Origin of the sequence: uncultured Thiodictyon sp. (genome assembly GCF_903946935.1) — a bacterium.
Lineage (GTDB): Bacteria > Pseudomonadota > Gammaproteobacteria > Chromatiales > Chromatiaceae > Thiodictyon.
Window position 1 is genome coordinate 1 of sequence record NZ_CAJAXH010000021.1, and the last position, 56701, is coordinate 56701.

54 protein-coding genes (1 of these 54 cut by a window edge) are annotated in these 56701 nt (G+C 66.1%); 37 read left to right on the top strand and 17 right to left on the bottom strand.

Annotated elements, in window-relative coordinates:
- Positions 1–285: 285 nt before the first annotated feature.
- From QZX93_RS02610 to QZX93_RS02625, 4 genes are read right to left on the bottom strand one after another with little or no spacing between them, the layout of a single operon-like run.
- Positions 286–1224, bottom strand: coding sequence for an HpcH/HpaI aldolase/citrate lyase family protein (locus QZX93_RS02610; protein WP_295387906.1), 939 nt, complete (start codon positions 1222–1224; stop codon positions 286–288).
- Positions 1221–2363, bottom strand: a complete 1143-nt coding sequence (locus QZX93_RS02615; RefSeq protein WP_295387909.1) for a cysteine protease StiP family protein — start codon at positions 2361–2363, stop codon at positions 1221–1223. The genes QZX93_RS02610 and QZX93_RS02615 overlap by 4 nt, the downstream gene beginning before the upstream one ends.
- Positions 2360–3103 (bottom strand): hypothetical protein, encoded by a 744-nt coding sequence (locus tag QZX93_RS02620; protein ID WP_295387912.1) that lies wholly within the window; start codon positions 3101–3103, stop codon positions 2360–2362. The genes QZX93_RS02615 and QZX93_RS02620 overlap by 4 nt, the downstream gene beginning before the upstream one ends.
- Positions 3100–4236, bottom strand: a complete 1137-nt coding sequence (locus tag QZX93_RS02625) for a phosphoribosyltransferase domain-containing protein (protein ID WP_295387915.1) — start codon at positions 4234–4236, stop codon at positions 3100–3102. Before QZX93_RS02625 ends, QZX93_RS02620 begins: the two co-directional genes overlap by 4 nt.
- 296 nt (positions 4237–4532) lie before the next feature.
- On the opposite strand from QZX93_RS02625, the gene QZX93_RS02630 reads away from it, so the two are divergent.
- The 19 genes from QZX93_RS02630 (at position 4533) to QZX93_RS02720 (ending at position 26875) form a co-directional block, all read left to right on the top strand.
- On the top strand, positions 4533–4988 hold the full coding sequence (locus tag QZX93_RS02630) for a TerB family tellurite resistance protein (RefSeq protein ID WP_295387918.1): 456 nt from the start codon (positions 4533–4535) through the stop codon (positions 4986–4988).
- A gap of 54 nt (positions 4989–5042) precedes the next feature.
- On the top strand, positions 5043–5684 hold the full coding sequence (locus QZX93_RS02635) for a VWA domain-containing protein (RefSeq protein ID WP_295387921.1): 642 nt from the start codon (positions 5043–5045) through the stop codon (positions 5682–5684).
- 5 nt (positions 5685–5689) lie between these two features.
- The gene (locus tag QZX93_RS02640) at positions 5690–6328 is read left to right on the top strand and encodes a VWA domain-containing protein (RefSeq protein WP_295387925.1); all 639 of its coding nucleotides are present in this window, start codon (positions 5690–5692) and stop codon (positions 6326–6328) included.
- 30 nt (positions 6329–6358) lie between these two features.
- Positions 6359–7411, top strand: a complete 1053-nt coding sequence (locus QZX93_RS02645) for a TerY-C metal binding domain-containing protein (protein WP_295387928.1) — start codon at positions 6359–6361, stop codon at positions 7409–7411.
- Between the two features lie 3 nt (positions 7412–7414).
- Complete coding sequence (locus QZX93_RS02650; protein WP_295387931.1) at positions 7415–8848, top strand: protein phosphatase 2C domain-containing protein; 1434 nt, start codon at positions 7415–7417, stop codon at positions 8846–8848.
- A gap of 10 nt (positions 8849–8858) precedes the next feature.
- Complete coding sequence (locus QZX93_RS02655) at positions 8859–10358, top strand: lipopolysaccharide kinase InaA family protein (RefSeq protein WP_295387934.1); 1500 nt, start codon at positions 8859–8861, stop codon at positions 10356–10358.
- Between the two features lie 237 nt (positions 10359–10595).
- Positions 10596–11171 carry a TerD family protein gene (locus tag QZX93_RS02660; RefSeq protein ID WP_295387937.1) on the top strand — a complete coding sequence of 192 codons (576 nt, stop codon included), beginning with the start codon at positions 10596–10598 and terminating at the stop codon, positions 11169–11171.
- A 10-nt stretch (positions 11172–11181) separates the two neighbouring features.
- A complete protein-coding gene (locus QZX93_RS02665) occupies positions 11182–12336 on the top strand; it encodes a TerD family protein (RefSeq protein ID WP_295387939.1) in 1155 nt (384 codons plus the stop codon).
- Between the two features lie 68 nt (positions 12337–12404).
- Complete coding sequence (locus QZX93_RS02670) at positions 12405–12980, top strand: TerD family protein (protein WP_295387941.1); 576 nt, start codon at positions 12405–12407, stop codon at positions 12978–12980.
- 84 nt (positions 12981–13064) lie between these two features.
- On the top strand, positions 13065–13634 hold the full coding sequence (locus tag QZX93_RS02675; RefSeq protein WP_295387944.1) for a TerD family protein: 570 nt from the start codon (positions 13065–13067) through the stop codon (positions 13632–13634).
- Positions 13635–13830: 196 nt separating this feature from the next.
- The gene (locus QZX93_RS02680) at positions 13831–14859 is read left to right on the top strand and encodes a TerC/Alx family metal homeostasis membrane protein (RefSeq protein WP_295387947.1); all 1029 of its coding nucleotides are present in this window, start codon (positions 13831–13833) and stop codon (positions 14857–14859) included.
- A gap of 605 nt (positions 14860–15464) precedes the next feature.
- On the top strand, positions 15465–16313 hold the full coding sequence (locus QZX93_RS02685; protein ID WP_295383841.1) for a formylglycine-generating enzyme family protein: 849 nt from the start codon (positions 15465–15467) through the stop codon (positions 16311–16313).
- A 93-nt stretch (positions 16314–16406) separates the two neighbouring features.
- Positions 16407–17081 (top strand): TerB family tellurite resistance protein, encoded by a 675-nt coding sequence (locus tag QZX93_RS02690; protein WP_295383840.1) that lies wholly within the window; start codon positions 16407–16409, stop codon positions 17079–17081.
- Between the two features lie 198 nt (positions 17082–17279).
- Positions 17280–18377, top strand: coding sequence for a formylglycine-generating enzyme family protein (locus QZX93_RS02695; protein WP_295383839.1), 1098 nt, complete (start codon positions 17280–17282; stop codon positions 18375–18377).
- A 262-nt stretch (positions 18378–18639) separates the two neighbouring features.
- A complete protein-coding gene (locus QZX93_RS02700) occupies positions 18640–20115 on the top strand; it encodes a hypothetical protein (protein WP_295383838.1) in 1476 nt (491 codons plus the stop codon).
- A complete protein-coding gene (locus QZX93_RS02705) occupies positions 20094–21605 on the top strand; it encodes a hypothetical protein (RefSeq protein ID WP_295383837.1) in 1512 nt (503 codons plus the stop codon). The genes QZX93_RS02700 and QZX93_RS02705 overlap by 22 nt, the downstream gene beginning before the upstream one ends.
- A gap of 460 nt (positions 21606–22065) precedes the next feature.
- Entirely contained in the window at positions 22066–22401 is a 336-nt protein-coding gene (locus QZX93_RS02710; RefSeq protein WP_295383836.1) for a hypothetical protein, read from the top strand.
- A 41-nt stretch (positions 22402–22442) separates the two neighbouring features.
- Positions 22443–26156 carry a tubulin-like doman-containing protein gene (locus QZX93_RS02715; protein ID WP_295383835.1) on the top strand — a complete coding sequence of 1238 codons (3714 nt, stop codon included), beginning with the start codon at positions 22443–22445 and terminating at the stop codon, positions 26154–26156.
- A 164-nt stretch (positions 26157–26320) separates the two neighbouring features.
- The gene (locus QZX93_RS02720) at positions 26321–26875 is read left to right on the top strand and encodes a TerD family protein (RefSeq protein ID WP_295383846.1); all 555 of its coding nucleotides are present in this window, start codon (positions 26321–26323) and stop codon (positions 26873–26875) included.
- Positions 26876–27068: 193 nt separating this feature from the next.
- Here QZX93_RS02720 and QZX93_RS02725 read toward each other — a convergent pair whose 3' ends face one another.
- The 3 genes from QZX93_RS02725 to QZX93_RS02735 are packed head-to-tail and all read right to left on the bottom strand — an operon-like array spanning position 27069 to position 29603.
- On the bottom strand, positions 27069–28364 hold the full coding sequence (locus QZX93_RS02725) for a TIGR00266 family protein (protein ID WP_295383834.1): 1296 nt from the start codon (positions 28362–28364) through the stop codon (positions 27069–27071).
- 4 nt (positions 28365–28368) lie between these two features.
- Complete coding sequence (locus QZX93_RS02730) at positions 28369–29094, bottom strand: TIGR00266 family protein (RefSeq protein ID WP_295383833.1); 726 nt, start codon at positions 29092–29094, stop codon at positions 28369–28371.
- Positions 29095–29132: 38 nt separating this feature from the next.
- Complete coding sequence (locus QZX93_RS02735) at positions 29133–29603, bottom strand: WbuC family cupin fold metalloprotein (protein WP_295383832.1); 471 nt, start codon at positions 29601–29603, stop codon at positions 29133–29135.
- A 22-nt stretch (positions 29604–29625) separates the two neighbouring features.
- Here QZX93_RS02735 and QZX93_RS27250 point away from each other — a divergent pair, with 22 nt between their 5' ends.
- Entirely contained in the window at positions 29626–29973 is a 348-nt protein-coding gene (locus QZX93_RS27250; RefSeq protein WP_366759583.1) for a PIN domain-containing protein, read from the top strand.
- 18 nt (positions 29974–29991) lie between these two features.
- Here QZX93_RS27250 and QZX93_RS02750 read toward each other — a convergent pair whose 3' ends face one another.
- The 6 genes from QZX93_RS02750 to QZX93_RS02775 all read right to left on the bottom strand — a co-directional run bounded on the left by QZX93_RS02750 (position 29992) and on the right by QZX93_RS02775 (position 35901).
- On the bottom strand, positions 29992–30318 hold the full coding sequence (locus tag QZX93_RS02750) for a Na+/H+ antiporter subunit G (RefSeq protein ID WP_295383830.1): 327 nt from the start codon (positions 30316–30318) through the stop codon (positions 29992–29994).
- A gap of 11 nt (positions 30319–30329) precedes the next feature.
- A complete protein-coding gene (locus tag QZX93_RS02755) occupies positions 30330–30599 on the bottom strand; it encodes a K+/H+ antiporter subunit F (RefSeq protein ID WP_295383829.1) in 270 nt (89 codons plus the stop codon).
- Positions 30593–31087: a Na+/H+ antiporter subunit E gene (locus tag QZX93_RS02760; protein WP_295383828.1), complete on the bottom strand. Its 495-nt coding sequence runs from the start codon at positions 31085–31087 to the stop codon at positions 30593–30595. Before QZX93_RS02760 ends, QZX93_RS02755 begins: the two co-directional genes overlap by 7 nt.
- Entirely contained in the window at positions 31084–32586 is a 1503-nt protein-coding gene (locus tag QZX93_RS02765) for a monovalent cation/H+ antiporter subunit D (RefSeq protein WP_295383827.1), read from the bottom strand. Before QZX93_RS02765 ends, QZX93_RS02760 begins: the two co-directional genes overlap by 4 nt.
- A 163-nt stretch (positions 32587–32749) precedes the next feature.
- Complete coding sequence (locus QZX93_RS02770; protein WP_295383826.1) at positions 32750–33100, bottom strand: Na+/H+ antiporter subunit C; 351 nt, start codon at positions 33098–33100, stop codon at positions 32750–32752.
- On the bottom strand, positions 33100–35901 hold the full coding sequence (locus tag QZX93_RS02775) for a monovalent cation/H+ antiporter subunit A (protein ID WP_295383825.1): 2802 nt from the start codon (positions 35899–35901) through the stop codon (positions 33100–33102). The genes QZX93_RS02770 and QZX93_RS02775 overlap by 1 nt, the downstream gene beginning before the upstream one ends.
- A gap of 265 nt (positions 35902–36166) precedes the next feature.
- Here QZX93_RS02775 and QZX93_RS02780 point away from each other — a divergent pair, with 265 nt between their 5' ends.
- The 4 genes from QZX93_RS02780 (at position 36167) to QZX93_RS02795 (ending at position 40243) form a co-directional block, all read left to right on the top strand.
- Positions 36167–38422: a hypothetical protein gene (locus tag QZX93_RS02780; RefSeq protein WP_295383824.1), complete on the top strand. Its 2256-nt coding sequence runs from the start codon at positions 36167–36169 to the stop codon at positions 38420–38422.
- Positions 38394–39143 (top strand): formylglycine-generating enzyme family protein, encoded by a 750-nt coding sequence (locus QZX93_RS02785; RefSeq protein ID WP_295383823.1) that lies wholly within the window; start codon positions 38394–38396, stop codon positions 39141–39143. Before QZX93_RS02780 ends, QZX93_RS02785 begins: the two co-directional genes overlap by 29 nt.
- Before the next feature lie 513 nt (positions 39144–39656).
- Positions 39657–39923: a type II toxin-antitoxin system Phd/YefM family antitoxin gene (locus QZX93_RS02790; RefSeq protein ID WP_295383822.1), complete on the top strand. Its 267-nt coding sequence runs from the start codon at positions 39657–39659 to the stop codon at positions 39921–39923.
- Positions 39923–40243: a type II toxin-antitoxin system RelE/ParE family toxin gene (locus QZX93_RS02795; RefSeq protein WP_295383821.1), complete on the top strand. Its 321-nt coding sequence runs from the start codon at positions 39923–39925 to the stop codon at positions 40241–40243. The genes QZX93_RS02790 and QZX93_RS02795 overlap by 1 nt, the downstream gene beginning before the upstream one ends.
- 191 nt (positions 40244–40434) lie before the next feature.
- On the opposite strand, the gene QZX93_RS02800 is transcribed toward QZX93_RS02795, so the two are convergent.
- Entirely contained in the window at positions 40435–40770 is a 336-nt protein-coding gene (locus QZX93_RS02800) for a hypothetical protein (protein WP_295383820.1), read from the bottom strand.
- 428 nt (positions 40771–41198) lie between these two features.
- Between QZX93_RS02800 and rpsT the strand changes: the two genes are divergently transcribed.
- Complete coding sequence (rpsT, locus tag QZX93_RS02805) at positions 41199–41462, top strand: 30S ribosomal protein S20 (protein ID WP_295383819.1); 264 nt, start codon at positions 41199–41201, stop codon at positions 41460–41462.
- Positions 41463–41595: 133 nt separating this feature from the next.
- On the opposite strand, the gene QZX93_RS02810 is transcribed toward rpsT, so the two are convergent.
- Positions 41596–42189, bottom strand: coding sequence for a malonic semialdehyde reductase (locus QZX93_RS02810; protein ID WP_295383818.1), 594 nt, complete (start codon positions 42187–42189; stop codon positions 41596–41598).
- 57 nt (positions 42190–42246) lie between these two features.
- On the opposite strand from QZX93_RS02810, the gene yrfG reads away from it, so the two are divergent.
- On the top strand, positions 42247–42939 hold the full coding sequence (gene yrfG / locus QZX93_RS02815; RefSeq protein ID WP_295383817.1) for a GMP/IMP nucleotidase: 693 nt from the start codon (positions 42247–42249) through the stop codon (positions 42937–42939).
- A gap of 49 nt (positions 42940–42988) precedes the next feature.
- On the opposite strand, the gene QZX93_RS02820 is transcribed toward yrfG, so the two are convergent.
- Positions 42989–44590 carry a DEAD/DEAH box helicase gene (locus QZX93_RS02820; RefSeq protein WP_295383816.1) on the bottom strand — a complete coding sequence of 534 codons (1602 nt, stop codon included), beginning with the start codon at positions 44588–44590 and terminating at the stop codon, positions 42989–42991.
- A 238-nt stretch (positions 44591–44828) separates the two neighbouring features.
- On the opposite strand from QZX93_RS02820, the gene trxA reads away from it, so the two are divergent.
- Together trxA and rho are read left to right on the top strand one after the other, a co-directional pair.
- Positions 44829–45155, top strand: coding sequence for a thioredoxin TrxA (gene trxA, locus QZX93_RS02825; protein WP_295383815.1), 327 nt, complete (start codon positions 44829–44831; stop codon positions 45153–45155).
- Between the two features lie 257 nt (positions 45156–45412).
- A complete protein-coding gene (gene rho / locus QZX93_RS02830) occupies positions 45413–46669 on the top strand; it encodes a transcription termination factor Rho (RefSeq protein ID WP_295383814.1) in 1257 nt (418 codons plus the stop codon).
- Between the two features lie 277 nt (positions 46670–46946).
- Here rho and modD read toward each other — a convergent pair whose 3' ends face one another.
- Positions 46947–47822 (bottom strand): ModD protein, encoded by an 876-nt coding sequence (gene modD / locus QZX93_RS02835; protein ID WP_295383813.1) that lies wholly within the window; start codon positions 47820–47822, stop codon positions 46947–46949.
- Positions 47823–48734: 912 nt separating this feature from the next.
- Here modD and QZX93_RS02840 point away from each other — a divergent pair.
- From QZX93_RS02840 to miaB, 9 genes are all read left to right on the top strand, one after another.
- On the top strand, positions 48735–49781 hold the full coding sequence (locus QZX93_RS02840; protein WP_295383812.1) for an ABC transporter substrate-binding protein: 1047 nt from the start codon (positions 48735–48737) through the stop codon (positions 49779–49781).
- Between the two features lie 116 nt (positions 49782–49897).
- Positions 49898–50917 (top strand): iron ABC transporter permease, encoded by a 1020-nt coding sequence (locus QZX93_RS02845; protein WP_295383811.1) that lies wholly within the window; start codon positions 49898–49900, stop codon positions 50915–50917.
- Positions 50914–51750 carry an ABC transporter ATP-binding protein gene (locus QZX93_RS02850; protein ID WP_295383810.1) on the top strand — a complete coding sequence of 279 codons (837 nt, stop codon included), beginning with the start codon at positions 50914–50916 and terminating at the stop codon, positions 51748–51750. The genes QZX93_RS02845 and QZX93_RS02850 overlap by 4 nt, the downstream gene beginning before the upstream one ends.
- A 103-nt stretch (positions 51751–51853) precedes the next feature.
- Positions 51854–52702, top strand: coding sequence for an energy transducer TonB (locus tag QZX93_RS02855; RefSeq protein ID WP_295383809.1), 849 nt, complete (start codon positions 51854–51856; stop codon positions 52700–52702).
- Positions 52703–52705: 3 nt separating this feature from the next.
- A complete protein-coding gene (locus tag QZX93_RS02860) occupies positions 52706–53434 on the top strand; it encodes a MotA/TolQ/ExbB proton channel family protein (protein WP_295383808.1) in 729 nt (242 codons plus the stop codon).
- The gene (locus tag QZX93_RS02865; protein WP_295383807.1) at positions 53434–53856 is read left to right on the top strand and encodes a biopolymer transporter ExbD; all 423 of its coding nucleotides are present in this window, start codon (positions 53434–53436) and stop codon (positions 53854–53856) included. Before QZX93_RS02860 ends, QZX93_RS02865 begins: the two co-directional genes overlap by 1 nt.
- 162 nt (positions 53857–54018) lie before the next feature.
- Positions 54019–56244, top strand: coding sequence for a TonB-dependent receptor (locus QZX93_RS02870; protein WP_295383806.1), 2226 nt, complete (start codon positions 54019–54021; stop codon positions 56242–56244).
- Positions 56245–56372: 128 nt separating this feature from the next.
- Complete coding sequence (locus QZX93_RS02875; RefSeq protein ID WP_295383803.1) at positions 56373–56636, top strand: hypothetical protein; 264 nt, start codon at positions 56373–56375, stop codon at positions 56634–56636.
- A gap of 60 nt (positions 56637–56696) precedes the next feature.
- Positions 56697–56701, top strand: partial view of a tRNA (N6-isopentenyl adenosine(37)-C2)-methylthiotransferase MiaB gene (gene miaB, locus QZX93_RS02880; protein WP_295383800.1) — the start only. Its footprint extends 1336 nt past the window's final position; 5 of the gene's 1341 nt are visible here — the first part of the coding sequence; the start codon lies at positions 56697–56699; its stop codon lies off the right edge, out of view.

Sequence of the window (56701 nt, forward strand, 5' to 3'; positions counted from 1 at the left end):
AGCACCCGCAGGGCGCCGCCGGCGGCCTCGCGGATCAGCCGCACGGCGTCATAGGTGTTCGACAGTCCGCTGTTGTACCAGAGCAGTGGCGCAGAATCAGTCATCCTACATCCCGCAATTGCTCACGCCAAGGCGCCAAGCTCGCCAAGAAATATAATAGGGTAAGCGAAATCACCAGATCATCCGCCGGGTGAATGGCCCAAGGCAGATCAGATGCTGAAAAACCTTGGCGAGCTTGGCGCCTTGGCGTGACAACTGCCCTTTCTTGGGTCATCGCTGTCGCCCTCAGGCGTTGGCGCGGTCGCCGCGCAGCCCGTAGGCGTCCAGGCGGGCGAGGGTGCGCGCCGCCCAATGGCTGTGGGTGGTCGGCTCGGCCATCTGGCCGTTGAGGCGAAACACGCCCGCCGCCTCCGGCGCCAGGACCGCCCGTGCCAGCACCGCCTCGCCCGGCGGCACCGCATAGGCGGCCTCGATCGGGCCGACCTGGCTGGGGTGGATCGCCGTCTTCGCCATCAGCCCGTGGATCAGGTCCAGCTCCAGCTCGCGGGCCAACACGTGGGGGCAGTCCAGGTGCTCGAAGACCGGCGCCGACAGGTCGTAACCCTGACCGCGAAACTCGATGATCAGGTCATCGATCACCCGGCGCAGCGGCGTGTCATAGGCGGTCAATTCTTTCGGCCGGCGGATGCCAAGCAGGTGGAGCAGGTCGTTGCCGCCGATGCGGATACAGGTCACGCGCTCACGCACCTGGTCGAGCCGCACGCGCAGCCGGCGCAGCCGGTCGCGGCAGAACGCGACCTCGGTCTCAACAATCGGCATGATCGCCAGGTGCCGCGCCGGGGCCAGCGCGTCCAGATAGTCGCCCAGGTTGTGCTCGTCGAGCTTCGGCAGGCACACCCCATCCACCCGTTCGATCCCGCGCATCCTGACCATCTCGGCCAGGATTTCGGGGTTACGCGGGCGCAGAAAGCGCAGGGGGCCGGCCGGCTCCAGATGGCTCAGTGCCGCGCGCAGATTGGCCAGCGCGCGCGCCAGGTCGCGGGCATGCACCGAGTCCTCGGTGCAGACCACGAGCGAGCGCAGCCCCGGGAACTTGTGCCCATTGAGCAGGCTCGGTAGGTCCGCGCGCGTGGCCGGCATGTAGAGCGAGGCCCCGAGCCGCAGGTAGGTCGGCGGGAGGTCCCCGGGGGCGGGGTCGGTCTGGCGCAGCGAGTCGATGCTCATGGTTCATTGCTCCTGACTGGACCGGCGCCGGTGGCGCCACGTTGGGATTGGATGAGCGCGGCGGCCCGGAACGGCATCCCGGGCTCGCTGCCGATCGGCACTCCGCGAGTCTGCGCCAACTCGATCAGGTGGCGGACGTCGGGGTCGTCGTGCGTGCGCAGCAGCAGGTGTTCCGGCACCCGGCGCAACAGGACCCGGGTCGCCTCGGCGACCCCGGGCTTGATCAGGTTCTGATCGACGATGCCGTGGCGCGTCATGCAGCCGTGGAGCCAGTCGCGGGTCTGGCGCGCGCGCGCCGCCCGCTCGTCGACCCGGATCGCCTGCGCCTGGACGCGCTCGAAGGTCGCGGCGATCCGGTCGAGGAACCAGGTCGAGCGGTCCGCCGCGGCGAACGCCTCGTAGAGCACACAGCCGTGGAAATCGTCCGCCCCGATCTGGTGGTTGAGCACCGAGCGCGACACCAGGCCGGAGACGGTCGCGTTGAGGATACCCGATGGAATCGCATAGTCGTCGTAGCTGGCGGCCACGTCGGCCACGCCGCCGATGTCGCTCACGACATAGAGCCGGTCGTCGAGTTGTTCCGGCTCGGTGCGGTTCCACTGCGCCACCGCGGCCTTGAGTTCCGCCGTGATGACCCCCTTGGCGGTCCAGCCGTCGACGAACACCACCCCGGCCGCCGGGCGGTCGGCGCGGCGCAGCAGATAGCGTAGTGCATTGGTGTCGATGCCGCGGTCGCGGATGATCGAGATCGAATAGTGACGCGCGGCGACCCCCAGGTGCGTGGTCAGCGCGCGGGTCAGGAGTGCCCCGATCGGGGTGCCCGCCCGGGCCAGCGACACCACCGTGATGGGCGCGACCCGGGTGCGGGCGATGTGGGTGGCGAGCGACAGGCAGTCGCGCCCCAACCGCTCGGCATGGGTGTCGGTCAACGCGCAAAAGAGTTCCAGATAGGCTGCCGGCGGCAGTGACTCAGGGGCCAGCATCTCCGAGTAATGGCGCGTGGCGCCCTGGATCATCTGCTCCTTAAGCCGCACCGGGGTAGGGTCGAGCTGGATCGGCTTGAGCAAAAACTGGCAGTCCGCCAGCGCATAGCTGCCGCTGAAGGGGGCCTGCGTGAATGCCTGGGGGTCCGCGCTCACGACCAGCGCTCCTGGTGGATCTGCGTGCCGCTCGGCACCAGCGCGAAGTCGCACAGCGTCATGAAACCGAGATCCGAGAGGCTGTCGCCGAGCCCGAGGAAGGTCCGCGCCGGGTCCTGCGCGCGCTTGATCGCCATCAGGTGCGCCACTGCGGCGCGCTTGTCGGCAAAGGGGGGCAGGGCGGCGAGGTTGCGCCCGTTGCGGTGCAGCCGCCAGCGCGCGGCACCCTGCGCCAGCACCAGTTGCTCCGCCTGGTCCAGGGCCGCCTCCTCCCCCTTGATCGAGACATAGACCGGCACCCCGGCGTCCTCGATCACCCGCACCCGCGCCGCGAGCCGGGCGCGCTCGATCAGGTCCTGCACGGCGGCGGTCAGGTCGTGCATCGCCGGTCCAAACGCCGCGGCCCCGGCCGCCAGCGGCGCGCGCCAGGACGGCAGCACCTCGCCATCCGGCCCGTAGAGCACGGCGCCGTGGCTGGTGATCCGGCAGGCGTGAAATACCGGACTCACCACCCGCTCCAGGGCCGTGCGGTTGCGCCCGGTCACCGGAATGACCTCGCAGCCGCCCAGCAGGTCCAGCAGCGCCAACTGGGCCGGGGTGTGGAAGGAGAGCGGCGCGCCGTCCCGGTCATAGGCCGCCTCGGTCAGGGCGTCCGCGCCGCCGGCCAGGGCGCGCGCCTTGGTCTGCGTCTGAAACAGGGTGTCGTCCAGGTCGGTGAAGACGGTGATCGCGCGGGTCATCGCGCTGCCTCCAGGGCGCCGGGGATCGGCATGCACTGCCAGGCGAGCCCCGGGTGGGGGGTGTTGCAGGCGCGCGCCTCCTCGTAGAGTGCGAGCGCGAGCCGCTCCGCCCCGGGTGGATTGTGGAGGTAATAGCCCACACCCTCGCCATAGGGGTCGGGGCAGACAGCGGTTCGGGCGACCGCACCGCCAAGCAGCACCGGCGAGCGCGAGGTGGTTTGAAAAGTCACGTCTCGGCCCGCAAGTTCCAGGGCCTCGGCCGCCAGGAAGGGCGCGAAGGCGCACTCCCCGGTGCCGATGATGGTCAAGGGCCGGCCGGCCGCCTCCAGCGGCGGCGCGAGCGCCGGGGGCCGCGCCCCACCCGGGGGCAGGTGCAGGCCGCGGCGGCCGAGATCCTCGCGTGCCACCCAGCCGGTCTGGCGCGCCTCGACATCGGCCGGCAGCGCCCCGGTGACGGCACCGGCGTCCGGCTCGAAGGCGAACTGGCCGTCGAGCAGGCTGCACCAGCGGGTCCGGACGGTCCCGCCCAGGTCGCGGGCGATCCGCTCGCGCGCCGCGGCCCCCAGCCAGTTGACCAGGCTCGCCAGTACAATTTGCTCGAGCTTGGGCATGCGGGGCCCAAGCTGTTCGGCGAGCCGTTTGACCGACTGCCCGGTCGAGACCTCGTCGTCGACGATGACCAGGGTGCGCGCGCCCTCGAAGAGATGCGCCAGCGCGGGTAGCGGGCGGTGGAGCAGGTGAGTCGGGGCGTGTGAATGCGCCTCCTCGAAGGTCAGCAGGGGTGGCGCGGCCAGCGGTCGGCGGGTCGTGTGTTGGTAGCCGATGTCGGTGCGACCGTTCGCGCGGGCCAGGCTGTCGGCAACGCCGGCGCCCAACCCGGTGGCGGTCTCCGCCATCCCGATGACCCAGACCGGCCCCGGGGCATCCAGGAGCGGGGCGGAGAGTCGCCGATAGGTGTCGCGCATACCCTGAGGCCGGCACGGGATATGTCGACCTAACACCTTGGATACGAAAAGGAACGGGCGGCGCGGGTTGGCGCGGGCGGCGAACCCGAGCAGGTGCGAGAGCGGCAGCTCCTCGCGCTCGGTGGCGATGCGCAGGGTGCCGCCGGGGATGTCAAATGCGTAGTTCATCGATCTGGCCCCTTGGGTCAAGATTAAACGGTGGACGACGCGGCGGGCGCGCGGCGGGTGGCGGCCGGCGACCGACCCTGGCGCGACGATACACGAAGATTGAGTGGCTGCCCCGCCGATGCGGTGGCCGGGGAGGGCGCGCGGCCCTCTGAAGCGCTGTTGTGACCGCCCGGTGACCGGTTCGGTGACAAAACTGTCATACCGCGGTCCTTGACGGTCTGCGGTGGACAGAATACCTTGTTCTTTGCGCTGACCCTGAGGCAGGGTCTCTCTATCATTTAACCAAGGTGTGCCCCATGCTGCAAGGTATGTTCGATAAGTTGAAAGAAATGGGTTCCAATCTCAAGGACGAGGCGACCCGCTTTCGTAGCAAGACCTTTATGAACGCCTGTACCGCCGGCTGCGCGATTATCGCGAGCGCCGACGGCGAGGTGAGCGCCGAGGAAAAGCGCAAGATGATGGCCTTCATGAAGAGCTCGGACGTGCTGTCGCTCTATGATGCGGCCGATGTCATCAAGAGCTTCGAGGGCCATTGCGCCAAATACGAATTCGATGCCCAGATCGGCGAGGCCGAGGCGCTCGCGGTGGTCGCCGGGATCAAATCAAAGCCGGCGGAGGCCCGCCTGCTGGTGCGCGCCTGCTGTGTCATCGCCGGGGCCGACGGCAATTTCGACGAGGCCGAGCGTGGTGCCGTGACCCGTATTTGTCACGAGCTCGGCCTGGATCCCAGCGAGTTTTTGCCGACCAAATAGGCCCATCCGGGTGCGCGGCTGCGCACCCCGGGGTGCATCGATGAAGAGGCACTGATGAGACGACTCCCAGTCTATCTTGTATTGGACACCTCGGGCTCCATGTCCGGCGAGCCGATCGAGGCGGTGAAGACCGGCTTGCAAACGCTGATCTCGGCCTTGCGTCAGGACCCCAACGCCTTGGAGAGCGCCTATCTGTCGGTCATCGCCTTCGACAGCGGCGCGCGTCAGGTGGTGCCGCTCACCGAGGTGGCCGCCTTCCAGGCCCCGGATATCCAGGCCAGCGGCACCACCGCGTTGGGTGCGGCGCTCACCCTGCTCGCCGCCTCGATCGAGCGGGATGTGGTCAAAGGCAGCGCCGAGCAGCGCGGCGACTGGAAGCCGCTGGTCTTTCTGATGACCGATGGGGCGCCTACCGACAATTGGCAGCGGGGCAAGGAGGCCCTGGACCGGGTCAAGATCGGGACCCTGATCGCCTGTGCCGCCGGTCCGGGCGCCAAGCAGGACATCCTGCGGCAGCTGACCGAGTCCGTGGTCAGCCTCGACACCGCCGATGCGTCCACGATCAAGGCCTTTTTTCAGTGGGTGTCGGCGTCGGTCGCGGTCAGCAGCCGCAAGCTCGACCTCACCAAGAAAGACATCGGCGGCCTGGGCGACCTGCCCCCACCCCCGCCGCAGATCAACGTTGCCGGGGTCTGAATCCGATGAGCGAGCGGCGGCTACCTGTCTATATCCTGGTCGATACCTCGGGCTCGATGCGCGGGGAGCCGATCCACGCGCTCAATGTCGGGCTCAAGGCCATGGAGCAGGCCCTGAGGCGCGATCCCTTCGCGCTGGATACGGTCCACCTGTCGCTCATCACCTTCGATCTGGAGGCGCGCGAGGTCTTCCCGCTGACCCCGCTGGACGCGGTGCGCATCCCCGAGATCGAGGTGCCGAGTTCCGGCGCGACCTTTCTCGGGGCGGCCCTGGATCTGCTGGTGCAGCGGGTCGACCGGGACGTGCGCCGCGGCAGCGAGACCCAGCACGGCGACTGGCGCCCCATGGTCTTCGTGATGACCGACGGCGCGCCCTCGGACACCCAGGCCTACAAGGAGGCGGTGGCGGCGGTCAAACAGCGCGACTTCGCCCGCATCGTGGCCTGTGCCGCCGGACCCAAGGCGCGGGTCGAGGCACTGCGCGAACTCACCGACACGGTGGTGTCGCTCGATACACTCGACGGTGCCATGTTTGCCCAATTTTTTCAATGGGTGTCCGGCAGCATCGCGGCGGGCGGGCGCAGCGGACGCACCGCGGGCGACAGCCTGCCCGCCCTGCCGGGTGAGCTGCGTATCGCCATCTAGGTCATCCAGGGGTCATCCAGGGGCAACACGATGCGGCGTCTACCCATCTTTCTTGTACTCGATGTGTCCGAATCCATGGCGGGCGATAACCTGTTCCGCCTCCAGGAGGGCATCGGGACCATTGTTTCCACCTTGCGCACCAATCCCCAGGCGCTCGACACCGTCTGGCTCTCGGTCATCGCCTTTGCCGGGATCGCGCAGACCCTGGTCGAGCTCCAGGACCTGGCCGCCTTTCGCGCCCCGGTCCTGCCGATGGGCGGCGGCACCGCCCTGGGGGGCGCGCTCGAGCATGTCATGAACGAGATCGATCGGCAGGTGGCGGTGCCCAGCCCCACCCGCAAGGGCGACTGGCGACCGATCGTCTATCTGTTCACCGACGGCAAGCCGACCGATCAGGTGGCCGCGGCGCGCGCGCGCTGGCAGGAGCGCTACGCCGCCCGCGTGGACCTGGTGGCCGTGGCCATCGGTCGCTATGCCGATCAGGCCACGCTGCGCTCGCTGACCGAACACGTCCTGGTCTTCGACGATACCGCGTCCGGGGGGTTCGACGTGTTCGTGCGCTGGCTCACCGAATCGGTGTCGGCGCAGAGTAGCCGCGTGGGTGAGCCCGGGAACGGCCGTCTGTCCCTGGCCAAGGCGGACCCGGGCGTGCTGTGTCCGCTCACCGCCACGACCGCCTTGGCGCCCGCCGCCGACCCGGATTGTGTGGTCCTGGTGGGGCGCTGCCAGACCAGCGGGCGCCCCTATCTGGTCAAGTACGACCGTGAGACGGTGCCCATTGCCATGGAGTCCTTTTCGATCGACGCCAGCGGCTATCGGGTCGCGGGTTGTTATCCGCTGACCGAGGACTATTTCCGCTGGAGCGACTCCAGTGGCACGGGCGGGAGCGCCAATACCGCCGATCTGATGGGCGGTGCCGCGTGCCCGCACTGCGGCAACCCGATCACGGTGGCCCTGTGCGGCTGCGGCAAGCTGATGTGTCTGCGCGGACCCGGTGAGGCGACCTGTCCCTGGTGCCACTCCGAACTGGAGTTTGCCCCCAGTGCCAGTCAAGGTTTCGATGTCGAGCGACGACAAGGCTAGCCAGTGGATAGTGAGACCCGTACCAAGCTGTCGATCGCCCTGCTCGACGCACTGCGGGGGCGCCTGCCCGACGACACCCGCTGGCCGAGCGGGGACGTGCTAGCGCAGGCGCTGGCGGCGGCTGGACGGCTGATCGATCTGATCGTGGTGCCGCCCCCGGCGGGCGACGATCCAGTCGCGGTACCCACCGCGGCCGACTCGGCACCGCTCGCCCCCGACCAGCGACCCGGGGACATCCCCGCCACCCCCTTACCCAGGAGCGCCCCAGTGCCGCCCCGTCCGCTCGCCGAGATCGAGTCCAACGCCCGCGCCGGGGAGCCCTTCCGGGCGCGCCTGGCGGTGCGCACGCGCGAGGGTCAGGCGCTGGAGGTGCTCGGGTGCGAGGTCCCGGCGGCGGCCGGCGTCACCTATGAGGCTGGTTTCTTGACCGGGACGCCGCTGACGCCCGGCGAGTATCGGCTAGCGGTGACCTGCCGGGAGTCCGCTGCGCCGGACGCGCCGCCCTGCCAGGTCGCCACCACCCTGGTGGTGAACGCCGACCCGCGCGCCCTGTGGCAGGACCTGCCGTCCGACCGGGACGCCCCCGGCTGGAAAGCGGACACCGATGCGCTGTGCCTCCCCGCGGCTCATGGCCGTCAACTCCTGCTGGCCAGTCGCCGCGGGCGCTCGCACGCCCATGTCGGGGCCTTGCGCGACGACGACTATGGCTGCTGCGTGACCGCGGCCGATGGCTGGACCCTGATCGCGGTGGCCGACGGTGCGGGGAGCGCGAGCCATTCGCGGATCGGCTCGCGTATTGCGGTCGACACCGCGGTGGCGGTTGCCCGCGAGCGCCTGCTCGATGACCAATCCGGGGCACGGCTCCAAGAGTTCGTCAGCGACGACCCGACAGTGGCCCGCACGGCGGCCTATCGCACCCTGGGCGCCGCGGCATTCGCGGCGGTCAAGGCCATCGAGTCCAAGGCGCAGGAGCAGGGCAATGAGCCACGCGACTATGCGACCACCCTGTTGCTGGCCGCCCACACCCGCACCCCGCAGGGCGAGCTGGTGGCCATCTATTGGGTGGGCGACGGCGCCATCGCACTCTATAGCACCGAGCGCGGGGTCGAGTTGCTGGGGATGCCCGAGGGCGGCGACTATGCCGGTCAGACCCAGTTCCTGGAGCGCGCGGTCTTTGCCGATGGGGAGCAGATCATGCAGCGGCTCAAGGTCCGGGTCTTGCCCGATTTCACCGCCCTGCTGTTGATGACCGACGGGGTGAGCGACCCCCGATTCCCGTCGGATGCGGTGCTGCGCCAATCCGCGGCCTGGGCCGAGCTCTGGGCGGAGCTTGAGCCGCTGCTGGCCGATCCAGACCCGGCGGCGCGCACGCTCGAATGGCTCAATTTCTGGAGCCGCGGCAATCACGACGACCGCACGCTGGCGGTCTTGTGGTAAGGGCCGCCGGATGAATGACATCATCGAACTCAAGACCTGGCAAGGCGACACCGTCGCCTTCGAGGACGCCGTCATTGGGTCCGGTGCCATGAAGGACGTCTGTTTCTCCCCGGATCGCTCCTATGTGATCGGGTTCTTCCGCGAGCCCCAGGGCCCCGCCGCCCGCGAGCGCCTGCGGGTGATCTGCGAAGACTACCGCGAGGGCATCTTTGGGCAGGTCGGCGGCGACTATTGGCGGGAACTCTTCTGCTGGCCGACCGGTGTCGTTGAACACGAGGGACGGGTCGGGGTGGTGGCGCCGGCCTATGCGCCGCAGTTCTTCTTTGAATACGGCTCCGCCAATAACGATATGCTCGGCATCAAGGGCCGGGAGAAGGAGGGCAAATGGTTCGCGAGCGCCAACAATCAGGCGCGCTTTCTGGACCCGCGCGAGCGCGGCGATTGGCTCAACTATCTGCGCATCTGCATGCGCATCGCCCGTGCGGTGCGGCGGATGCATGCCGCCGGGCTCGCCCATAGCGACCTGTCCTATAAGAATGTGCTGGTCGATCCCCGCAGCGGCAGCGCCTGTATCATCGACCTCGATGGGTTGGTGGTCCCCGGCAAGTATCCCCCCGAGGTGGTGGGCACACCGGATTTCATTGCCCCCGAGGTCGTGATGACGGCCCACCTGCCGCACGATAGCCCGGCGCGCAAGCTCCCCTGTATCGCGACCGATCGTCACGCCCTGGCGGTCCTGATCTATATGTATCTGCTCTACCGCCATCCGCTGCGCGGCGGTAAGGTCCACGACCCCGATCCGAGCCAAGACGAGACCCTCTCAATGGGTGAGCGCGCGCTCTTTGTCGAGCACGCACACGACTTCAGCAATCGCATCCGGGTGGCCGATGCGCGCCCCAGCGAGTTGCCCTGGTGCGATACGCAGCGCATGCCCTATACCCTGACCGGTCCCTATCTGGCGCCGCTCTTCGCGCGTGCGTTTACCGATGGGTTGCGCGACCCGCGGGCGCGTCCGAGTGCCGAGGATTGGGAGTTTGCGCTGGTGCGCACCGCCGATCTCATCCTGCCCTGCGCCAATCGCGGCTGTGTGCAGGGATGGTTCGTATTCGACAACCGGCGGGCGCCGAGCTGTCCCTTCTGTGGGACGCCCTACCCGGGGGCGCTCCCGGTGCTCAATTTCTATTCGAGCCGGCATGGCGACAGCTTCCGCCCGGACGACCAGCGGCTGATGGTGTATACTAACCAGTCATTGTTCGAGTGGCATGTGAATCGTCACCTGGCCCCCAACGAACGCCTCACCGAGGCGCAGAAGGTCCGGGTCGGCTATTTTGTCTTCCACCAAGGCACCTGGTGGTTGGTCAACGAGCGGCTCCCGCACTGCCGCGACCTGAGTGCCGGGCGAGATATCGCCGTGGGTGAGCGCGTGGCCCTGCGCGACGGACTCCAATTGCTCCTGTCGCGCGAGTCCGGCGGGCGCCTGGCGCTCGTGCAGATGGCCGGAGGTGGCTAGCCCGGATTGCTCACGCCAAGGCGCCAAGCACGCCAAGGTTTTGAGTATGAAGGTAATATCAGGTAAGCGTGTTGGTAATTCTGTCAGGGCGTCAATCCGGGTGTTCGTGATCAACTAATCGACTGTTTTCTTGGCGATCTTGGCGCCTTGGCGTGAGACTCCTGAGGAATCCGGGCTTAAGGCTGGCGCGACTGCGCGGCCTTTCTTATCAATCACTAACAGCGAATGGGTATCGTCATGGCACTGAATCTTTCAAAGGGTGATCGGATCTCGCTGGAAAAGACCGGCGGTGCCGGCCTGACCCGCGTGATACTGGGTCTCGGGTGGGGCAAGCGCAAGAAGAAGGGCTTCTTCGGGTCATCGGAGGTCGAGGTCGATCTCGATGCATCCTGTCTGCTCTTCTCGTCCGGGAAACTGACCGACACGGTATGGTTCAGGCAATTGAAGAGCCAGGACGGGGCCGTCCGGCACACCGGCGATGACCGCTCGGGCGGCGGCAGCGACGACAATGAGCAGATCAGCGTCGAACTGACCAAGTTGCCGGCGACGGTCGACGCCTTGATCTTCACTGTCAATTCATTTCTCAATGACAGCTTCGAGGGCATCCCCAATGCGCGTTGCCGCTTGCTGGATGCGGCGGGAAACAAGGAGCTGGCCCGTTTCGACCTGTCGCTCGACGGGGCCAAGAGCACCGGTATGGTGATGGCCAAGCTGTATCGCGAGAACGGCGCCTGGAACCTGCAGGCGATCGGCGAGCCGGGTATGGGCCGCACCTTCAACGACATGATGCCACTGATCGGCCGTCATCTCTGAGGGGACAGCGATGGACCTGCAATCCGGTCAGAACGCCCCCGTCGGTGGGGGCCTGGTGCGCCTGGCGCTGACCTGCGACCCGGCGAATCAGGCCCCCAGCCTGGACGTGAGCGCCTTTCTACTCGATGCCGCCGGTCGCGTCGCGGGGGATGGCGGGTTCGTCTTCTACGGCAACCCGAACGATCCCGCGGGCGCGGTCAAGCTCGATCCGGTGGCGGCCAGCTTCCAGGTCGATCTGGCGCGGATACCAACCGGGATCGAGCGGGTGGTGATCGCCTTGAGTATCGATTCCGGTGTAGCCGGATTGCGCGCCTTCTCGCAGTTTCGGGCGCTGCGCTTGAGCGCGACCAGCCCCAATGTCGACTTGCAGTTCCCGGTGGCGAGCGCGGGCATGGTCGAGAGTGCGCTGATCATGGGCGAACTCTATCTGCGCAACGGTGCCTGGAAGCTGCGCGCACTGGGTCAGGGCTTTGCCGGCGGGCTCGCCCCGCTGGCCCGCAATTATGGCGTCGATGTGAGCGAGGCGACGGCTCCGCCCCCGGCGCCGGTCCCCGCGACTCCACCCGCAGCACCCTCGCGCATCGACCTGCGCAAGCGTGAGCCGATCTCATTGGAGAAGCCGTCCAAGGGCTTTGGCCAGATCGAGATCAATCTCAATTGGAAGCGCGGCACGGTCAAGCGCGGCCTGTTCGGGGGCACGAGCGGCGGTATCGACTTGGACCTGGGGTGCATGATCGAGCATGCCGACGGCAACAAGGACGTGATTCAGGCCCTGGGCGAGCGCTTCGGTTATCTGGACGGACCGCCCTTTGCGAAACTGCTCGGGGATGATCGTACCGGCGAGTCGACCTCCGGCGAGACCTTGTTGATCAACGGCGATCGGTGGACGGCCTTCAAGCGGGTGCTGATCTATGCCTTCATTTACGAGGGCGTACCCAACTGGGCCGCCGCCGACGCCGTGGTAACCGTCAAGGCGCCCGGTTCGGCGGAATTGGTCGTCGCGCTCGATGAGCACTCAACCGGCAAGGGGATGTGCGCGATTGCGCTGCTGGAGAACGATGGCGGACGGATTCGCGTGACCAAGCTCGTGGAATACTATGCCGCCCACCCGCAGATGGACGAGGCCTATCGCTTCGGCTTCCAGTGGCAGGCCGGGCGGAAGTAGTCCACTCAACCAAACCGGCGCGTCGGCGTCGACTAGTCTTCATTCGCATTTCAGAGGAGCAACGGATCATGGCCGTTTCGCTGCAAAAGGGTGGGCGGATTTCGCTGGACAAGGCGGCGCCCGGACTCAAGAATATCCTCGTGGGGCTCGGTTGGGACCCGCGGGTAACCGACGGTGCGCCATTCGACCTGGACGCCTCGGCCTTCCTGGTCGCCGCCTCCGGCAAGGTCCGTAGCGACGCCGATTTCATCTTTTATAATCAGTTGAAGTCCGCCTGCGGTTCGGTCGAACATGGCCCGGACAACATGGATGGTGGCGGGGATGGTGACGATGAGGTTATTGACGTCTACCTGGACAAGGTCCCCGCTGACGTCGCCAAGATCGTATTCACCGTGACCATCCACGAGGCCGACACCCGCAAGCAGAACTTCGGCCAGGTGGGCAACGCCTATATTCGCCTGGTCAACAAGGACAGCGGCGCCGAGGTGGTGCGTTTCGATCTCGGCGAGGAATACTCCACCGAGACCGCGATGGTGTTCGCCGAGCTCTATCGCAGCGGCGCCGAATGGAAATTCAATGCCATCGGCCAGGGCTACGCCGGCGGCCTGGCGCCCATGGCACGTCAATACGGCGTGTCGGTCTAGTTTTTTTTCCGGCCCGACCGATACCCGGCGGGCCTTTTCAGCAACCACGGCCGCACGGCGGCCGATCCAATGGAGCGCTCGCAGATGCCAGTCAACTTGACCAAGGGTGGAAACGTCTCCCTGACCAAAGAGGCCCCGGGGATCAGCAAGATCCGCTTCGGCCTGGGTTGGGACGCCCGCAGCACCGACGGCGCCGCCTTCGACCTGGACGCGGTCGCGGTGGTCGTCGGCGCGGATGGGAAGGTGCTCTCGCAGCCATACTTTGTCTTTTTCAACAACCTGGCGACGCCCGATAAGTCGGTGGTCCACCAGGGCGACAACCGCACCGGCGAGGGTGAGGGCGACGATGAGGTGATCGCGGTCGATCTGCCCAAACTGCCGGCCGAGTCCGCCAAGGTGGTCTTTGCGGCCACCATCTATGAGGCCGACACCCGTAAGCAGAACTTCGGCCAGGTGGCCAACGCCTATATCCGCGCGGTCGACGAGGCCACCGGTGCCGAGGTCATGCGCTTCGACCTGAGCGAGGACTTCTCCACCGAGACCTCGCTGGTGTTCGGCGAACTCTACCGCCGCGAGGCCGAATGGAAGTTCAAGGCCATCGGTGCCGGCTACGCCGACGGCCTGGCCGGTCTGGTGCGCGATTACGGGGTGTAGGAGCGACTCCCGGCCGCGACAGCCGGCCGCCAGGGATGGTGGCCAATCCCCATCGCGCTCCTGACAATGTGTTAGGCCCTGCGCGCCTCGAGCCCCGTAGGGTCCGCTGTGCGGACCGATCGCCGCCCATTTTCACCCGGACGCCTCCCGATCGGACGCCCGGGTCATTCTCAACTCGCTATCAACGGAGCATAAGGTGGAACACCATTTTGGTTACCCCTTCCACGTCATCCTGGTCTTTTTTGTGACCGTGGGGCTGGCGGTCTATGTCGATCTGCGCGCCCATCGCTCGTCCACAGAGATCGGCCTCAAAGACGCCGCGCTCTGGTCCGTTTTCTGGATCGGCCTGGCGCTCGCCTTCTATGGCTATCTATGGGTCGGTTACAATAAGGAGTGGGCCGACCTGTATCTCACCGGTTATGTGCTGGAGAAGACACTATCGGTCGATAACCTGATGGTCTTTATAGCCATCTTCTCTTCATTCGCGATCAGCGGAGGGCTCCAGCACCGAATCCTCTATTGGGGCATCTTGGGTGCCCTGATATTCCGCGCTATTTTTGTGCTGGCCGGTACCAGCCTGTTCCTCGCCAGCGCCTGGGTCGGCTTCCTGTTTGCGGCCGTGGTCGCCTGGAGCGCCTGGAAGATGATGACCGCGCGGGAGGAGGAGGAGGAGATCGCTGACTATACCGACCATTGGTCGGTACGGATCGCCAAGCGGGTCCTGCCGATCTTCCCGCGGATGCACGCCGGACGCTTCTTCATCACCCGCAAGGTTGCCGAAGAGCTGCTGGACGGCGACTCGACCCTGCAGCTGCATGGCCGTACCTGGGCCTCCTTCTTCGCCACGCCCGCCTTCCTGTGTCTGCTGGCCATCGAGACCTCGGACATCATGTTCGCCTTCGACTCGGTGCCGGCCGTCATCGCCGTGACCCAGGAACCGCTCTTGGTCTATGCCGCGATGATCTTCGCCATCCTCGGCCTGCGCAGCCTCTATTTCGTGCTCGCGGCCCTGACCCGTTATCTGGTCCATCTGGAGAAGGCGGTTATCGTCCTGCTCTATTTCATCGCCGCCAAGCTGGCGCTACAGAGCTGGAATCACACCATCGGCGACACCGGCATCGATATCGGCGCCGGGCTCAGTCTCGGCATCGTGCTCGGCATCCTGGCACTGGGCGTCATTGCCTCTTTGGTATTCCCCGAGCGTGAGGGCGACGGCAAGGAATAGTGCGCAGCGGCTGGCGATGATTCCGCCCATTCCGTGGTTGCCATCCGTCGCGGCCGGGGGGCCGCTCCTACGGCGTAGGAGCGGCCCCCCGGCCGCGACCGGTAGCCGCAAGGAAGGTCTCAAGTTCCAGCGCAGGACATCCACCAGGAGCGCCGCACCCCAGTGCGGCCCGGCTCATCCGCGGCATGCAATGCCGCGGTCGCTTGCGAGGGCGTGCCGCACTGGGGTTCGGCGCTCCCAGTGCGACAGGGAGTGACCTGATGTTGGTATGCAGGCATTGCGATCAGCCTCTGGGTTGGGCGATTGAATACTGTCCGTTTTGCGGCAAGGTTCAACCGGTTGCCGTCGCGAAAAGGCCGTCGCCCGCACCTGTGCCGGAAGAGGTCGCAGTGGTCCAGGCCCGGCGGCCCCCTAGCGCCGCACCCGTGGGAGCGGCGTCCCGCCGCGAAGACCCCGCATCAATCCCTGAGCTCGTTGCCTCTCCCCGTGGGAGCGGCCTCCAGTCGCGATGCGACGCTGCGGCAACCTGCGAGGTTTCGCCGCGGCTGGAAGTCACTCCCACAGGCTCCCGGCGCGGCTTTCAAGGTCAACTCAAGACCCCCCGTTTGGAGCGCACCCAAGATCGAGGCGGGTGGCGCTGGTGGTGGCCGACGGCGCTCGCGGCAGGCCTGTCGGTGCTGGGCCTCGCGCTCTGGTATCAGTGGTGGGGCGGCACCTCGACGCTTCACCCGCCCATGGTCCCCATCCCTGCCGGCAGTTTCTCGATGGGTTGCCAGCCAGCTGATAGGGGCTGCTATGACGATGAAAATCCGGCCCATCAGGTCCAAGTCCCGGCCTTTGAGATCGGCAAGTATGAGGTGACCTTTGATGAATGGGACGCCTGCGTGGCCGAGCGTCGCTGCACGCATAAACCCGACGACGAACGCTGGGGCCGGGGCAGCCGGCCGGTAATCAATGTCTCCTGGGACGATGCCCAGCAATATGTGGCCTGGCTCGGCCGCAAGACCGGCAAGCCCTATCGCTTGCCCAGCGAGGCCGAATGGGAATACGCGGCCCGCGCCGGTACCCGAACCGCCTGGTCGTTCGGCGATGACGAGCAGGCCCTGGGCGATTACGCTTGGTTCGATGCAAACGCTGGCGGTAAGACTCACCCGGTCGGCGAAAAGCGGCCCAACCCCTGGGGCCTCTACGATGTGCATGGCAACGTCTGGGAGTGGGTCCAGGACAAGGGACACGGCAGCTATCAAGGTGCCCCCGCGGACGGTCGCCCCTGGGACGATGTCTCGGGCGCTGGGCGCGTGGCGCGCGGCGGTGGCTGGATCGGCTCCGGTCGCTACGTCCGCTCCGCCTGTCGCAGCGGCAATGTTTCCGGCGTCCGGGACCTCAATGTCGGTTTCCGGCTCGCCCTAGGTCCCCAGCCCGGCCAGGCCTCGCGGGCGTATCTCCTTTGGTGACATCGCTCCAGCGGTGTCACCCCAGTGTCAGCCACTCTGCGCCGCGAGCGCCGACGCCACCATTTTTTCAACCCTGATCAGGAGCACACTGCAATGGCCGATTGGCAAAAACGAGGCGAAAGCGTCGTCAATTCCGGTATCGGTTTTGTTTCCGGCATCGGGCACGCCTTCAAGAATCTGGGGTCCACGATCAAGCGGGGTAAGTACGCGAACTTTATCGAAACCTTTTGCGCCATTGCCGGCGATGTCGCCTCGCAGGATGGCCGTTTTGAGGACTCGGAGTCCGCCGGGTTCAAGCGCTTTCTGCTCGACAATCACGACAATCCGGTGATCGGCGCATTCCCGGTCAACGACCTGCTCGGCAAGTTCAAGCAGTATGCCATCGCGGCCTTTCTGTGCGATGAGGAAGCGCTCCTCAAGGCCATCAAGGGTGTCGAGCCCGGCAGCGAAGAGGCGCGCACCGTGATCATCGGCGCGCTGGCCGTCGCCTATGCCGATGGGGAGTGCGATAACGCCGAGGCCGCCTGTATTCAGGGCTACGCCAAGAAGCTGAATATCGATCTCGCCCAAGTCGCGCAAGAGCTCAATCTCTCCCTGCCGACCTCCAACGTCGCTGCCTTGCCGCACATCGGCGCGCCGCCTGCCGCGCTGTCGGCGCCGAATCAACCCCAGCAACCCCTGTGCAAAAGGTGTTGGGCCTTTCTGGTGGCGGGACAGAGCAAATGCGATTGCGGGAGAGACCTCACGCACGACTATGCGGTCAAGTAACGGCCAGGGCGCCCACGCCACCCCGAACGACAAAAGTGGCGGGTGCCTTGGCCGTTCCCCCACCCCGCCCTCCCTCAATAGGGGAGGGCGGCTTGGACCGCGCTCCTGGCGCGACTTTCACGATAATGGCCATGGTGCCCGCGCCACCCCGAACCGGACAGACGCATCACCTGATCGCGCGCGACCCGGTACGCGTTGATGTTGTCCTGTCGGCATTGCGATGCGCGGTTGGGTTGGGCGGTCAAGTATTGTCCGTATTGCGGTAAGTCCCAGGCGCGCGCCGAGGTGGTGGAAGTGGCGCCCCCGCTGGAGCCGATACCAATACCAGCCCAGCCTCGGCCGGCCAAGCCGATCGAACCGCGCCTGGAAGACGATTGGTCGCAACCCCTGCCGACAGTTGAGCCGGCAACCGAACCGGTTGCGTCGGTCGCACCGGTCGCGCCCGTCGTGCCGCCCCCCGGTCGGCCGCCCAAGGCGCCACGGCAGCGCCGCGATTGGTGGCCGGCCCTGTTCGGGGTCTGTCTGACCGCGTCGGCGTTTGGCGGCTGGTATCGGTATCGCGAGACCCGGACCATGATCCCGATCCCGGCCGGCAGCTTCATCATGGGCTGCGCGCCTAGCCTTGGGCGAGGTTGTAACGATTCGGAGACACCAGCCCATCGGGTCGATGTGGCCGCCTTCGAGCTGGGCCGGCACGAGGTGACCTTTGCCGAATGGGATGCCTGTGCGGCCGCCGGCGGCTGTCCCAAGAAGCCCAATGACTGGGGGAGCGGCCAACGCCCGGTGATCAACGTCTCCTGGGAGGATGCCCAGCAGTATCTGGCTTGGCTCAACGGCACGACCCACAAGGCGTATCGGCTGCCCACTGAGGCCGAATGGGAATATGCCGCCCGCGCCGGGACGACGACGGCCTTCAGCACCGGCGATTGCATTGCCCCCCGGCAAGCCAACTATCACGACAAGGCCGACCACCCCGGCTGTCCTACCAAGACCGGGGTGTCGCTCGGCAAGACCCGGCCGGTGGGCAGCTATCCCGCCAACCCCTGGGGTCTGCGCGACATGCTGGGTAATGTCCAAGAGTGGGTACAGGACTGTTGGCACGAGGACTACCGCGGCGCCCCGACCGACGGCACCGCCTGGAGGGATGCCTGCTCAGACCCCCAGCGGCGCGTCTTGCGCGGCGGCTCCTGGTACAACGATGCGCAATCGCTACGTTCAGCCAGCCGCACCCGGGCCTTGCGCACCGCCGGTGCGTCCTCGTTCGGTTTCCGGGTGGCCAGGACCCTGGCCCCGTGAGCGGACGCCGGACGCCGCCCGCGCCGGGCAACTCAAGCACCAAGCCGCGGTGCGCTTGACGAAACCCGGTCGACCGCCTACCGTTACCCATTTTCGAGTGGGCGGTTTCGATCTATCGGTGTGCGATCCCCACCCAGTCGGGTGGGCCAGAACGAACAGCAGCGAAAACAAGGATTGCAGTTGGTGAACGGGCGTTCTACACCCTGCGAGCCGTCGCGCAACGCCTTGGCGCACGCTCACCATTAGGGGCGAAAATAGCGAAATGGAAACATGGGACCTTGACTATCCTGACGGTCATCGCGAGTCTTGGATCAAAGACGCGGCGAGCGGTCAATTCAGGCTGGCCTACTACAATGGCCTAGGCCCGGTCGATGACCAATACAGCAAACCCGAGCTGGCCGAACTTGTCGGCGCTCGTCTCTGCCGTGAGGATGACGCCACGGTGCTGTACCCCGGGCTCTTTCGCTATTCAACGGTGACCGGAAAGCCGCTGTCCGACCCTTTGGCGTCTAAGGCGGAAAGCTGGTTGCCCCCATTTGGTCGGAGCCATACCGCTGACCCCTTCGGGATGCCGGGGCTGCGCCAGACCCACATCAATTTGGCTTTGGCCAGAACCCTCTTGCCTGAGCAGGACCCGGGCGCCCTGCTGCCCTTGCCGCCACCCGGCGATTATCATTTTTTTGTCGGCAACCTCGCCGCGCGGCGTGCCTCGCTGCTGGCCATCGAGCCACGCAAAGGCATGCTCTACCTGTTTCGCGACTCTCAGTCGCGGTGGGTCGAGGTGCGTGGCCAGCATCAACTCTTGCCTGAATCCTCGCTCGCGACCAGTCAGTGGAGCTTGGCCTGTCCGGATGCCGGTAGGCAACAACTGTACCTGCCGACCGATCGCGGGCTGGCCCTGCTCGATATCAATATCTTAAGCCTGAGCTATGACCTGCGCCTGTTCCCCGGGCGTTGCATGGGTGCGCCCGTCTGTTTTCAGGGCAAGCAGATATTCGTCCCGGTCATCGCCGATGGGGACAAGGGCGGCATTCTTCAAATCGCTACCGGCGATCCCTCGCGGATCGATCCATTGGAATTCAAGCGCTGCTTCCTCGCTGAACCCTTTGCGGCAAGCCTCGTCGACCAACGCCGGATCATCTGGCTCAACCGGCTCGGTCAACTGATACTCAAGTTCGACGATACGACCCAGCGACCGAATAGCTCATTTATCCCTTGGCCGGCGGGATTCCAGCCCTGCTTCCAATTTGGCAGCCCCTATCGTGCGCGCGACGGGGTGCTCTGGCAGCTTGGCTTCGACCAGGCGCGCGGACGTTATGAATATTTGACGCTCGCCCACAACCAGCCCGAGCGCCAGGAGACCGCCTCCCCACGCTTCGGTTCCGGCACGATCAACTTTACGCTCGAAACGCAACTACGCAGTCATCCCTGGCTCGATCCCGAGACGGTGAGCGATGCGGGATCGCGTCATATTGTGGCGCCGCTGTTGGAGTCGCCCAATAAGTCGGCGTTCTGCGTGCGCATCCCCTGGAATCAGGGGGCGGACGACCTGTTTAGCAGCCAGGGCAAACATGCCGCTGTGTTCCGGCTGGTCATGGAACATGGGGATATCGATTTTTTCATGAAAAAGCTCACGCGCCCCTGGCTGACCCGCGCCTTTGTCTATCGCCACGAGCTTTATCTGTATCACCCGGACTTCGATCGGCATATCCCCGGTTGGAAACTGTTGACCTGCTGATTAATGGAGGCATCGTCATGCGCCTACGTTCGCTGCTCTTGTTGCTTTCACTGATCTCGCCGGTGCCTGCTGCCACGGCGATGCAGCAGGCCTTTTTGATTCAAAACTCGGGCTGGATGGAGCCATTTTATAGCGATCCGCAATCGCTGTTCAAATCGCTGATTTTGGCCGTGTTCCATACCGTGACGCGGCCGCAGGATCGGGTCTTTGTTTCGGTCTTCAACCAATCGGTCGGCAACAATAAATCGCCGGTGCTGATTTATCAAAACGGCCAAGCCCGCTCTGTCGATGAAGTCATCGGCGACATCAAGGTGGCCAAGAAGCCTCAATCCAGCGCATTGACCGATACGGATTTTCAGGAGGCGGTCACCAAGACCATTATCGATCGATTTCAAGGCAAGCCCGGAATCATATGGATTTTCACCAATAACAAGAACAGCCCGAATAACGATGCGGCAACGATCGTCCGCAATCGCGAGTTTTACCAATTAATCCATAACGAGCCGACCATCGCCAGAACCGTCGCCTTTCCGTTGGGCATGCCGGTCAAGGGTCGAGTCTATAAGGCCAGCGGCCTGATGGTCTATGCCTTGGCCTATGGCAACGAGGCCGACGCCGCCTTGCGCTACCTGATCGACAGCGGACGGGTCGGACAGGTATTCACCGAGACGCCGGCGCGGTTGAAGCCGCTGGATCGCGACTCTGTACGTCTACTGCCGCAGGAAATCCGCAACCAGCCTGGAACCACGGTGGGGTTGGCCGCGGATCGGCACACGGTGGTATTGGATGTCGAGGCATCCAAGCAACAGCCGAGTGTCGAGATCCTGGCGTCGCTCGAAAACCTGTTTTATCCCTATATTATCGAATCGGCTGACCTCTCGGCCAGCTTTGTCGTCGCCGCGTCGCGCAGTACATTGGCGCCGGAGCCATCGCGCATCGCCGCGCTGGAGCCGGGCGCGCGTAAAGAAATCAGGGTGACCCTGCCCATTCCGCTCGCTCAAGTCCCTTCGATCTGGTCGATCAAGGCCTTGCGTTCATTCGGTACGCGCTTTGAAATCCATGGCACACTCGAGTTGGAACTGAGCAATCAGCGGCTCGTCCTATCGGATGCCTTTAGCAAGAATCTGAATACACTGTTTCCCGGCGACCCCATTTCCGAGGTGTTTTCTCCGCCGCAGGATACACTGTCATCCCAGGTCAGCGTTCCCTTTGTGATTCGCATCGTTTATCCCACGTATCCCATCTTGCTCATTGGTCTGGCCCTGCTGGTGGGGCTGGGGGTGATCCTGTCGGCGCTCATCCTTGGCAACCGGTCGCGCGTCTATCAATTGCGGGTCGATGGTCAGGTGCAGACCTGTCGGCTCAAGCCGTTTCGCTCCCAGCCATTGTATTCTGCCCGGGGTGAGTTGGTTGCAAGGGTCAGGCGCGGGTTAGCGCGGATTGAGGTCCTTGACCGCAAAGAGGGGCACAGCGTTGAAATCAACCAATAGCGACGGTCAATGTTCCGTAAAGACTTTCCGGCCTTGATCCTAACCGCGACCGACGGCCGCCGGGGCCTTGATCATCGTTCCGGCCACTCCGGGGCCGGAGTCCAAGGCTTTAGCCTTGAATGGACAGGACCAAGGCTGAAGCCTTGGACTCCAGAAGATGGTCGCTAGCCGGAGCGACGATCAAGGCCGCCGCGGGGCGCGCAGCGCCCAACACCTGCGTGACACCGCTGAAGCAGTGTCACAAGAGGTGGTGTGGCCGTTTTTTTTACAGCCTTCCTGCCATTGATTCAAACGGAGAAACACTATGGCCCAAACGCACACGACACCTGACAGCACGGCCGCACATCCAGGGGCAGCGACGCCGGCGACCCATGGATTCAATCTCCCCGATCCGAATGCTTCGGCGTCAAACCTGACGGCTGGGGAAGCGCCGGGAGCAAGTCCGGCGGCCGGGACCGCAGTGACAACCGCACCCCCAATCCCCCCTGAGATCGTTGGCAAGTCCGATACCCTGACGCGCGATCTGGCCATCGGCGGCGGCGTTTTGCTCGTCCTGGTCATTGCCTTTTTCTTTGCCAAGGGCGCTTATGCCAATCTGTTGGTTCGCCAGCGGGTCGCGCCGAGTTCTGCCAATGCGGCCGGTTGGTGGCTGTTCGTCTTATTGACCAGCCTGGCGACCTGCGGCGTTTTGGCGGTCGTCGACCAGGTCCGGTTTATGACGCCGATCTACCTCGCAAGCTTCTTAGGCGTGGCCCTATTGGCATTGATATTGATGCTGGTGACCGGCCGCCGCTGAACTAGTCAGCCCATAGTATCCCCCGAAAATAGGAGCTCATCATGGCAGAGCAAGAGAGCGCGGCGCGCCCCAAACCGGTTGAAAAGATCGTCAAACTACGCCCGACCCTGTATATCGGGGTGGGCGGTACCGGTATGGAGGTGATCCTGAGGGTGCGCCGCCGGATACTCGCCGCCGCGTGGGGGCCGGCCCGCAACCCGGTGCGGATTTCGAGCCTGGCGGAATTTCCGGTCGCTCAATTCATCCATTTCGATCTGGATCAGGGCGCGCTGGTGGAGTCGGGGAAATCGCAGCGCACCGATCCGCTGGCCGACGCGGTCAAGCTGTCCGACGAGGACCGTCTGGTAGAGTCCTTTGAGATCGAGCGCTACAGTCGCAGCGATGACGACCTGGCCAAGTACCCCTATATCGAAAACTGGTCCCCGCTGACGCCGAAGAAGATCCGTGAGATGGGCATCGACCCGGCCAAAGGTGCCGGTCAGATTCGCGCGATTTCGCGTCTGTATTTCTTCGACAAATACACAAAGGTCAAAGAAAAGATCCGCTCAAAATTGGTTTGGCTAAAGAGCGGGCTGTCCAAGGACACGCAACTCAAGGCGCTCGGGCTCGATCTGGATCAGAGTAAATTTCGCATCGTGGTCATCGGCTCGGTGGCCGGCGGTACCGGTGCCGGCTCCTTTCTCGATATGGGTTGGTTGGCCAACTGGATCGCCAAGGAGACGGTGAGCGCGGCGGATGTCGAGATGATGGTGTTCCTGCCTACCGGTTACCAGAGCGCGAATAAGGAGCGGACCGAGGCCAACGGTTATGCCTCATTTATGGAGCTCGAGACCTGCATGCGGGGCGGTTCGCATTTTGTGACGCGCTGGGATGCCTATGATCGCCCGCAGTTGAGTGTGAAGCCGTACGACGAGGTGTATCTGATCGACTCGGGCAACCTGGCGCAGTTGCATACCAGCAATCAGAAAGACATTTACGATATGGTGGCGGATGCACTGTTTGAGGATTTTGCCTCGATCGACTTTGCCAACAAGAAGCGCTCAGTTGCAGTCAATCAACGCCAGCACAAGATACTTCCCTTTACCCCGCCGGTCCCCGGCAACCGGTATGGGGACATGCGCCTATCCTATTATCAGGGCTATTCCGCATTTGGCCAATCGGTACTGGATACCCAGCGCGGCGTGCAGCGCGATATGCGTGCCTATTATTGGACGGCGGAGATGGTCAAGGCCTTTTTCGGGGTGGCCCTGGAGAATGTCGGGGCGCGTCGCGCCACTGACAAACAACGCGACGACTTCATGGCACAGTATATCCAACTGGTGCCACACGCGTTCACCAATTTCCCCGAGCTCAGCGATCGCCGTGCCCAGCTCAACCGCGCTGAATTTACCGATTCTCAGATCACCGACAGCCTGCTGATCGATCGTCAGGGATCGCTGATCGATGGGATGCTGCAAAAGGTGGGCGCGAGCATCGAGCGCATTGCCTCAGGGAATAACAAGGACGAGTGGGGCCTGAGTATCCGGGAGGCATTCAAGCAATTGGAGCGCGACGTGGTGCGCGATCAGGACTCCACGGCCGATGCCACCGAGGATCGCGTCAGCCGCGGTGCTGCCGAGTCGTTCATTGACACGACGACCAGGATTCGCGATCAGCTCTATGTCTATCTGGACAACAAAGAACACGGCGGGCTGGAATATGTCCTGTCGCTCGTCGAACAAATCAAGGATCGCCTGGAGAATCCAAGCACCGGCCTGATCGCGGCATTGGCCGATAATGCCAGGCGCTACGGAGAAATACGCGATGTGGTGCGCACCTGCGAATATGACCGGTTGTTGAACAACCTGGATCAGACCAAAGGTGGCGGTCTGTTCAGTTTCGGCAACAAGGAGGAACAGGCCCGGCTGATCCTGGGTCAGATAAGGGAGGAGATCTGTCATTTCTTGCAGTTTCATCTGCGCGCTACGGCGGCCGCTCATGCCTCGGCGCTGTTGAAAAGGGTTTCTCAATGGTTGGGTGAACGGCAAGGCATCGATGGGCGTGGCGATGCCGCCTGGAGCGGCTTGGTCGGTGAGATCCAGGCCGGTCGCAATGCCGTGCTCGCCATGATCGACTCGGTCGAGGGCAAGGTGACGCTCTTGCGGGAGGACACGCGCAAGGACCATGCCACCTATATCCTGGTGGAGACCCCGGAGGAGGGTGTAGCGCTGCCGCCGACGAATGAGCTGCGGGCCTGGGCGGATGAGGTGTTCACCGATATCGGCGGCTCGCGGACCCTATTCCCGATGCTCGCCGAACCCAAGGAGCGTGAACGGCTGATCGGTCTGCTGCGGGTCAAGGCGGAACAGCAGATTGCGGCGGCCTCCCATCAACAGCCGGATGAGGGCGACCCGCTGCTGCTCGCGCTGGAGGCGATGACTCCGACTGAACGGCAACGGCGTTTCGAGGAGCTGATCACGCGGGCGATGCCCTGGGTAGACGCCAGTTGGGGGAAGGATTTCGAGCCCAAGCCGGATCAATTCAAGTGCTATATCGGGGTCGCCAGCGCGGCCGAATACGAGAAGCGTTTCAAGGAGGAGTTGTTGATGCAGGTGCCGGCGGGGGTCGGGATTTCACCGGCGCAGGTGGCCTTCGTGGATACCGGCGTGCCCGGTCGGGCGGTCTGCTATTGTGAGTTGTCCGGTATCCCATTGACGACCCTGCGCGGCATGGAGGCGTGGCGGACCAGCTATCGCAAGGAGTCTGAGAAGATTCCGCTGCACACCCACCGCGATTCCACCCAGTTCACCCATCCGCTGGCCCCTTCGACCTCCGAGCTCAATCGCCTGGCCGACGACTTTTATCAGTTTTTGTCAGGTGTCATGCTCGGTATTCTGAGCCGGGACGCCCGGGGGGAGACGGTTCCGCCCGGGCAGTATGTGTTTGCCGTGAGCCGCGGCGACACTCGGCGAATCGGCAATGAACGCGCCTTTCGCCTCAATGGCCTGCCGGAGACCTATCATAGCCAGATCCTGGCCGAGATCGGCGAGCGGATCAATGGTCTGAATCCGACTCAGTTCGTCTGTCTGGCGGTGTTGGCCGACTATTATGCCAAGGAGGTCTATACGCCCTGTCTGGTGTCGGATGAAACCGGCAATCAAAAGCCAGTGAAGGGCTTTCCGGCCGCCATGGCCGAGGAGATGGCGCGGGATTGGCGGGAGAAGGCCAGACGGATGGGGACCAGCGCGGCCGATGGCGCCCGGGCTGAACGCCAGGCGCTTGAGCAGTTAGATGCCTGGAGTCAGCGCGTGGAAAACTCGGACGCGGATGCCTACCCGTGGGAGGTCAAGGAGGGTGAGCTGCCGCGGGTGAAGCGGGTGGTGCGCCCGATTTTTTTCCAGATCGACGCCTTGGATGCGCTGTTAGAGTTAACCGCGCCGACACAGGCCCCAAGGGCGGTCGGCGCACCGACGACCCAACCGGCACCGACAATACCGGGTGCTGTGCCGCCGCCGCCCTTTGCCGCCCCCACACCCCAGTACCAGTATTTTCTGGCGATGAATGGGCAGCAACACGGTCCCTATCCAGCCGTCCAGTTGCAGCAGTGGGTGACTGCCGGTCAACTCGATGCGGCGACGCTTGCCTGGCGCGATGGCCTGCCGGCGTGGGCGCCGCTCAATCAGATTGCCGAGCTGGCCTCGCTATTCACCGTCAGCCCGCCGCCGCCCATTCCCGGGGCGCCCGGCATGCCCCCGGCCCTGCCGCCCGGGACCTAGAGGTGTTGGTCTGTCAATATTGCGGCGAGGCGCTGGGTTGGGCGGTCGCCTATTGCCCGTTTTGCGGCAAGCCGAAGCCAGCGGCGGTCGTTAAACCGAAGCGGTCGCCGCCGCCCGCCCCGCCGGCCCGTGCCCGAGCCAGTGCCCCGGCCGAGCCGGCAGTGGTGATATTGACTAAGGGGCAAAATGTCTCCCTGTCGCGATTGGCGCCCAATGTGCAGTGCATCCTGATCGATCAGGGTTGGGATCGGCGCACGGCGGCGGGTGTGGATATGGACCTGGATGAAATCCTCTTTATGACCGCAGCGGACGGTAAGGTGCGGGGCGACGAAGACCTGGTCTTCTACAATCAACCCAGGTCCGCGTGCGGTGCTATTGAACTGATCGGCAGCAAAGAGAAAGGCGAGAAATTCACGGTCAAGCTGGACCGGATTCCAGACGCGATCCAGCGCCTGGTGGTGGGCGTGACCATTTATGACGATGCGGTGCGGGTCAGAAACTTTGGCCAGGTCCGCGGGGCCTATATCCGCATCATCGACCCGGCGAGCGCGCTCGAGCTGGTCCGCTTTGCGCTCCCGGAGGAATATAGTACAGAGACGGCGATGATTTTCGGTGAGATCTATCGCCGTCAAGGCGAATGGAAGCTCAAGGCCGTGGGCCAGGGTTTTTCAGGTGGTCTGCGTGCGCTCTGCGGTCAGTTCGGGGTCAGCGTGGCCTGACGATCCGGTCAGCCTGGAAAGAAAAGTCGTCCGCAAATGAACGCAAATAAACGCAAAATAAAAAAGTTGGTGGCGAGAGCTTCGCCGCTCCGGCGCGGCGCGTCCGCCGGTTGAACTTCCTGTTTCAGCGATCGACAGACGACCTTTGGTAGTTATTTGCGTTCATTTGCGTTCATTTGCGGACCCAAGGCCCTTACACAGGCAGCAGCGGCGACAGCCAGCGCCCGAACTGCCCCGGCTGGCGGGTTTGAATGAGTACGGTGCCAGGCCCGTGGAAGCGGCAGACGATGTTCTCGCCCGAGGTGAAGGCGGCAACCAGCCCGGGATTGCCAAGCTCCAGGCCATACTGCATGGACTGTGACCAAGCGACCAGGTGCCCGTTATCGATGATCTTTTGCTCGCCCGGCCCCAGACGCAGCGCATGAATTGCGCCGAAGGACTCCAGAAACACCACCCCTTGCCCCTGCGCCTTGAGGATGAAAAAGCCGCCGCCGCTGAACAGCCCCTTGGCGATGTTCTGCATCTTGCTGCTGATCTCCACCCCCTGGGAGCAGGCGAGAAAATTGCCGTGCGCAATCACCAGTCCGTCCGCCGGTTGGACCTCCACCGCAGCGATGTCGCCCGGCGTGGCCGGGGCGAAATAGACCGAGCCGGGACCGCGGGTGGCGGTCAGGGTCTGGAGAAAAAAGCTCTCCCCGCTCACCATGCGGGTGAGTCCGCTGAGTAGCCCGCCCTGGGTGGTGCTGTCGACTGCCAGTGTCGGGCTCATGGCGACCATGGCATCGGACTGCGCCTTGAGCTGCTGGCCCTGCGGCAGGTCGACCCTGGCGAGTGCGAAGGCGCCGCGATAGAGGATCGCGTAATCGAGACCGGACGCCGGTGAATGCACCGTCTCCCCCTCGCTCGCCGCTGCCCGGGACTCGGGCTGAGGCGGCGGCACCGCGCTGGTCTCCTCCTGACCGCCCCCGATGTCGACCCCGAAGTGACTCGCCAGGGGTCCCAGTCCGCCGGCAAAGCCCTGGGCGACGGCCCGGAATTTCCACCCGTCCTGATGCCGGTAGACCTCGCACAGGATCAGTGCGGCCTCCTGCATACCGCCGGTCGGTGGACTGAACCGGGCCAACTCGGACCCCGCCGCATCCCGCACCCGGACCTCGATCCGGCGCGCCTGGGCGAATGAACCGCCGCCATACAGCGTGAGACAGACGGCGACCTTCGTCACCGCCGGGGAAAGCGCGCCAGGGACGATCCGCAGCCGTCGCTGCGCCGCTGCCACCTCGCTCAAGGCCACGCCGCCGCAGGGCGAACGCGGGCTGTTGTAGAAAACAAAATCCTCGTCCGCGCCGACCCGCCCGCCGGTCTGCAAGAGGAACGCGCTGGCATCGACGTCCTTGCCGGCGGGCTTTTCGGGTTCCCAGAACACGTCCACCACGATCTCGATCGTGGCCGGTAGCCGCAGGTTACCGCCTGGTTGAAGTTCGGTGGCCATGGCGTCAGCTACTGCTACGGCTGGGCAGCAAGCGGCTGACCCAGGACCCGAAGGCCTTCGGGTTGCGGCTCTGGATATAGACGGTGCCGGGGCCGCTGAAGCGGCACACCAGGCCCTCGCCCGAGGTGAAGCTGGACATCCAGCCGGAGCTGGCCTTCTCCAGAGCGTAGTGCATCCCCTCCGGCCAGGCGACCAGATGGCCATTGTCGACGATCATCTCCTCGCCGGCCGGGACCACCAGTGGATGGATGGACCCATAGCTCTCGACGAACACCATCCCGCGCCCGGAGGCCTTCAGGACGAACAGTCCCTCGCCGCTGAACAGCCCACGGGTGAGGTTTTGCGCGGTGGTGGAGATCTGCACGCCCTCGCTGGCGGCAAGAAAGCCGTCTTTTTGCAGGATATAGGACTGGGTGCCGTCCAGATGAATCGGCAGCAGGTCGCCCGGTTGGGCCGGGGCGAGCAGCGCGGTTCCGGCCCCGCGCGACGCCTTCAGGGTCTGGAAGAAAAAGCTCTCGCCGCTGAACATCCGCCCGAGCCCGCCCAGCAAACCGCCTTCCAGTTTTCCCTCCACGTCGACCGTCGGGTCCATCGCCACCATGGCGTCCGACTGCGCCTTGATCGCCTGCTTGGCGTTCAGATGGACCTCCAGCAGCGCGAAGGCACCGCGGTAAAGCACCCGAAAGGTCAGGTCCTCGAGCGTTTGCAGATCGGCTGAAGTCGCTGCCATAGGAATTTCCTAAGTAATTAAGGCTGGATAGCGGATGATCAGGTCGCAAACAGGCCCTCCAGGCGGGCGCGATACCCGGCTGCCTCGGCTGCCTGCTCGGCCGGTGCCCAGGGCGCCAGCTCCTCCGGCAGGAGCGGACGGTAAGGCCCGGCCTTGGCCTCCAGAAAGACCGTCCCCGACGCCAGGCAGACCAGAGAGTGATACTGACCCGCCGGGATATCAATCCCAAAGGCGTCGCTGCCGACCGCGAGCAGCGCAGTCTCGGTGACCTGGCCCGCCTCGTCAAAGAAAATCATGCCCATGCGCCCCCGCAGCAGCACCATCAGCTCCTCTTTTTCCGGGTCCAGGTGCCGATGCGGTCGGATGTAGGTACACGGCTCCAGCGCGTTGAGCAGCCGGTTGCAGCGCGACGCGTCCGACGGGTGGAAGTTGTAGTTCTTGCGCTGCCGCGGGCTGGCCTGGGCCTCGCCACTGACCTGTGCGAGCAGCGTGTCGGTGATGAGCTTCATGGTTTGTTCCAGTCAGTCAATGATGGTTTCGCGGCGGCCGGCCTCGGCCTGGATCGTCTCGCCCGGCCCCGGTGCGCGATGCCGCTACCGGCGACGTGATCTTGAGCGCGCTGAACAAGTCCTTCGCCGACTGGCTGGTGGAGCACCAGCGCCTGTTGGCCGCGGCCCCGCAGGGAGCGCTCGACGACTTCATGACGGATCGGGACCAAACGGACCGCTGCGGGCCGCGCTCTACTCCCTTGGCAAGCCCTTGGCACCCCTTGACCTCATGATCGCCGCCCACGCCCTGGCCGAGGGGGTAATCCTCATTACTGCCGATCGTGCCTTCTCCCAGGTTCCTGGCCTCTGCGTGCAGGATTACGATCAGTGATGAGCACAGTCGCCGAATTTAAGTTCCGGACGTTTCCGATTCCGGCGCTGGTGCCAGGCTCTTCAAGCGCAGATGCAGCGCCGCCTTGGCCAGCAGGTGCGCGCTCACCGGTGCGGTGATGAACAGAAACAGGGTTACCAATAGCTCGTGCAGGCTGAGTCCCGTGCCGCGGGTACTGAACCACAGCGAGGAGGCCAGCAGCAGGCTGCCGACACCTAGCGTAGTCGCCTTGGTGGGGCCGTGCAGGCGGCAGTAAAAGTCCTTGAGCCGCACGAGTCCCAGCGCGCCGATGAAGGTGAATAGGGCGCCGGTCAGGATCAGGATGGAGGTCAATAGCTCGATCATTGCGTGCTTGCCTATTCGATGATATCGCCGCGCAGCAGGTATTTGCACAGTGCCACCGTGCCGACGAAGCCCATCAGTGCGATCAGGATGGCGGCCTCGAAATAGACCGCGCTGTCCTGCGCGATGCCGAAGAGCACCAGGAGCGCGATGGCATTCACGGCCAGGGTGTCGAGTGCGAGGATACGGTCCGGGACGCTGGGGCCGATCAAGAGCCGCCACAGGGTCAAGGTGAAGGCGGTCCCGACCAAGGCGAATGCAATGGGGATGGCGATGCTCAACATGGGTCGAATACCTGCCGCAACGGGGCCTCATAACGGGTCTTGATGGTGGCGATCAGCGCGGCCGGGTCGGCCAGGTCGAGTGCGTGGACCAGCAGGGTGCGCCGATCCTGGGTCAAATGGGCGGAGACGGTGCCCGGGGTCAAACAGATGGCGTTGGCCAGCAGGCTGATGGCGAGTTCCGATTGAAGGTCCAGCGGGACCTGCACGAACCCAGGCCGCAGCCGCGCCGGCCCGCGCAGGATCAGCCAGGCCACCCGCAGGTTGGCGGCCACGATGTCGTGGAGCATCAGGGCGCCGAAGCCGAGTAGGGTCAGCGGGCGGCGGACCAGGACCCGTTCAGGCCAGAAGCGCAGGCTGAAGAGCGGGATCGTTAGGCCCAGGAACAGGCCCAGCAGGACCTGCCCCGGTTCCAGGCTGTTGACCAGCAGGAGCCAGATCGCGGTCAGGGTCGGGGTCAGGATGGGGTGCGGCAGCAGGCGACGGATCATGGCCTTGCTCCGCCGCGTGGTCCCAGGACCGCCTGCACATAGCCAGCCGGGTGCAGCAGTTGCCGGGCGATGGCGTCGGTGTAGTCGTTGAGCGGGCCGGCCCAGAGGGTCATGGCCACACCCAGGGCGAGCAATCCGGCGACCAGACCCAGCGCGGCCCCCGGGGGGGTTGGCGTATCCGCCGCGGGCGCCGAGTCGATGGTCTTATAAAACAGCCGACTGCCGCTGCGCGCCAGGGCCATCAAGGCCAGTAGCCCGCCGACCAGCACGACCCCCAGCACCCAGGGCGCCGACGGCCGATCGAGCGCCGCGCGCAGGATGAGGAACTTGCCGATAAAGCCGGAGAGCGGCGGCAGCCCGGCCATCGCGATGGCGCACAGAAAAAACAGCACCCCCAGCACCCAGTGCCGACCCAGCACCGGGCCGGGTTCCAGCCGGTCGGCCAGGTCCCCCCGCTGGCCGGCGATCTGGTCGGCGAGCAGGAACAGGGCCGCCGCCGCGAAGGTGCTGTGCGGCAGGTAATAGAGCCCGGCAGCGATCCCCGCCGCGCTACCCAGGCCAAAGGCGGTGAGCAAGGTGCCGACCGAGGCGAGCACCAGATAAGCGACCTGCGCCCGCAGCCGGTCGCTCCCGGTCGCGCCGATCATGCCGACCGCCAGGGTCAGCAGTGCCAGCGGCAGGAGCCAGTCAATGATGAGTGCGCCGCCGAAGACCAGGGTGGAGAGTCGCAGGATGGCATAGGCCCCGACCTTGGTCATGATGGCGAACAGTGCCGCCACCGGCGCGCTGGTGTTGGCATAGGCGCCCGGCAGCCAGAGCGAGAGCGGCACCAGCGCCGCCTTGAGCGCAAAGACCCCGAACAGCAATAGGCCGGCGGCGCGCACCAACGGCAGTCGATCGGGGCTCACGGCCGCCACCTGCACCGCCAGGTCGGCCAGGTTGAGCGTGCCGAGCAGGCCATAGAACAGCCCGGCCGCGATCAGGAACAGGGCCGAGCCGGCCAGGTTGATGACCACATAGTGCAGGGCAGCGCGGGTGCGCAGCCGCCCGCCGCCATGCAGCAGCAGGCCGTAAGAGGCGATCAGCAGGACCTCGAAGAAGACGAACAGGTTGAACAGGTCGCCGGTCAGGAAGGCCCCGTTGAGTCCGAACAGCTCCAGTTGAAAGAGCACATGGAAGTGCCGGCCCGCCCGGTCGGTGCCGAGGCTCCCGTAGGCCAGTGCAAAGAGTGCCAGCAGGGCGGTGGTGACCAGCAACCAGGCGGCCAGGCGATCCGCCACCAGGCAGATGCCGAAGGGTGCCGGCCAGTTTCCGAGCGCATAGACCAGGATGTCGCCATCCGCCACCGCGCGGGTCAGCAGCAGAGCCAGCGCCAATTGCCCGAGCACCGCGGCCAGGGCGAGGCCCCGCCGCCAACGCAGGTCCATGCCCCGCAACAGGAGCAGCAAGATGCCCGCCAACAGGGGCAGCAGGAGCGGGGCGATGACCAGGTGACTCATCCTGGGCCCCCCAATCGCTCACGCCAAGACGCCAAGACGCCAAGTAAGAAAGACGCGCCTGCGCTAGTCCAATCGCCGGGCCGGTGAGTGGCGTAACCTGGATATCGCGCCGAAAAAACTTGGCGTGCTTGGCGTCTTGGCGTGAGAACGGTCTTTTTCCGGCTCATGAATCAGTGTCCCGAACCTCAGGTTCATGCAAGCCATCCACATGATCATTGCCCAACTCGGCCCGCGCCTTGAGCGCCAGCATGATGACAAAGGCGGTCATGGCGAAGCCGATGACGATAGCGGTGAGGACCAGTGCCTGGGGCAGGGGGTCGGTATAGCCCGCGGCCGTCGCCGTGACGATCGGCGGCCGGCCGATCTGAAGCCGCCCCATGGCGAATAGAAAGAGGTTCACCGCGTAGGACAGCAGGCTCAGACCCAGTACCACCGGGAAGGTGCGGGCGCGCAGCAGCAGATAGACACCGGCGGCGGTCAGCAGTCCGATCATGAGTGCGAGCAGGGCCTCCATCAGCGCGGCTCCTCTGCGGGCGGGCGGCTCAAGTCATGCACCAGTCCCAGGTGGATCAGGATCAGCAGGGTGGCGCCCACCACCACCAGATAGACCCCCAAGTCGAAGGCCATGGCGGAGGCCAATTCAAAGTCGCCCACCAGCGCCCAGTGAAAATGAACGAAGCTGGAGGTGAGGAAGGGATAGCCGAGGGCCAGGCTGCCGAGCCCGGTCATTGTGGCGATCAGTAGCCCGGCGGCGATCAGGGGGTGCAGGTTGGCGGGTAGCCGTGCGCGCGTCCAGGCAACCCCATTGGCCAGGTATTGCATGATCAGGGCGACCGCGGTGACCAGCCCGGCGATGAACCCGCCCCCGGGCAGTTGGTGCCCGCGCAGGAGGATGTAGACCGCCACCAGCAACGCCAGCGGCAGCAGCAGCCGCACCAGCGAGGCCATGATCAACGGGTGGGCATCCGGGTCCCAGGCTCGACCTTGCGCGTCCGCGGCGGGTGCCGGCAGTCGCAGCCCATCCAGCATGGCATAGATGCCCAATCCGGCCAGGGCCAGCACGGTGATCTCGCCCAGGGTATCGAAGCCGCGGAAGTCGACCAGGATCACGTTGACCACGTTCGCCCCGCCGCCGCCCGGCAGGCTGTGGGTGAGGAACCAGTCGGCGATGGACTCGGCGGGGCGGGTGAGCACGGCCCAGGCCAGCGCCGCGTTGCCGCCGCCCGCCGCCAGCGCCAGCAGCAGGTCCCGGACCTGGCGTGGGCGACTGGACTCGGCCGGGGTCGACTGGGGCAGGAAATACAGCGCCAGGAGCAGCAGCACGATGGTCACCACCTCCACTGACAATTGAGTGAGTGCCAAATCCGGGGCGGAAAATTTGGCAAAGATCAGCGAGACGATGAGCCCCACCGCGCCCAGCAGGATGAGTGCGATGAGCCGACTGCGATGCAGGACCACCACCGACGCCGTGCAGGCCGCGAGGCCCAGCGCCACCAGCAGGCTCACCGGGTCGAACGGCAGCAAGGGGCCCGCCCCGGTGAGCGGCATCGGAGCGGACCAGAATCCTGCCATACCCAAGGCCAGGGCGCTGAGTACGAACAGGAACAGCATGCGCTGGAGCGAGGCCAGGTCCAGCCTCACCGTGACCCACCGGGCCACGCCGAAGACCCCGGCGACCAGCCAGTCATAGGGCCGGCGCGCCTCCAACCGTCCTTCCAGCCGCGCCGCCAGGGCGAACAGCGGCCGGCGCCCCTCATAGACCAGCACGCCGCCGGTCAAGGCGATCAGGCTCATCCACAGGGCCGGGGTGAACCCGTGCCAGATGGCAATACTGTGCGGCGGCAGCGGTCCTTGCAAGACCCCGCGCGCCGCGATCGCCAACAGCGGCTCGACGGTGAGTGCCGGCAGCATCCCCACCAGCAGGCACAGTGCCACCAGCACCTCGACCGGCAAGCGCATCCAGCGCGATGGCTCGTGCGGGGTGCGCGGCAGGTCGATCGGCGCACCGTTGAAGAAGACGTCATGGATGAAGCGCAGCGAATAGGCGACCGCGAAGATGCCGGCGACGATCGCGGTGAGCGGCAGCAGCCAGCCGAAGCGCAATTGGGCCACCGTCCCCAGGGTCTCGGTAAAGAACATCTCCTTGGACAGGAAGCCATTGAAGAGCGGCACCCCGGCCATGGCCGCCGCCGCCACCATGGCGAGCGTCGCCGTATAGGGCATCACGCCCCACATCCCATTGATCCGGCGCATATCGCGGGTGCCGGTCTCGTGGTCGATGATACCGGCGGCCATGAACAGTGACGCCTTGAAGGTGGCGTGATTGATAATGTGAAAGACCCCCGCCAGGGCGGCCAGCGGGGTGCCGAGCCCGAACAGCAGGGTGATCAGCCCCAGATGGCTGATGGTCGAATAGGCCAGCAGGCCCTTCAGGTCATGCTTGAAGAGGGCAAACACCGCGCCGATCAGGAGCGTCGTCAACCCCGTCAGACTCACGATCCAGGTCCACTCCGGGGTCCCGGACAGGGTCGGGAAGAGCCGCGCCAGCAGAAAGACCCCCGCCTTCACCATGGTGGCCGAGTGCAGATAGGCCGATACCGGCGTAGGTGCCGCCATCGCATTGGGCAGCCAGAAATGGAAGGGGAACTGGGCCGACTTGGTAAAGGCCCCGAGCAGAATCAGCAGCAGCGTCGGCAGATACAGCGGATGGGCGCGGACCTGATCGCCGGCGGCCAGGACCACGCTGAGGTCATAGCTGCCGGTGATCTGCCCCAAGAGCAGGATGCCGCCGAGCAGTGCCAGCCCGCCCATCCCGGTGACGGTCAACGCCATGCGCGCCCCCTGGCGTGCCTCCGTGCGCTGTTGCCAATAGCTGATCAGCAGGAATGACGACAGGCTGGTCAACTCCCAGAAGATCAGCAATTGGATCAGGTTCTCGGACAGCACCACCCCCAGCATCGAGCCCATGAAGAGCATCATGCCGGTATAGAAGCGCCCCAGCCGGTCCTGCGGCGAAAAATACCAGCGGGCATAGAGGATGACCAGGAGCCCGATGCCCAGGATCATCAGCGCGAACAGCAGCCCGAACCCGTCCAGCCGGAACGTCAGGTCCAGTCCCTCGCGCGGCATCCAGGTGTAGCGCTCGATCAGCGTGGTCCCCTGGAAGGTCCCGCCGACCAGCGGCGCCAGCCAAGCGCCGGCCGCGAGCGTCACCCCGGCCGCCGCCGCGGCGGCCTGCCAGGTCCCCAGGCGCGCGACCGCGGCCACCAGGGCGGCGCCCAGGAAGGGGGTGATGACACAGAGCAGCAGGTTCATGGGACAGTCCGGGGCACGGGCTTCTCGGTCGGTTGGTCAGGACCCGATTCTAACTGACGCACGCGGCGTGCCGGAGATATTCCCCCCGAACCCGTGGGAGCGGCTTGCGCCGCGACGGACCCGCGGGAACCAGCGAATGGAGTCCAAGGCTTCAGCCTTGGCGCCCTCATCCAAGGGGTAGGGTCCGCTGTGCGGACCGATTGCCGCTTCCGGGAGTGTTCGTCTTCGGTTAGTCTATCCAAAAGCAGTCCACCGGATCAGGGATATGCCACCCACCGCCGAGCCAGCCAGCCGCCGCCCGCCGCCCCATCCGTTCCGGATCTTCCTCGCCTCCCCCGGCGATGTCGCCCACGAGCGCCAGATCGTGCGCGAGGTCATTGACCAGGTGCGGATGGAACTGCGCTTCTGCGACCGGCTGGACCTGAAACTCATCGCCTGGGATCAGCCTGGCGCCGCCGTGGCCATGCAGGCGGGCCTGACCCCCCAGGAGGCGATCGACCGCGGCCTGCCCCGACCCTGTGAGTGCGACCTGGTCTTGGCCCTGTTCTGGGGGCGGATGGGCACGCCCCTCGCGTCCGACTACCGCAGGCCCGACGGCTCCCCCTATGCGTCCGGCAGCGAATGGGAATACCGCAATGCACTGGAGGGCTTTCGCGCGCACGGCCGGCCCGCGGTCTGGCTGTTTCGTCGCACGCAGCGGCCGACCGTCCAGCTCGGCGATCCCGCCCTACAGGAGCTTGAGGAACAGTGGCAGGCGGTTGAGCGCTTCGTGGCCGCGGAACGCAACAACCCCGACGGCTCCATCGCCAGCGGCATCAATCGCTACCAGACCCCCGAAGCCTTCGCCACCCTGCTCGAGCGGCTGCTGCGCGACCACCTGGAGCGGCTCGTCAGTACACTGGATCAGGCGCCCGCGTCGGCTGACGGCGCGGCGGACGCCGACGCGCCCGTCACCGCCGAGCCCGCCTACCGGGGCGACCCCTACCCGGGCCTCGCCGCCTTCACCCCGGAGCAGGCGCCGATCTTTTTCGGCCGCGACGCGCCGGTCGACCAACTCTCGGCACTGCTCAAAGACCCCCGCACTCGCTTTGCCGTCGTGGTCGGGCTGTCCGGGGCCGGCAAGTCGTCCCTGGTCGCGGCGGGGCTGATCCCGCGGCTGCGCGAGGGGCTGATTGGCGGTGCGCCCTGGGTGGACTGCCGCTTCACCCCGGCGGAGCGCGGGCGCGACCCCTTTCTCTCACTCGCCTGGGCACTCAAGGGGTACCTGCCGGGCGAGGGCGGCACCGTGGCGGACCTGGCCCGCGACCTGCAAACCGACCCGGGGCGGTTCGGCGCCGCTGCCGCAACCCTGTTGGCGGGCCGTCCGGCAGGGGCGGAACTGTTGCTCTACATCGACCAGTTGGAAGAGCTGTTCGTCCAGACCGACCCCGTGCTCACCGCCGATTTCGTCGCCCTCCTGAGCCGCGCCGCGGACCTGCCCCGGGTGCGCTGCCTGGCGACCCTGCGCGCGGACTTCTACGCCGCCGCCTGCGCTGAGGCGGGACTGGCCGCGCTGCTGCGCCGCGACCGCGGCACCCTCCCGCTGGACCCGCCGGGCCGCCCGGCCCTGGCGGCCATGATCGCCCGCCCGGCGCGTGCGGTCGGGCTCGAGCTGGAGGAGGGGCTCACGGACCGCATCCTGGAGGACGCCAGGGGGTCTGCCGCCGGGCCGGGCACCCTGGCCCTGACCGCCTTTGCACTCAACGAACTGTATCGACTGGGCGGGGCGGCCGGGCGCCTGACACAGGCCGATTACACCGCCATCGGCGGCATCGACGGTGCCGTGCGCCTCTGTGCCGAGAAGTGGCTCGGTGATCTGGGTCAGGTCCCCGACGCGGCCCTGGGGGACCTGTTCGAGCACCTGGTGGAGGTTGACGAACAGGAGATCGCCACCCGCCGCCGCGCCCCCCAAGCCGACCTGCCGCCCGCCTCCCGGCCCCTGGCCGACGCCCTGACCAGGGCGCGTCTGCTCACCGCCGGGCGCGGTGCGGACGAGGCCCCCACCCTGGAACTGGCGCACGAGAGCCTGCTGCGCGCCTGGCCGCGGCTGGCGGACTGGGTCCGCGACCATGCCGAGGCCCTGCGCGCCCGCCGCGACCTGGAGCGTGCCGCGGCCGAATGGCAGGCCGCCCGGCGTCCTGCAACTGACCTGCGGGTCGGCCCCCAGCTCAAGCGCTACCGGGGCGCGCCGCCGCCGCGTTCCCAGCTGGCCGCGGACTATCTGCGCGCCTGCGGTCGGCGGGTGAGGCGGGGGCGGGTGCTGGGAACCCTGGGCCTGGTCCTGCTCGGCGGCATCGTGTTGGTCTGGAACCACATCAACCAGCCCACCGGCTATCCGCCCTCCCTGATGGCCAAGGGCCTGGCCGTCCAACTTGGGCTTGGGCGCCTGCCCGGGCCGCTGCGGCTGCTGCATGAGCCGGAGGTTGTCGCCATCCCGGGGGGGGGCCTTCCGGATGGGCGACGGTATCGGCGATGGCTTTGAGGACGAGCGGCCGGTTCATGAGGTGACCATCGCGCCCTTCGAGCTTGGCCGGACCGAGGTCACCTTCGAGGACTACGATCTCTTCGCCGCCGCCACCGGCCGGACCCGGCCGGGCGACGAGGGCTGGGGACGCGCTCAACGACCGGTTATCAACGTCTCTTGGGAGGAGGCGAGCGCCTATGCCGCCTGGCTTGCCAAGATCACCGGTCGCGCCTGGCGGCTGCCGAGCGAGGCCGAGTGGGAATATGCCGCCCGCGCCGGGACCACCAAGGCCCGCTGGTACGAGGAGACCGAGGGGGCGGAGGCCGAGCCCTGCCGGTTCATGAATGGGCAGGACCAGAGCCTCGATCGGTCAAGCTATTTTTCGGCGAGCACAAAAAAAATGTACGCAAGTCAGGACCTATGGAAGCCCTTCGATTGTGACGACCATTTCGTCAATACCGCCCCGGTCGCCACCTACCAGCCCAATCCGTGGGGCCTGTACGACATGCTGGGCAATGTCTGGGAATGGGTGGCCGACTGTCATTACGGGTACGCGGACGCCCCCAAAGACGGCGTGGCGGATACAGAGGATGGCGAAAGCAAGAACTGTGCCGTCCGGGTGCTGCGCGGCGGCTCCTGGAACTACGAGGGCCGCAACCTACGCGCCGCCGTCCGTGACGGGTACGCGCCGGGCAACCGCGCCTACGGCCTCGGTCTGCGTCTCGCCAGATCACTTTGATTTTTTCCTCTTGACTTTTTCCCTTTTATGCTTTCTCTTTTTCCTGGTTCCCATGCCCCGCGCCTCTTGCCTCTCGTTCCCACGCTCCGCGTGGGAATGCATCCCAGGACGCTCCGCGTCCAGTGATCAGGCGCCCCGCACCCCATCCATGGGTTAACCCAAATCCGGAATTGCTCACGCCAAGGCGCCAAGACGCCAAGAAAAATCAAGAGCATGTGGACAGCATCCGAATCACCCGACGGGTGAGTCACCAAGCGGCGATAACGCATTGAAGCCCTTGGCGAGCTTGGCGCCTTGGCGTGAGAACTGCTCTTTCCTCTCGTTCCCACGCTCCAGCGTGGGAATGCCGTGCGGGCGCTCCGCGTCCGGTCTTGCTGCTTGGGCGCGGAGCGCCTGCCTCTGCCCGCGGGCGCGTTCGCCATGAGCGAATGTCCAGGGATTGCGTCCATGGCAAAGTTCGATCAATGAGGCTAGAATCAGGCCAAATTTGGTACCACTACTGGTCGCCCAATCATGAAGCTCACCGCTAACATCAAACCGATCAGCCACTTGAAGGCCCATACGGCAGAGGTGGTCCGGCGCCTCATGGATGAGCGTGAGCCGCTGGTCATCACCCAGAATGGCGAGGCCAAGGTGGTGATGCAGGACGTTCGCTCTTACGAAGAGACGCAGGAGACGCTGGCGTTGTTGAAAGTCCTGGCGCTCGGCAACCGCCAAATCGAAGCGGGTCGGGTCGAGCCTGCGCGTGCGGTCTTTGCCAGGCTGCGTGGGGCCGATTGATGTCTGGTGAGGTCTTTGTGACCGAGGATGCGACGCGCGATATGTACGGCATCTTCGATTACATCGCCGATCATGACAGTCCGGTAACGGCGCGCGACGTCATGGGTGGGCTTGAGGAGGTGATCGCCGCGTTGGCCGATTTTCCGGAGCGTGGCGATTACCCCAAGGAACTCGTGCGGTTGGGCATTCGCGAATATCGCGAGGTCCATTTCAAGCCCTATCGCATCGTCTATCGCGTGTTGGGGGATGACGTCTATGTCTATCTGGTGGCCGATGGTAGGCGGGAGATGCAGGGGTTGTTGACCCGTCGGCTGTTGTGACTCGCGGTCTTGGTTATAAACCCGGCCACAGTGCCGGCCGCGAGGTCATTGGTCCGCACAGCGGACCCTACGGGGATAAGGGGCCGGGGGATAAGGGGCCGGGCTCAATTAAATTCGTCGGGCGGAGAAGAACTTAATTGAGCCCGACCCCTTAACCCTGCCTTGACTTCAAGACCGCGATCCATTGCCGGTTAACACTTTTTATGGTCTAGACAGTTAGCACAGAAGAATCCACCGCGCCGAAAGGTATTGCCATTGCGTTTTTCTGCGTCTGGATGGTAGCCGGTGGCGTGCTCATAGCCAATGGCGCGGCATCTGAAATCGCCCTCGGTCTGGCGCCCGGACGGGACCTCTCCGAAGGTGGTGGCATTATCCCAAATGTGAGAATCATAGTTGCTACTCGTCGCTGCCGGCAGGAGCTGCGGCGCGATGGCACCGGCGTTTAGCCCTGGCTGACCGGTCGCGCAGCCAACCAGTAGTGTGGTGACGCAGCTAAGAATGGGTAACGTGCGGTTGAGTGTTGTCATGGTGTTGGTTTCTCAGTGTCCAATAACGCGAACATGCCAGCAAGAACTGCTGATCGATAGGTATGATGGGCGGGGGGAAGTGGCTATTCTGTTCGATAACGCACGCAGTTTTGATTAAAGCTCCTATTTTCGGGCGCGAGGTCGGGCGGCCGCGACGAATACGACACATAATCAACGCGCGAAGCAGATGCACCTGACCTGCGGTGGGTAGCGTTGCACCGGCTGGGGTCGTGATCGGCATCGGACAAAGTGTGTTCGATGCGCGGCGAAGCCAGACCGGGCGTCGGTCGGGGCGCGTCGCCAAACCCGGAACGGTCGGGCGGCGGAGATTCTTGCTTGACAGCGGGCTCGAGACTGTGGAAAATACGCGGTCTTTATCCGAGCCCCTGTCCAGGGCTCTTGCCCAACGGATTCCAGGAGACCCCCCCTTGGCCAACTCAGCACAAGCCGAAAAACGCGCCCGTCAGGCCGAGAAGCGTCGTCAGCAGAACGCCTCTCAGCGCAGCACCTTCCGCACCTTCGTCAAGAAGGTCGTCAAGGCCATTGAATCGGGTGACAAGGCGGCGGCGACCGAGGCCTACAAGAGTGCGTTGCCGGAGATCGACGGCGCCACCACCAAGGGGATCATCCACGCCAACAAGGCCGCCCGTCACAAGAGCCGCCTGAACGCCCATATCAAGGCGATGGCGTAAGGCCGATCAGCCCGGCTTGAGCCCCGCCGCGGGGCTCCAGCAAAAAAAGACCGGCTCATGAGCCGGTTTTTTTTGTGCCTGTTGATCGTCGCGCGAAGGTAGCGTCGCGGCGGGGCGCCGCTCCTACGCGGGATCAGAGCAGGGTCACGGCCCGCTCGAACGCCAGGCGCGGGCTGCGGGGGAAGAGCGAGCTCGGCTCGCCGTAACCCAGGGCGATGAGGAAGTTGGAGCGGTAGCGGCCGTCGGCAAAAAACTCGGCGTCAACCTTGGCGTTATCGAACCCGGACATGGGCCCCGCGTCCAGCCCCAGGGCGCGGGCCGCCAGGATCAGATAGGCCCCCTGCAGGGTGCCGTTGCGAAAGGCCGTCGCCTGCGTGAGCTCCGGGTTGGGCGTGAAGAAGCCCGCGGCGTCGGGGTTGTGTGGCCACAGTTCCGGCAGCAGTTCAGCGAAGCGCAGGTCGTGGGCCAGGATGGCCGTCACCGGGGCCTCGCGCACCTTGGCCACGTTGCCCTCCATCAGGGCCGGCACCAGCCGCTCCTTGGCCGCCGCGCTGTGCAGGAAGACGATGCGCGCGGGCTGGCAGTTCATGCTGGTGGGGCCGTAGCGCATCAGGTCATAGAGTTCGCGCAGTTGCGCCTCGGCGACCGGCCGATCCTGCCAGCGGGGGTAGGTGCGCGCGGCCCGGAAGAGCTGATCGAGCGCCTGGGTGTCGAGCGGTTGGTTCATGAGGGGTGGTCTCCGGTGAGTCTGATGGCCGATTCTAAAACAAGGGGAGCCGAGACGATGACCATGACCGAGCGCGCCGGCATCGATTGGGGCCGCATCGACGACTGTTTTCTGGACATGGACGGGACCCTGCTCGACCTGCACTTCGATAACCATTTCTGGTTGGAGCACGTCCCGCGCCGCTACGCCGAGGCCCGCGGGGTTACCCTGGAGGCGGCCAAGGCGCAATTGCAAGGCCATTCCCGGGCGATCGAGGGGACGCTCGACTGGTACTGCCTGGACCACTGGAGCCGCGAGCTCGGGCTGGACATCGCGCTACTCAAGGCGGAGGTCGACCACCTGATTGCGGTGCATCCGCATGTGGTGGACTTCCTGGAGGCCCTGGCCGCCCGCGGCAAGCGCCGTGTCCTGGTGACCAATGCGCATCATAAGTCACTGGCGCTCAAGATGGGCCGTACGCGCCTCGCCGGTCACTTCGAGCACATCGTCTCATCCCATGCCCTGGGATTGCCGAAGGAGTCGCCGGACTTCTGGCCGCGCCTGCATGCGATCCTGCCATTCGACCCGGCCCGCACCCTGTTTGTCGACGACAGCCTGAGCGTGCTGCGCTCGGCCCGCACCTACGGGTTCGGTGCGTTGCGCGCCGTGCTGCAACCCGACTCCCAGGCGCCCCGGCGGGTGCAGGACGAGTTCCCGGGCATCGTCGACTTCGCCGAGCTGCTCCCGGGGCTTGGTGCCTCAAGCGGTTAAGGTGATCCAGTGTCCGCAGCGCGCGGTGTGCTTCGCGGTACTGGATCGCTCAGGACTCCGTGGGCCCGCCGGCTGGCCCGTCCGCTGCCGGCGTGGCGGTTTGGGCATCGCCCGGCTTGGCCGCGGGCTTGCGCCGCCGCCGCCGGCGCTTCTTTGCCGGCTCCGGGCCGGCCTGCGGGGACGGCCCGGATGGCTCGGACGGTCCGGCGGACGAGGTGAGTGCGGCCTGTTCGGGCGCAGGGCGCTCCCGGCGTGGGGGCGCCGCTGCCGCGGGTGCCTCGGGGGGCGTGGTCGGCGCCGCGACCGTGGGCCGATCCGCCGGTCGCGGGCGTTCCGGGCCGCGTGGTCCGTCGCGCCGGCTGGGGCCGCCCGGGCTGCGGCCGCGTGGACCGCCGCTACCCGGGGGGCCGCGCCCGTCGCGGTCGGTGCGGTATTCCCGATCCTCGCGCTCCGGGCGCAGGCGCGAGCGGTAGTCGATCTCGGGCAGCAGGGCGGACTCGATCGGCTCGACCGGCACCTTGGCGCCGATGAAGCGCTCGATGTCCGGCAGGCAGAAGGCATAGGTCTCGCACACGAAGCTGATGGCGTCCCCGGCCGCCCCGGCGCGGGCGGTGCGCCCGATGCGGTGGACATAGTCCTCCGCGTCCTCCGGCAGGTCGTAGTTGACCACATGGGTCACGTCCGGGATGTGCAGACCGCGCGCCGCGACATCGGTGCCCACCAGGACCGGCAGGTCGCCGTCGGTGAAACTCTTGAGCAGTTTCAGGCGTTTTTTCTGGGGGACGTCGCCCGAGAGCACGGCAGTGTTGATCCCGTTGCCCTGGAGGTAGCCCCAGACCCGGTCGGCCTCGCGCTTGGTGTTGACGAAGACCATCACCCGCGGGTCCTCCCAGGTGCGCACCAGCCCGATCAGCAGCGGGATCTTCTCCGAGTTGGCGGTCATGTAGCAGCGCTGGCGCACGCGGTCGGCCGTCACCGTTTCCGACTCGATCTTGACCAACTGGGGATTGTTCATGTGCTCGTAGGCGAGCTCCAGGACCCGATAAGACAGGGTCGCGGAGAACAGCATCCCCAGGCGCGCCTCCGGCGGCGGCATGCGCTTGAAGAGGAAGCGGATGTCCTTGATGAACCCCAGGTCGAACATGCGGTCCGCCTCGTCGAGCACCACCACCTCGACCCGGCTGAGGTTAAAGACGTGCTGCTTGAAGTAGTCGATCAGACGCCCGGGGGTGCCGATCAGGATGTCGACGCCCGCCGCCAGCGCGTCGCGCTGTTCCTGATAGCCGGTACCGCCGAACACCAGCCCGACGCGAAACCCGGTGTGGCGGGCGAGGAGCAGGGTATCGTGGTGGATCTGCACCGCCAATTCCCGGGTGGGCGCCACGATCAGTGCGCGCGGTTGGGCCGGGTGGTCGGACGGTGGCGGCTGCGCGGCCAGCAGACGCTCCAGGATCACCAGGAGGAAGGCGGCGGTCTTGCCGGTGCCGGTCTGGGCCTGGCCCGCGATGTCCTGGCCGGCGAGCGCAACGGGCAGTGTGGCGGCCTGAATCGGGGTACAGTGGGAGAATCCGGCGTCGGCGAGACCTTCAAGTACACTCAGATCAAGGTCAAAGTGGTCGAACCGGGTCGCGGTCAGGTGTGTCTCTGTCATTGAAATCCTTCAATTGTTCTCAACGGTCGCAGCCCACCCAAGGCAAGGCTTGCAAATTCTTTGCGCTTTGGATCAAATAGCATCTTAACCCTTGGGCATAAAACTGCGCTAATTTGCCGCTTGCTGCCTGCCCCTGACTCAGTCTGGAACCGGATTCCCCGCCCGGCCGTACCCTCGGCCCGTGAGTCTTGAGGCCTGCCCCGGCGGCCCTGCGCAACACCAAACGGAGTCCACAGTAGTGAGCGATAACATCGTCCATGTGACCGATGTCTCTTTTGAGGATGATGTGCTGAAATCCTCTATCCCAGTTCTGGTAGACTTCTGGGCCGATTGGTGCGGGCCCTGCAAGATGATCGCCCCGGTGCTCGACGAGATCGCCGACGAGTATGTCGGCCGGCTCACGGTCGCCAAGCTCAACATCGACGAGAACGCCAAGACCCCGCCGGTCTATGGTATTCGCGGTATCCCCACCCTGAAACTGTTCCGTGAGGGTGAGGTGGTCGCGGAGAAGGTCGGAGCGGTGTCCAAGTCGCAGTTGACGGCCTTCATCAACACCAATCTCTGATTCCCCGGTGGCCCCGCGCGCGGGGTCCAAGGCGCTTCCCGGCCCGCCGATCCCTGGCCGGTGCGATCCAATTCTGCGGGATCGCCAGTTTTCGTGCGTGTACGCCCACCAGTGCGCGTGCCCCGTGTCAATCGAATCCACGCGGCGTTCGTCCGGACGCCCCCTCCGCGGTGCAGCCCCCCGAGTCGTCTCCCCTTGACGCCGATCCCTCGCGGGACGCCCAGCACCTCCCCTGACCTCTGCCTCAGAAGACCCGAATGAATCTAACCGAACTAAAAAAGACGCCGGTGCCCGAGCTGGTCGAGCTGGCGCAGTCCATGGAGATCGAAGGTGTCGGCCGCTCGCGCAAACAGGACCTGATCTTCGCCATCCTCAAGGCCCAGGCCAAGCGCGGTGAGGACATCTACGGCGACGGGGTCTTGGAGATCCTGACCGACGGCTTTGGTTTCCTGCGCTCTGCCGACGCCTCCTATCTGGCCGGGCCGGACGACATCTATGTCTCCCCCAGCCAGATCCGCCGCTTCTCCCTGCGTACCGGCGACACCATCTCCGGCAAGATTCGCCCGCCCAAGGACGGGGAGCGCTATTTTGCGCTGCTCAAGGTCAACGACATCAACTTCGATCGGCCCGAGAACGCCAAGTCGAAGATCCTGTTCGAGAACTTTACCCCGCTCTTCGCCCAGAAGCGGCTCACGCTGGAGATCGGCAACGGCAGTACCGAGGACCTGACGGCGCGCACCATCGATCTGGTGGCACCCATCGGCAAGGGTCAGCGCGGCCTCATCGTGTCCCCGCCAAAGGCCGGTAAGACCATGATGTTGCAAAACATCGCGCAGTCCATCGGGCACAACCACCCGGACTGCTATCTGATCGTGCTGCTGATCGACGAACGCCCGGAGGAGGTCACTGAAATGTCGCGCTCGGTGCGCGGCGAGGTCATCTCCTCCACCTTCGACGAGCCCGCCACCCGCCATGTGCAGGTGGCCGAGATGGTGATCGAGAAGGCCAAGCGGCTGGTGGAGCACAAGCGCGACGTGGTGATCCTGCTCGACTCCATCACGCGGCTGGCGCGCGCCTACAACACCGTGATCCCCTCCTCCGGCAAGGTACTCACCGGCGGTGTGGACGCCAACGCCTTGCAGCGCCCCAAGCGCTTCTTCGGCGCCGCCCGCAACATCGAGGAGGGCGGCTCGCTTACCATCCTCGCCACCGCCCTGGTCGATACCGGCTCGCGCATGGACGACGTCATCTACGAGGAGTTCAAGGGTACCGGTAACATGGAAATCCACATGGACCGGCGGATCGCCGAGCGGCGCATCTTCCCCTCCATCAACATCAACCGCTCCGGCACCCGCCGCGAAGAGTTGCTGATGCCCGCCGCCGAGCTCCAGAAGATGTGGATCCTGCGCAAGATCCTGCATCCCATGGACGAACTGGCCGCCATGGAGTTCCTGCACGACAAGCTCAAGACCACCAAGACCAACGGTGAGTTCTTCGACTCCATGAAGGGCTGAGGCGCAGGATCCAGCACCCAGGACCAGGGAGTGTCCGCACATCGACGTCAATGAGTAGACGCCAGGCGGGGGGCGCGAGGCGCGGACCCCGCCAGCCCCGCGACCGGGGCGGTTCAGCCTAAACCCGGGAATTGCTCACGCCAAGGCGCCGAGCTCGCCAAGCAATACAATCGGGTAGAGCCACTCTCCAGGTCACCCTCCGGGTGACTGCCGCAACGCTGATAACGCACTGAAAAGCCTTGGCGAGCTTGGCGCCTTGGCGTGACAACCGCTCCTTCTAGGTGCAGAGGCCCGCGTCTGCCAGGCCCAGACTAAACCGCACCTGTACATCCCGCGGCGGCGCCTGATGGGGGGCCGAGGTGACCAGTAGTCTGGCGCCGGCCCGGGCATAGTCCTCGGCATTGCGGGCATTGACGCCGCCCGCCGCGGCGACGACGCTCGTCGAGCCCCGTGCGGCGAGGGCCGCAACCACCTCCGCCACGGTCTGCGGCGAACACTTTTCCAATTGCAGCACGTCCGCCTCGGCCCAGATGAGCGCCTCCTGCACCGTGCCGACCTCCACCACCACCCGCTTCTCCGGGCACTGCCGGCGCAGTCGCGCGATGGTCTGGGCAGGAGATTCCGACCCCAGAAACTGCCGATGCTCGGCGAAGATCAGCAGGGTCTCCGAGAGCCCGGTGCGATGCATCACCGCACCCCCGGCGAGCAGTGACTTGACCGCCAACCGGCGGTTGCCCGGGACGTTCTTGCGGGTCCCGGCCACCAGGGCCTGGGGGTCGCCCCGCCGGGCGGCGGCGACGATGGCCGCCGCGCTGGTGGCGATACCGGAACACCATTCGACCAGGGTCTGGGCGGTCTTCCAACCCGCATGCAAGGCGCTGGCGCTGCCGCTGGCCTCCAACAGTAGGGTCTCGGTCGGCGCCTCGGCCCCCGAGTGGACCAGCAGCCGCCCCTGCGCCCCACATAATTCAAAAAGCCTTAGCGCCTCCTCGACGCCGCAGACCACCATGGGGTCCCGGGCGAAGAAGCGGATGGTCCCCGGCTGTCGGGCGATTCCCAGCGACTCGGTGGTGAGGTCGCCAAACGGGACATCCTCGCCGAGCAGTTGCTGGAGTGCGTGGTCAGCGAGGACGCTGGGGGTGGCTGAGATCATCGAGGGGGTCTCCGATTGGAATGCGCAAGCGCGGACCCGCTTGAGAGCCCGACCAAATGGGTCAGTCTAGGCTACAGCGGAGGCAACCTCAACCATCGCGGCGGGCGGCCCCGCCTCGCGCGGCTTCATCTGGCCGCTTTGTTGCTTATCAAATAGCGAGATGGGTGATTCCTGACAAACGGAACATTGATTTATCGCAATATACTGTTTGTAAAGGTCTCGCGTCGAGTTCCAGTGTGGAGCTGGTTTCTTCACATTTAGTTTACGCTATATCCAGATCGATATAGGCTCCGCGACGCCCGTCGCGTCGGGCCGCCCCGCCCGATCGGTATCCTCTCGGTCGGCAACGATGGCAAGACGGCCGATGGCTCGGTCTGAGGCGTGTCCGTCAAGCCATCGACAGCCCGATCCTCCGCCGCGCCTGCCAGCCTAAATCCGGAAGTTGCCGCTCACGCCATGGCGCCAAGGCGCCAAGAACGATCAAGGGCCTGTGGGCAGCATCGGAATCGCCGGACGGGTGAGTCGCCAAGCGGCGATAACGCATTGAAAAAACTTAGCGAGCTTGGCGCCTTGGCGTGAGCGCTGTTCTTTCTAGGGTCAACGCCAAGGCTCGGTCCGCCCTCGCCCTCGCTGCGCCGGGGTCGCCCTGTCTTGCCCTCACGCGCCAAGTCTTGTCGCTAAGTCGACGAATCCACCTGAATGTCTTGTCTGTTCTTAAGTGTACGCTATATATAATTATAATGACGATAGCTTTATGTATGTTCGATAAGGTATTTTTTTGCAAATATAGTTATGGTACGATTTATGCTTAAGAAATAGCGATACCTAACCTACGAGCAGTTCACGATGCATCTTGTCTTACATCAAGCCCTTGGCGGCCTCCGGTCTCACCCTGCGGTTCGCCGCCTGGGCGTGGCTGGCCTCCTGTGTCTACTGCCGCTCTGGGGGCTTGGCCCGGGGACAAGCCAGGCCCGCGAGGTGCAGGACATGGCCGGTCGCACGGTGGCCGTCCCCGATCCGGTCGCCCGCCCCTTCGGCGCCGCCCCCCCCTTGACCGCCTTGTTGCTGGCCCTGGCCCCAGACCTGGTCCATGCACTCAATATGCCCTTAGCGCCGGGCGCACTGGACTATCTGCCGCCCCCCGCGGCGCCCTTGCCGGTGTTGGGCAGCGCCATGGGCCATGGGCGCCAGATCAATCCGGAGGCCCTGCTGGCGGTGCGGCCGGACCTGGCGCTGGCCTGGCTGAACGCCGCCTCCGACCTGGACCAGGCGGGGATCGAGGCGCCCTTCCGGAAGATCGGCGTACCTGTGTTCTTTCTGAAACTGGACACCCTGGAGGATTGGCCGGCGGCCTTCGAGACGGCGGGTCGGCTGTTGGGCCGGGAGGCGCGCGCCCAAGCGCTGGCCGACTACATCCGCGCGGCCCAGGCGCGGGTCACGGCGGCGGTGTCAGGGATCGCGTCGGCCCAGCAGGTGCGGGTCTACTACGCCGAGGGCCCGGACGGTCTGGCGACTGACTGCAACACCTCCTTTCATACAGAGGCGATCGCCCTGGCCGGGGCCTACAACGTCTACCGCTGCACCGCCAAGACCATGGTCGGGCAGGAGCGGGTGAGTCTGGAGCAGGTGCTGCTGTGGCAGCCCCAGGTCCTGCTGGTGCAGGACCCGGTCTTTGCCCGCACGGTTCGGCACGACCCCCGCTGGGCCCAGGTGCCGGCCGTGGCGGCTGGGCGGGTGATCGCGATCCCCCGGCTGCCGCTGAACTGGATTGATCGGCCGCCGTCCTTCATGCGGGCACTGGGCATCCAGTGGCTCGCCAACGCACTCTATCCGGAGCGTTTGCCCCTGGACCTGGAGGCCGAGACCCGGCGCTTCTATACGCTCTTCTTTGGGGTCGAACCCACCCAGGCGCAGGTCGCGGCCCTGCTCCACGTCGATTCCGCGGGTACGGCCCCTTGAGTCGGCCGATCCCACTGCGGGCCAGCGCCTTAAGCCCGGGCTTGGCCGCAGCCGCGGGCCGGCCAGCCCGCACCGCGCCGACGGCAACGCGCCCCCCGGTCGCGGATCGGGGGCGGGTGGCCGAATCCCACCCGTTCGGTTGGTTGCTGGCGCTCGCACTCCTGTTGCCGGTGGCCATGCTGTTGTCACTGTCCTACGGGCGTTTTCCGCTGACCCCAGGCGAGGTGGCGGCCACCCTGATGGGCCTCGCCGACCCGGACGCGGGGCCGGCGCGCGCTGGCCTCTTGCAGAGTCTAGTCTATGAGATCCGGTTGCCGCGGGTGTTGGCGGCGGCGTTGATCGGCGCGGCCCTGGCCGCCTCCGGGACGGCCTATCAGGCGGTCTTCGTCAACCCGCTGGTCTCGCCGGGGATCCTGGGGGTGCTGGCCGGGGCCAGTTGTGGGGCGGCCCTGGGGTTGCTGGCGGGGCAGGGCTGGTGGCTGGTGCAACTCCTGAGCATCGGCGGCGGGCTGGCGGCCATGCTGGTGGGCATTGGGATCGGCCGACTGTTCGGGGTCCAGTCCCTGGTCATGCTGGTGTTGGGCGGCATCTTCTCCGGCGCACTGTTCTCGGCCCTGCTGTCACTGGTCAAGTACCTGGCCGACCCCTACGAGCAGTTGCCGGCCATCGTCTACTGGCTGATGGGTAGCCTGGGGCAGGTCGATGGGGCGACCCTGTGGCGGCTCGCCCCGCCGATGCTGGCCGGCATCCTGGGTCTGGCGGTGCTGGGGCGTGCCTTGGATGCACTCGCCATGGGGGACGACGCGGCGCGCTCGCTCGGGGTGCCGGTGCGGGCGGTGCGTGGCATGGTCATCGGCTGCGCGACCGTCGCCTCGGCCCTGACGGTCGCCATCGCCGGGACGATCGGCTGGGTGGGGCTCCTGGTGCCGCACATGGCGCGCCTCCTGGTCGGGCCGCTCAACCGCTATTTGGTGCCGGCCAGCGCCCTGCTGGGGGCGGTCTTTCTCTTGGCCGCCGACGCCCTGGCGCGCGGTCTGGGGGATACCGAACTGCCCATCGGCATCGTCACCGAGTTGGTTGGCCTGCCCATCTTCCTCCTGGTGTTGCGCAACGTGCGCCGGGGCTGGGGGTCATGAGCGGGGCACCGTTACTGGAGGCGCGGGGCCTGCGTTACGCCTACCCCGGCGCCGGCACCGAGGTCCTGAGCGGGATCAGTCTGGGCGTCCGCGCGGGGCAGGTCGTCGCCCTGCTCGGGGCCAACGGCAGTGGCAAGAGCACCCTGCTGCGGCTCCTGCTGGGGTTGCTGGCGCCGGGGGCGGGCAGCGTTTGGCTGGACGGTCGAGCGCTGACGGCCGTTAGCCGCCGGGCGGCGGCACGGCGCCTCGCCTATGTCCCGCAACTGCACAGCGTCCCCTTTCCGTATCTGGTGCGCGATCTGGTGGCCCTGGGGTGTATCCCACGCCGCGGACTCTTCCGGACCTTGGGGCCGACGGATCATGCGGCGGTGGGGGCCGCGCTGGAGCGACTCGGGATCGGCCACCTGGCGCAGCGGCCCTACACGGGGCTGTCGGGGGGTGAGCGCCAACTCTGTCTGATCGCCCGCGCACTGGTGCAGGAGGCCGCGGTCATCCTGATGGACGAGCCGGTGACCGGACTCGACTACGGCAACCAATGGCGTCTGCTGGCCCTGTTGCGGGAGCTGGCGGCCGAGGGGCGGGCGGTGGTGGCGACCACCCACTATCCGGACCATGCACTCAGTACCGCGGATCGGGTGGTGCTGCTCCATGAGGGCCGGTTACTGGCGGACGGCACGCCGGAGACCGTGGTGACCCCGGCCAATCTGCATACCCTCTACCGGATCAAGGTGAGTACCCACCGGGTCCCCGGCGGCCCCCTGGCCCTGGTGCCGACCCTGCTCGGGCGCCCGGCGTTGGGGCCGACCCGGACCCAGGGGGTGTGCCATGGCTGATACCGCCTTAACCGCGGCGGGTCGGTCCTGGTTGCCGCAGCGGCCAGCTGACCGTGAAAGTCGCGCCGGGAGCGCGCTCAAATTATCCCTCCCCTATTGGGGAATGGCGGGGTGGGGGAACGGCCAAGGCGCCCGCCACTTTCATTTTTCGGGGTGGTGCGGGCGCCATGGCCGTTACGGCACCAGTACGCTGTGGCTCGCCGCCGTTGCGCTCGCCCATGGCGCGGTCGGTCTGGCGCTGGTGCAGCGCCTGGGGACCCCGCCCGAACCGCTGCCGGTGACGGTGTTTGCGGTCGCCTGGCTGGCGCCCACGCCCGCCGCCGGGTTGGCCGAACCCGCGCCCGCGGCGCCGCCCGCGCCCCTGGCGGTTCAGGCGCCGGCCAGCGAGCCGCCGCCAGCCGCCGTGCCCGTGCCGCTCATCTCCAGTCCGGCGCCGGTCGCAGCGGCTCGACCAGCGCCGGTGCGTCAGGTCAAGGCGCGCGTCCCGGCCAAGCGCAAGGTCGCCGAGCCCAAGTCTCGCCCACGTCAGTCCAAGGTGCTGCGCCAGGCCAGACCCGTTGAGTCGAAGCCCCGGCCGGCCGGCCCGGCAGTCCCCGCCGCCGCGCGCGCCGAACCTGCGACCGGCGCCGCCCGCGCTCAGGCACCGGCCGCCCGCTCGGCTGGCCCGGCGACCCAGCCCAGTTTCCACGCCGGTTACCTGCGCAACCCAGCCCCCGCTTACCCGGAGGCGGCCCGCCGCCGCGGCGAACAGGGGCGCGTGCTCCTGCGGGTGCAGGTGAGCCCCGCCGGTCTGCCCCAGTCGATCGGAATCCAGTCGGCGAGCGGCTCGTCGGCGCTCGATCGGGCCGCCCTGGCGGCGGTCCAGCGCTGGCGCTTCGTCCCGGCCCGTCAGGGCGGGCGGGCGGTGACCGGTACGGTCCTGGTGCCCCTGTCTTTTTCGCTGCGGAGATAATCCTTGAACGACCTCATCCCAAACGGCCCCGAGCTCCCCTTGGGTCTCACCCACTTCATCACCCAGGCCGACGCCCTGGCCCTCGGGGTGCTGGGCCTGCTGCTGGTCATGTCGGTGGCCTCCTGGACCCAGATCCTGGCCAAGTCCTGGGCCGCTTGGCGCCGCCGCCGGCGCTCCCGCGCCTTCCTGATCGGCTTCCGGGAACGCGCGAGCGTTACCGCGGCGGACCTTGCCCCCTTGGCCCAGCGCCCGAGCGAGCCCTTTGCCCGCCTCGCTCTGGCCGGGTTGAGCGCCCAGGCCGGGTTGCACCCGCTGTCCGACCCGGCCGCCCCGGGGCGCGACACGCCCATCGTCCGCGCCCTGGTCCAGACCATCGCCCACGAGACCATCCGCCTGGAGTCCGGGCTGACACTCCTGGCCTCGATCGCCTCGACCGCCCCCTTCGTGGGTCTGTTCGGCACCGTCTGGGGGATCTATCACGCCCTGCTCGGGATCGGGCGCGCGGGTCAGGGGAGCCTGGATCAGGTGGCTGGGCCGGTTGGTGAGGCACTGATCATGACCGGGCTGGGGCTCGCGGTCGCCATCCCCGCGGTGCTTGCCTATAACGCCTTCAACCGCGGCAATCGGGTGCTGATCGACCGGCTGGAGGGCTTTGCCCATGACCTGTTGAGTTTCCTCGCCGGCCATGTCCGCGACGCGGGTGCCGGCGTGGCCGTCGCGGAGGCCGGCTGATGGCCTTCGGTGACCTTGGACACGGCTCGCAGACCCGTCCGCTGGCCCAGATCAACATGATCCCGCTGATCGACGTGATGTTGGTGCTCCTGATCGTCTTCATGATCACGGCGCCGCTGCTGACGCATCGTCTGGGTCTGGAACTGCCCCAGGCGAGCAGCCTGCCGCAGCCGGCGAACCCGGACGCCATCCGCCTGGAGATCCAGGCCGACGGCACCCTGACCTGGAACGCTGAACCGCTGACCGACGAGGCGCTGGCGCAACGCATGGCCGCGGCCGCCGCCGGGCCGACGATCCCTGAACTGCATGTCCTCGCCGACCGTCGCGTGCCCTACGGGCGCGTCGCCCAGGTGCTGGCGGGGGCTGGGCGTGCTGGATTGAACCGCATCGGGTTCGTCTCCGAGCCCGCACCGCAACCCTAACCCTAACCCTAACCCTAACCCTTAAACCAACGAAGAACTCCGCGCAGCATGAATGCCCATCGACTTCAATCAGACACTGGTATCGCACCGGGTCAAAGGAACCGGAACCCATCGGGCCAGTGGCCCCAGCCGCGGTGGCGCTGGCCACTGATCGGTTTGGCGGTGCCCGCCTTGCTGGCGCTCGCCCCCGGGGCGAGCGGCGAGGAGGCCCCCCAACTGGGGACCGTGGAGGTCTCCGCCGATGCCCCGACCGGGGCCAACGTCTCGCTGCCGAGCGACACGGCGACCGTCTACGAGGTGGGGCCCGCGGGGGTCCAGCTCTGGGGCGGGGCCGGTGCGACTAACCCCTATCGCACGGCCAGTGGGATGCCCGGGGTCAACGCGCAGACCCCGGACGCCTATGGTCTCACCAACATTCCGGGCGGGGTGAAGGGGATGCGGGTGCGCGGCGAACTCAGCACCCATGGCGGCACCGGTACCATTGAGGGTCTGTCGCTCACCGGCATCGGCCCCGGGCCAGGGTATCAGTGGCTGTTCGACGCCGAGAACTTTGCCGCGGTCTCGCTGGCCCAGGGCCCCATCGCCCCGGACCGGCTCGCCTTCTACACCACCAGCGGGGCGCTCGATACGCGCCTGCTCTGGCCCCAGGAGCAACTGGGGTTCCAGATCAATCAAACGGTCGGCTCCTTCGCCCTGAACCGCACCTTTGCCCGGGTCGACTCCGGGCGGTTGCCCGACGGCACCGCCTTCTTCGTATCCGGTTCAGTGACCGATGCCGACAAATGGCGCGGACCGGGCGCGACCCCCGCGGGCAGGCAGCACCTGGAGGCGGCCCTGTCGCGACCGCTCGGCGAGCGCGGGAACGTCAAGATCTATGCCGCCTATACCGACATGCAGATGGACAACTACCGCGCCCTGACCTATGCCCAGACGCGGGACTTGGGCACCTATCGCTTCTACGACTTCGCCGACACGGCCACCACGAATCCCCTCCAGGCGGCGACCTATTACCAGTACAACCGCCAAAGTTTTAAGGACTGGGCCATCTTCTCCGAGCTGTCCTGGAAATTCGGAGAGGCCACTGAGGTGGTCTTCAAGCCCTTCTATGTGAATGAGGAGGGTTACTACCTGGACGGGACGTCCACGGGCAAGGTGCGCCAGTGGCTGATGGACCACGACTGGTACGGCGCCACGCTGGAGCTGACCACCCGGTTGGTCGGAACCGACCTCAAGGTCGGCTACTGGTGGGAATCCATGGACCCCCCAGGCCCGCCCACCGCCTGGAAGATGTACACCCCCAACGCCTCAGGCTCCCTCGCGGGGCCGGTCGCCTGGACCATCCTGGCCGACGTGGCGCAGCGGCGCCGATATGAAAGCTTCTATGCCATTGCCGACCGTCAGATCGGTGCGCTCCAGGTCCAGGGCGGGCTGCGCACGGTGAGCGATACCCAGCCGGGGCTCCATTTCTATGACACCACCGGCCTCGGCGATGTGTCCTATGACCAGGCACTGGCCCAGTCCAAAGGGGTGATCGCCGGCCGCAGCGTCGCCCCGATCACCATGAACGAGGTGCTGCCCTTCCTGTCAATGGCCTATGAGCTCAGTCCGCGCGTGCTGCTGCGCACCGCGCTGGGGCGCAACTACGGCGCCCCGAGCTTCGACCTGTGGCCGGTCTACCAGTCGTACTATGCAGTCTTCAAGGCCCGCGGCATCACCGCCAATCAACTCTGGCAGGCGATGCGCCCCGAGACCGCCGACGCAGTGGATGTCGGGATGCGCCTGACCTTTGAGCGCGGCTGGTTGGAACCGACCCTATATTACGCCCGCTACTACAACAAGAGCGTCGCCTATGACCCGGATGGAGCTGGTCCACTGGTGCCCTTCTCCCAGAACGTCGGGCAGAGCCGCGGCTGGGGTGTACAGTTGACCGGCTACTGGCGGCCGCTGGCGGGGCTGGACCTCTTCGGCTCGCTCTCCTACGACAACAACCAGTTCGTCGAGGACCTGCCGCTCTTCACCGGTGGCACCTTGGCGGTTTCAGGGTTACAACTGCCGGACGTGCCCCTGTGGTCGGCCAAGGTCGGCGCCACCTGGAGCCGCGGCGCCTTTGCCGTTTCGCCGGTCGTGCGCTATACGGATTCGCGTTACGGTGACACCCAGCATACCCAGCAGGTCCCCGGCTATACCACGGTCGACCTCACCTTGCGTTACCAACACCGCATCCCGCGCGGCATGCTCACCGCCAGCGTGACCTGCACCAACCTGTTTGACGCTCAGTACATCGGGTTCATCAACGCGAGCTATTACCAGACCTTCGACACCAGCAGCGCCTATTACTACCCCGGGGCGCCGCGCGCCGTGGTGGCGCAGGTGTCACTGGCCTTTTGATCCAGCCATCCGCGCGGCGCCCGCGATCGGTTGGGCGCCGCCGCCACCGCTGATCGAGCAATTTCTGCGGCGGCGTTCCGCGAGTCGGTATTGCTCGTCATTCCGGCCGGGACGCCGGAATCCAGGCCATGGACGGCACCCTCTCGGCCGCCGCGGACTCACAGAATATTGCGGGCCGGCCGGAACGACTCAAGGTCTGGCGCGACGGCGCCCCGGACCCGCTGACCGAGGGTCTGGCGCAGTTGGACGGTTATCTGGCGGGCCTGGGGTTGGACTGGGGATGGCTGGTGATCTTCGACCGCCGGGCGGGGCAGCCGCCCATGGCCGAGCGCACCGCGAGCCAGCAGGCGCAGAGTCCCCAGGGGCGTTGCATTGAGGTGGTGTGCGCTTGACCCCGCGTGGCGCCGCCGAGCCTGGACCGGGCGCCCCCCTTCCGTTACCCTCAGCGCACGATGAC

Bases quoted from the DNA above. Each gene is read 5' to 3' on its own strand.
- QZX93_RS02610 (WP_295387906.1), bottom strand. From the start codon at position 1,224: ATGAGCATCGACTCGCTGCGCCAGACCGACCCCGCCCCCGGGGACCTC.
- QZX93_RS02620 (WP_295387912.1), bottom strand. From the start codon at position 3,103: ATGACCCGCGCGATCACCGTCTTCACCGACCTGGACGACACCCTGTTT.
- QZX93_RS02625 (WP_295387915.1), bottom strand. From the start codon at position 4,236: ATGAACTACGCATTTGACATCCCCGGCGGCACCCTGCGCATCGCCACC.
- QZX93_RS02630 (WP_295387918.1), top strand. From the start codon at position 4,533: ATGCTGCAAGGTATGTTCGATAAGTTGAAAGAAATGGGTTCCAATCTC.
- QZX93_RS02635 (WP_295387921.1), top strand. From the start codon at position 5,043: ATGAGACGACTCCCAGTCTATCTTGTATTGGACACCTCGGGCTCCATG.
- QZX93_RS02640 (WP_295387925.1), top strand. From the start codon at position 5,690: ATGAGCGAGCGGCGGCTACCTGTCTATATCCTGGTCGATACCTCGGGC.
- QZX93_RS02645 (WP_295387928.1), top strand. From the start codon at position 6,359: ATGCGGCGTCTACCCATCTTTCTTGTACTCGATGTGTCCGAATCCATG.
- QZX93_RS02655 (WP_295387934.1), top strand. From the start codon at position 8,859: ATGAATGACATCATCGAACTCAAGACCTGGCAAGGCGACACCGTCGCC.
- QZX93_RS02660 (WP_295387937.1), top strand. From the start codon at position 10,596: ATGGCACTGAATCTTTCAAAGGGTGATCGGATCTCGCTGGAAAAGACC.
- QZX93_RS02665 (WP_295387939.1), top strand. From the start codon at position 11,182: ATGGACCTGCAATCCGGTCAGAACGCCCCCGTCGGTGGGGGCCTGGTG.
- QZX93_RS02670 (WP_295387941.1), top strand. From the start codon at position 12,405: ATGGCCGTTTCGCTGCAAAAGGGTGGGCGGATTTCGCTGGACAAGGCG.
- QZX93_RS02675 (WP_295387944.1), top strand. From the start codon at position 13,065: ATGCCAGTCAACTTGACCAAGGGTGGAAACGTCTCCCTGACCAAAGAG.
- QZX93_RS02690 (WP_295383840.1), top strand. From the start codon at position 16,407: ATGGCCGATTGGCAAAAACGAGGCGAAAGCGTCGTCAATTCCGGTATC.
- QZX93_RS02695 (WP_295383839.1), top strand. From the start codon at position 17,280: ATGTTGTCCTGTCGGCATTGCGATGCGCGGTTGGGTTGGGCGGTCAAG.
- QZX93_RS02700 (WP_295383838.1), top strand. From the start codon at position 18,640: ATGGAAACATGGGACCTTGACTATCCTGACGGTCATCGCGAGTCTTGG.
- QZX93_RS02715 (WP_295383835.1), top strand. From the start codon at position 22,443: ATGGCAGAGCAAGAGAGCGCGGCGCGCCCCAAACCGGTTGAAAAGATC.
- QZX93_RS02725 (WP_295383834.1), bottom strand. From the start codon at position 28,364: ATGGCCACCGAACTTCAACCAGGCGGTAACCTGCGGCTACCGGCCACG.
- QZX93_RS02730 (WP_295383833.1), bottom strand. From the start codon at position 29,094: ATGGCAGCGACTTCAGCCGATCTGCAAACGCTCGAGGACCTGACCTTT.
- QZX93_RS02735 (WP_295383832.1), bottom strand. From the start codon at position 29,603: ATGAAGCTCATCACCGACACGCTGCTCGCACAGGTCAGTGGCGAGGCC.
- QZX93_RS27250 (WP_366759583.1), top strand. From the start codon at position 29,626: ATGGTTTCGCGGCGGCCGGCCTCGGCCTGGATCGTCTCGCCCGGCCCC.
- QZX93_RS02750 (WP_295383830.1), bottom strand. From the start codon at position 30,318: ATGATCGAGCTATTGACCTCCATCCTGATCCTGACCGGCGCCCTATTC.
- QZX93_RS02755 (WP_295383829.1), bottom strand. From the start codon at position 30,599: ATGTTGAGCATCGCCATCCCCATTGCATTCGCCTTGGTCGGGACCGCC.
- QZX93_RS02760 (WP_295383828.1), bottom strand. From the start codon at position 31,087: ATGATCCGTCGCCTGCTGCCGCACCCCATCCTGACCCCGACCCTGACC.
- QZX93_RS02765 (WP_295383827.1), bottom strand. From the start codon at position 32,586: ATGAGTCACCTGGTCATCGCCCCGCTCCTGCTGCCCCTGTTGGCGGGC.
- QZX93_RS02770 (WP_295383826.1), bottom strand. From the start codon at position 33,100: ATGGAGGCCCTGCTCGCACTCATGATCGGACTGCTGACCGCCGCCGGT.
- QZX93_RS02775 (WP_295383825.1), bottom strand. From the start codon at position 35,901: ATGAACCTGCTGCTCTGTGTCATCACCCCCTTCCTGGGCGCCGCCCTG.
- QZX93_RS02780 (WP_295383824.1), top strand. From the start codon at position 36,167: ATGCCACCCACCGCCGAGCCAGCCAGCCGCCGCCCGCCGCCCCATCCG.
- QZX93_RS02785 (WP_295383823.1), top strand. From the start codon at position 38,394: ATGGGCGACGGTATCGGCGATGGCTTTGAGGACGAGCGGCCGGTTCAT.
- QZX93_RS02790 (WP_295383822.1), top strand. From the start codon at position 39,657: ATGAAGCTCACCGCTAACATCAAACCGATCAGCCACTTGAAGGCCCAT.
- QZX93_RS02795 (WP_295383821.1), top strand. From the start codon at position 39,923: ATGTCTGGTGAGGTCTTTGTGACCGAGGATGCGACGCGCGATATGTAC.
- QZX93_RS02800 (WP_295383820.1), bottom strand. From the start codon at position 40,770: ATGACAACACTCAACCGCACGTTACCCATTCTTAGCTGCGTCACCACA.
- QZX93_RS02810 (WP_295383818.1), bottom strand. From the start codon at position 42,189: ATGAACCAACCGCTCGACACCCAGGCGCTCGATCAGCTCTTCCGGGCC.
- yrfG (WP_295383817.1), top strand. From the start codon at position 42,247: ATGACCATGACCGAGCGCGCCGGCATCGATTGGGGCCGCATCGACGAC.
- QZX93_RS02820 (WP_295383816.1), bottom strand. From the start codon at position 44,590: ATGACAGAGACACACCTGACCGCGACCCGGTTCGACCACTTTGACCTT.
- rho (WP_295383814.1), top strand. From the start codon at position 45,413: ATGAATCTAACCGAACTAAAAAAGACGCCGGTGCCCGAGCTGGTCGAG.
- modD (WP_295383813.1), bottom strand. From the start codon at position 47,822: ATGATCTCAGCCACCCCCAGCGTCCTCGCTGACCACGCACTCCAGCAA.
- QZX93_RS02850 (WP_295383810.1), top strand. From the start codon at position 50,914: ATGAGCGGGGCACCGTTACTGGAGGCGCGGGGCCTGCGTTACGCCTAC.
- QZX93_RS02855 (WP_295383809.1), top strand. From the start codon at position 51,854: ATGGCGGGGTGGGGGAACGGCCAAGGCGCCCGCCACTTTCATTTTTCG.
- QZX93_RS02865 (WP_295383807.1), top strand. From the start codon at position 53,434: ATGGCCTTCGGTGACCTTGGACACGGCTCGCAGACCCGTCCGCTGGCC.
- QZX93_RS02875 (WP_295383803.1), top strand. From the start codon at position 56,373: ATGGACGGCACCCTCTCGGCCGCCGCGGACTCACAGAATATTGCGGGC.